Source organism: Pseudomonas sp. PGPPP1, from assembly GCF_002255865.1.
GTDB lineage: Bacteria > Pseudomonadota > Gammaproteobacteria > Pseudomonadales > Pseudomonadaceae > Aquipseudomonas > Aquipseudomonas cremoris.
The window spans coordinates 574906-632576 of record NZ_NKIG01000001.1; the positions used below are offsets into that span (position 1 = coordinate 574906).

The window sequence follows — 57671 nt, forward strand, 5'->3', positions numbered from 1 at the left end:
AGGCCTTGATCGCCTGTGCAACCGCACGGCCCACCAGTTCACTGGTGCCGGGATGGGCGCTGTGGGCCTTGACCACCACCGGGCATCCGGCAGCCAACGCCGACGCGGTATCACCGCCCGCCACCGAGAACGCCAGCGGGAAATTGCTCGCGCCAAACACGGCCACCGGGCCAAGCGCAATATGACGCTGGCGCAGATCCGGGCGCGGCAGGGGCTGGCGCTCGGGCCGCGCCGGGTCCACGCGCACATCCAGCCATTCGCCGGCACGTACGGTGCGGGCGAAGGTGCGTAACTGTCCGCAGGTACGGCCGCGTTCGCCCTGGATGCGCGCACGCGGCAGGCCGGTTTCGGCAACAGCGCGGTCGATCAGTTCATCGCCCAGCGCTTCGATCTGTACCGCGATGCTTTCAAGAAAGGCAGCACGTGCCTCAAGGGTGGTTTCGCGGTAACCATCAAAGGCGGCCCACGCCAATGCGCAAGCCTGTGCAACGTGCTCGCCGTTACCGCCCAAATAGGCGGGTTCCAATGCGGCATCCGTGGCGGGATTGATCGCCCGGATCGCCTCGCGATTGCCGGAAAGGGAGTGCTGACCGATCAGCATCTTGCCCGTCAGAGTCATGGGTTCGTCCTGGAAAAAAGAGGGTTGGCCGCTGTGGGAGTCACAGCGGCACGCAGTGCATCAGTCGACGTTTTGCTCGGCCGACCAGTTGGCGTACCACTGGCGGAACAGTGCGTATTGGTTTTCGGCGTAACGACGCTGGGCATCGCTGAGTACGTCGGTCTCGTTGAAGTGCAGGGCGTATTCCTGGTCGCCGTTGAGCACCATCAGGTGCTTGTAGTACAGCACCAGGTCGCAGCCTTCATCGAATGACGACAGCACGGCCAGCGCGGCTTCGAGTTCACGGGCCAGGCGGCGCGCCTTGGCATCGCCCTTGGCGGCTTTTTTGCTCAGGGCCACCAGTTGCAGCACTTCGCGGGGCAGGGCGTTGCCGATACCGGTGATCGCGCCGGTGGCGTTGCAGTTGACGAAGCCGTGCACCACTTGGGTGTCCACGCCGACCATCAAGGTCACGCTATCGTCCTGGGAGGTGATGTGTTCAGCGGCGTAGCGCAGATCGGCGCCACCGCCGAACTCCTTGAAGCCGATGAGGTTCGGGTGTTCGCGACGCAGTTCGAAGAACAGATCGGCGCGTGTGGCGAAGCCGTAGTACGGGCTGTTGTAGATCACCGCCGGCAGGTTCGGTGCGGCGTTGAGGATCGCCGAAAAGTGTGCCTTTTGCGCGGTAGCCGAAGCGCCACGGGACAGCACGCGAGGGATTACCATCAAGCCATGGGCACCGACTTTGGCGGCGTGCGCTGCATGGGCCACTGCCTCACGGCTGTTTACCGCACCGGTACCGACGATGGTGGGCACGCCGGCCGCCACCAGGCGCGCCACGCCTTCCTGGCGCTCGGCTTCGGTGAGCAACGGCCAGTCCCCCATGGACCCGCAATACACCACGGCGCTCATGCCGGCATCGATCAGTTGGCGTCCCTTGGCAACGAGCGCGTCAAAGTCAGGCTTGCGTTGTGGGGTGCACGGGGTCATCAGGGCCGGGATGCAACCGGTGAAGATGTTGTCGCTCATTGTTCTAACTCCTTGGAACGTTCAGTCAAATTGAGAGGGGCTCAGATGCCCCAGGCGAAGGGGTCTTGCTCGTCGATCAGCAAGGTGCTGTCGGCGGTCATGTAGGCGCGGCCAGTGATAAAGGGGCGTATGTGCTCGCCGTCCCATTCATAGCGGCCTTCGAACTGGCTGCCGGTGATGCTGGCTTGAACCCAGTTTTCACCGGGTGCGAGTTTTCCGTCGGCCGCCAGGCACGCCAGCTTGGCGCTGGTGCCGGTGCCGCATGGCGAACGGTCATAGGCTTTACCGGGGCACATCACGAAGTTGCGGCTGTGGGCATGGGCGTCGTCGGCGAACAATTCGATATGGTCGATCAGTGCACCGTCGGCACCGCGGATGCCTTGATCTTCCAGGGCCTTGAGCATTGCCCAGGTGTAGTCGGTGAGGGCGTCGACGTCTTCCATCTGCAGGCGTTTACCGTGGTCGGACACCAGGAAAAACCAGTTGCCGCCCCACGCGATGTCTCCCAGCACCGCACCGTGGCCTGGCACATCGACGGACACTTGTTGGCGATGACGGTACGCAGGCACGTTGCGCAGCGTGACTGAGCCGTCTGCATGCAGTGTCGCGGCAACCGGCCCCACGGGGGTGTCGATGGTGTGCACGCCCGGCGCGATGCGGCCCAAGTGGTGCAGCGATGCCACCAGGCCGATGGTGCCGTGGCCGCACATGCCCAAGTAACCAGCGTTGTTGAAGAAGATCACGCCGCACGTCGCGCCAGGGGTCACCGGCGCGCAGTACAGCGCGCCTACCAGTACATCGTTGCCACGGGGCTCCAGCAGGCAGGCGCGGCGCCATTGGTCGTGGTCGGTGCGCAGGCTGTGCAACTGGTCGGCGATGGTGTTGCCGGTCAGCTCAGGAAAGCCGTTGAGCACCAAGCGGGTCGGTTCGCCGCCGGTGTGGGAGTCGATCACATGCAGTCGCTTCATAAAACGCTCCAATCAGTGGGTGGCGGGGGACAGCGGGGCGCTGTAATGCGCGTCGCTGACGGCTTCGCTTTCGTCGTCTTCGGTTTCCAGTCGCACCAGGTGCGCCGGTACGCCAGTGGCTGCGCCCCAGTAGTAGATGCCCAGTGCGCAGACGGCGACGACAACGGTGTCGAAGGGGTGGCTGATGGCGCCGATGCCGCCAAAACTGCCGAGCTTGGACAGCAGGATCGTTACTGCGTAGAAGCCGATCAGCCAGGCTGACGAGCGCACCTGTTGCTTGAGGTTGAGGTGCGCAGTGGGCACCCAGCGGGCGCACAGCAGGTACACCACAAACATCAGGATTTGCAGGCCGAGCAGCCAGGACACGGTGCTCCAGCCCGACCAGTACACAATCAGCGCTGCGATGATGAACGACAGCGGGCCCAGCACCGCCATGCCCTTGACCCGGAACGGGCGCACCATGTCGGGGGCGTTGCGGCGCAGCGCAGCAACAGTGACGGGGGCCACGGCGTAGCTGAGGATCAGCGCGGCGGACACCACATTGATCAGCGCTTCCCAGGACGGAAACGGCAGGGTCCAGAACACCGACAAACCAAAGGTCAGCCACAGCGCCGGGCGCGGGATGCCGGACTTCTCGTCGATCCGCGTGAAGATCTTGAAGAACGTGCCGGTCTGCGCCCAGCCGTAGACCACACGCGGCGTGGCGTTCATGTAGATATTGCCGCAGCCGCTGGGTGAGATCACCGCATCGGCCACCACCAGGTAAGCCAGCCAGCCCACGCCCAGCGCCAGGGCGATATCGCGATAGGGCAGCGCCAACTCCTTGCTGATTCCAGCCCAGCCATTGGCGAGCATTTCCGTCGGCACACCGCCGAGGAATGCGGTTTGCAGCAGCACGTAGATTGCCGTGGAAAGCAGCACTGAAAGGATCAACGCGATGGGAATCGTGCGCTGTGGGTTCTTCACTTCACTGGCCACCGAAATGATCGGCGTCAGGCCCAAGTAAGCAAAAATCACGCCCCCGGCCGACACCGCCATTTCGATCCCCGAGAGGCCGAACGGCGCGAAACCATGCATTTGGAAGTTCGCCGGTTTGAAGAAGGTGAACAGCACGCCAATCACCAGCAACGGCACGATGAACTTGAACACGCTCACCAGGTTGTTGGCGATGGCGAAGGTCTTCACGCTGCGGTAGTTGAGGATGAAGAACAGGCACAGCAGGGCGAATTGCACCAGCCAGCCCAGGGTGGTCGGGTCGCTGGAGCCGACCTTGGTCAACTCGGGAAACCACGCCGCCGCATATTGGCGTGAGGCGACCACTTCAATGGCGACCAGGCTGGAAAACGCGATCAGCGTTATGAAGCCCATCAGGTAGCCCAGCAGCGGGCCGTGGGAGTAAACCGGGTAACGCACCACGCCACCCGCGCGGGGCAATGCGGCGCCCAATTCGCAGTAGACGATGCCCAACAGCAGCACCGCGAAACCGCCAAGCAACCACGAGAAAATCCCCGCTGGACCGGCGATGGCCGACACGTGGCTGGCCGCGAATAACCAGCCTGAACCAAAGATGGCGCCCAGGCCGATAAAGGTGAGGTCCATCAATGACAGCTGTTTCTTGAATTTGCCTTGACCTGACATAGCGTCGCCTTCTTGTGAGTTATTGGATAGGCATGCAGTGGCCATAGAGTGAACGTGCGGAAGGCGCCGCGATTGATGTTTTTTGCCGGCAGTGATGACGAAATCAGCACAGTTTGCTCTGCTCGACAGCGGTTATGGCATGGTGCAATCTGCTACGCGTCGAGGGTTCAGCGAAGGGGATAAACAGTCATGATGCAAAGCGCGTTTGCGACCCTTTGCTGTGAGTGCGAAAGCATCGAGCAACTGATGACCGGCGTGGTGCAGTTGTTGCCGATGCTGGATGTGATCCCCAATGCAGCGATCTTTATCAAAGACACCCAGGCGCGCTATCTGCTAGCCAACCGCACGCTGGTGCAACGTTGTGGGTTGAAACAGCTGCAACCACTGCTGGGCAAGACCAGCGCCGAAGTGTTTCCTGCGCAGTTGGGCCCTGGCTATACCGAGCAGGACCGCCGCGTGCTGGAGGAGGGATTTGTGCTGGAGGACCAGCTAGAGCTGCACCTATACGGCACCCGCGAGCGCGGTTGGTGCCTCACCCACAAATGGCCGCTGTATAACCATCAGGGCGCGATCATCGGCCTGGCGGGCATCTCGGTGGACCTGCAATCTGCCAGCGAAACCCATCCAGCGTACCAACGCCTGGCCGCCGTCGACGCGCATATCCGCGCCCACTTCAACCGCCGCGTGACCTTGGGTGAACTAACACGTATCGCCGGCATTTCAGTGGCGCAGCTGGAGCGTTATTGCAAACGTGTGTTCCACCTGACGCCTCGGCAGATGATCCAGAAAGTGCGTTTGGAACATGCTCACCGGTTATTGCATACCGACCTGCCGATCACCGACGTGGCGCTGCAGTGCGGGTATACCGACCACAGCGCGTTTACCCGCCAGTTCAAGGCCTCCACCGGTTTTACACCTCGCCAATACCGAGACACCTGAAGGCATTAGTCGGTGGCGGCCTCTAGGACTTCTTTGGTCGCTGCTTGGTCTAGCACCCCTCTGCCGATGCCACTTACCAACGTTACCGTTCCATCCGGGAGGATATCGACGCCGCTGGAGTTTGCCATGAACACGTTTACACCCGGTTTTTTGAGAATCTCCAAAAACGGTTGCTTGCCGTTGTGCTCCTGGCCCAGAACGCGGCCCATTCCAAAATTGGATGGGGTGTCGACACCGGCGACGAAGACCACTTTGCCTCCCTTGGCCAAGGCGTTGTCGAGTTTGGCCAGCAGCGAATGGATATTTCCATTCAGGCCGCCTTCCAGCAGGCTCCCGTTCAGATGCATCAATGTGCGTGTTTGATAGACACCCTCCTTCATGTCGGTTAGCACCGCAAGCGCCGAACAATGGGTCAAGTTACGGGTTGAGAGTATCGTGGTCGGATCTTCAACGGTTTCGGAGAATCCCATCCAAACGTTGATCGTTTCGGCTGGGGGTAACGGCCGTAGCGCCGGAACAACAGGCACTGGCGCCGCCTTGGGTTTGGGCTCGGCCTTGTAGCCATGGGGGTAGGGTTCTTTCGGCTCACGAATCAGCGCATCCAGCCATTGCTGGTTAGTCGGGCGCATGGCTTCGTCTGTACTGGTTCGAATCACCCAGCGGTCTGCCGCCCATTTGTTCATGGTTTGCCGCAGCTTCTGGGTGTATTCGGACGCCGGGCAAGCGATGCCTGCCCACGGGTCGACCACCCATGCGTCTGCCCACTGCGGCTCGGTGAAGTTGATGCTGCCTGTGGGTTTTACCGCAGGGCCACCGACGACGGTAAAGGCATGGCTGTCGCCGGCGTACCATTCGTAGGCACGTCCGCCGCTATTGATGACCGTCTCCCGAGAGAGCGCCGCCATTTCTCCGCAATTACCGGCGCCGGCCTTTATCACGGTTCTCCCAGAAGCCAGCGCATTGGGGTTGCGGGTTTCGCGCAGCCAGTTGATCACTCTGATAGCGGCATCTGCCCGCGCGCGGTCAGCCGCTGAACGCACCACGTTGCCAGGCCCCAGGCCGGTTGCCTGCATATCGTTATGTACGACTTGCAGGGCCTGCTCCGCGTAGAACCCGTTCTGCTGTGCCAGTGTGAGCTCGTTGAAATTGGCGGGCTTGACCAATGTGCGCACTTCGCCAGGGTGCAGTGCAATTACGGTCTTGCCGGTCGCGCCGCGTTGTTGCAACTGGTAGGCGACTTCGCGTTTTTGTTCGGCGGTCATGTCGGCACACCGGGCTTTAAGCACGCCGACATCCGTTTTGGCATAGCCGGCCTTTTCCAGGTCCTTGTACACCTCCTCAAGTTTGGGCAGGGCCACGAATTTATTGTCCATGGCTTTTCCCGCAGGCGTCTGGCGCGTGTACAACTTGTTGCGATAGCTTTTGGCGAGTGAAACGTCGAAATCCCTGGGCGTACATTTTAAAAATACAGCGTCAGGGTGTTTCAGGCTGTCGAGCTTGGCGTAATAGAACTCCCCCACGTCGGCTTCAATCACCAGGTATTTGGTCGCGTCACCCTTGCGCGGGCTGTTAACCACCACGCCGCGCACGTCACGACTGTCGTTGCACAGGTCGCTGATGGGGCCAAGCTTGACCACGCGCGTTTCCGTGTCAATGAAGGGGTTGCTGGCGCCGTCGTAAAAGCCGAAGTTCTTATCGCTGACCACGCTCCCGCGTATGGCACTTTTGTAGGTGACGGGCTCTTTACGGGGGACCGACACCAGCTTTTCACCATTGACTTTGTAAAGGCGCCGTTCAAATACGGTGAGGCGATCACGCCGTAGCAGTTGCTTGGCGCTAGGGTACAGGCGTACATGCTCAAGGGCTTGCAGCTCCTGTTGCAGCTCGCCCTGCACCTCGTTGACGGTGCGTACAAAGCAGGTATCACTGGCACCACGCTTGACCCTGCCGACAGAGGGGGCAGGGCAATAGGCTTCGAATTGTTCCAGCTCCTTGTATTCATCCGCGGCTTGCAGGTCGCGCATCACGCCGGGTGTCTTTGGGTCGTAGCGATACACCCGGTCATCGTCGATCACGTCGAAGCAGTTGGCGCGGGGCAGGGTGTAGGCCTGCACCGATAGTGGGGCGTCGGTGGTCAGGGCGCGGGTACCGTCGGCGAAGGTCTCGGTACGTAGCGCCAGGGTGGGCCTCCCCGGTTGGCGGGTAATCCCTGTAGTCGCCGGCGGCGATTCAAACGGCAGTGCGAAAGGATCCTCCGCGACGCCTTCGCTCGTACCGGTGACGGCAAACAGCGTATTGACGGCGCCGTCAATGGCCGCCGAGACGCCTTGCTGGCGCTCCGTGGAGGTATCGCCGGACGCGGCTTTCTCGGCGCCCAGCGCAAGCTCGGCAAGGCCCGTGCCTGCCACGGCCGCCAGCACCAGCGGTTCTCCAACCGGCGCAAGCTTGGCCACCAGTCCCGCCGCGGCGGTCATGTCGTTCAGCCAGGTATCGCGGGTGACTTCGCTGTTGGACTTGATGATCACATCCGCGTCGCTGGTCATACGTTCCTCTGCATTGTCGGTCATGGCGCTGAATACATCACCTCTCAGCTTTATATTCTGATCATCGATAACCACATGTTCGTCACTGCTCCAGTAACCGGAACCGATGTTTTTCAGGGCCGTGTCCACTCCTCTGCCAGTCCCCCTACTTTGGCCGAAGAACACGCCGAGATCCCGCCATAAACTGTCGTTATCTTGACGGTCGATGAGGCGAAAGTGCGACGCGAAGTCTTTGCGCTTTTCGGGGTCTTTGCCCTGTTCTGCAATCCACTGGTCCATTTGCGTGAAGGAATTGAAACTGAGAAACGCCGGCTGATGACCTGGGATATACAGGACCTGCTGCCCACCCTTGAGCTTGTTCAACCGCAGAATATCGCTGGAAATTGCGCCGTTGATGACCAGTGCATGTACGGATGCATGGGACGCTTCGACGGGTGCATTGGCGCTCAATTGGTCGAGGGTCAGTGGTTGTGTTTCATCCAGCGGCAGGTTGGCAGCCACCGCCGACAGGATGTGACGGTAGTCATCTCGAGTCAGCCTGTGTTCCATCGGGATTTTTTGCCGCTCTTCAGGCGTCGCGCTTTCGTAAGCCTTGAGCTGTTGGCGTGCCTGGTTGACGAATTCGCCTTTGAGTGTGGCGCGATAGTCGAGGTTGTGGTTCTCCCAGAACCTTTCCATTTGCTGTGTGAACTGGGCCTGGAAGTCAGTGTTCAAGGCGGCCTTCATTAAATCGGAGGGCGCCAAGGGAAACTGATTGTGGGCGCCGTAACCCTCTTTGCCATGGCCTTTACCAACGGTGTACAGGCCCGAAAGCAAGTCCAGGTCGCCGGGAACTCGGTCCTTTTCGTTGAAGTTCTTCAACAGTGCGTCCGGCAGTGCAAGGGACGAGGAGGGTTCCTGTTCGGTGTGCTCCCAGCCGGTCACTGTGGGGGCTGATGTGGCGGTACCATCGAAGCGGTTGAGAAAAATCTTATCCGCGTCGACGGTCTGGCCGGTTTGTTCAAGGATGAGTTTTTCTGCCCACTTTTTTGCCTCATTGCGCAGCACCGGCAGGGCCTGGCCTGTGTTGAGCATCAACTCGATATAGCGTTCCTTCTCTCGGTTGGCACCGGCTTTTGCTGCTGCTGCCTTGTTCAGCACTTCGTAGTGCGCAGTTGCAAGGTGTTCATGCCGCGCAAGGGATTTGAGCGAGCGCGAGGTCAGTTGCGTGGCTGTGTCGGGGGTAGGGAAGTCAAATCCGCCCTGAGCCTTCAATGTGGCAAGCCTTGCCGCGTCGGGGTTAGGGGCTTCAGCATAAAACGCGCCGATCTGATCTGGCGTGGCGGTGAACCCAGGGTTGCCCACAGGGCGAGCGAGTTGTTGTGCGGGACCTGGAGCGATTACCTTGGCTGCGGCAATCAACGGGCTGGCAAGGGAGCGCCAGCCGGAGTCATCGTCCAGGGTGAACTGTTTGGCCTGGCCCTTCACTTTGGCCGACAGCACACCCGTTGCCGGGGTAATGACCACTGTTCCCGGGTCGATACCTTGGTCACGCATCCATTGCGACACCACCGGTTGTTCCAGGTGGGACCGGTAAAGCGTCAGCCAGGTGCCCATCACCGAGTGCGGGGGTACTTCGATACGCGGCGGTATGGAGGGTTTCGGTTGTTGCTGCACCGCGCGGCTGTAGCCCTCGGCGAGCACTGCGTCTGCGAGCAGAATGTCCGGACTACCGCTCATTTGCTGTTGAAGATCGAGCAACGCTTCACGGGTACTTGGCAGGGCCCTGCCCGTGGCGTGGATGAACTGTGCAAGGATGACGGTGGACCCTGCGGGGCTATGGTGCGCCTGGCTGTAGGAGGAGCCTGGGCTGAGGGGCATCCGGGTGTCTTCCAGCGATTGCTCTAGGGCGTGTTCGCTAAGTTGACCTGCATCCATGCGGCCGATCAGGCGCTGAAGCTGGTTGCCCAGGCGTTGGCGGTCGTAGGTGTCACCCACAAGTCGCTGATGAGTCAGAAGGGTGCGTGTGCCGCGGGCCTTATCCGACTGAGCAGCACGCGGGGAAGTGATGGGTGCGAATGCTTTGTCTCGCCCCAGGGCGGCGATGACGTCGGGGTCGTTGCGGTCCACACCATAGAAAGCCAAGACCGTCGACAGAGGTAACGTGGTCTTGTCGGCGTCGGCGGCAGACAACCCCCGGTTCACACTGCTGTCGATAACAGTTGCGGCGGCCATGACCAAGCCAAGGATCGCCGGTTGCTCTTCACTGCCGGTGAGCTTGATTTCTTTGTTCTGATTGGCGTCTGTGCTGTCGATTAGTTTGACGAACGACTTGAACAGGTCAAGCAATGGAGATTGCTGTTCATTGTCTGCAGGTTTGATTGACGAGGGCCATTCAAATTCAATGCCGACTCCGCCGGAGCTGCTACGAATGGTCTGGTGCTCAAAGGGCGCAGGTCGCGTGTCACTGACTTTATGCCGGGTCTGTTTGGCAGGGTCAAGCGGGCGCCAGGTGATGCGGCTGTTGCTCGTGTGAAAGTCGACTTCACCCCCGTCAAACCGCTGACTCTCACGCCACGCCTTGAATGCCGGGCTGTGTACCGCCCGCTTGAATTGTTCGAACCACGCACCCAGTGTGGAGTGCGGCGCAATGTGCAGCGGTTTGTCGTTGTGCGGGTCAAGCAGTGCCTTGTAGACCTCGACGGCCAGGTCGCCATCCGCCTTTGCGGTGGCGGCGCGGTTGTCGGACTCAGGCTGCCTTTTTGGGTCACTCTCTGGCGTGGAGACAAACTGATAGGTGCCCTGGCCGCGTGCGGATGAACGGTCAGGGGCGGGGGCTCGGGCATCGTTCGAGAGAGGTATGTATATCGGTTGCAACGACGGGGAGATGCTCATGGGTGCGCCCTTTGGCTCAGATATGGAGTGCGCATGCCAGTCGACAGCAGGACCGGCAATGCGCTAGCTGAGTGGCGGGGGACTGAGGGTGGTTCCCACATTGAGATGCAACGAATGGCCCCTGCGACCCTCATATGTCTACAAGCAACTTTTCACGACCACGGGGACAGGGCTTATGACGGCGGCTGAAAACAACCATGTGAACTGGCTGGTAGAACAATCGATGCTTTACGCGGCACGCCAGCGCGCCAAGCTCTATTCGGGCCAGGGTCGGTTGTGGCAGCAGCCCTACGCGCAAACCCGGCCACGGGATGCCACGGCGTTGTCGTCGGTGTGGTTCACCGCGTACCCCGCGTCGATTGTGACCCGAGAGGGCGGGACTGTACTGGAAGCCCTGGGGGATGAAAGCCTTTGGCACGCGCTGTCGAAGATCGGTATTCAGGGCATTCATAACGGCCCGTTGAAGAAGTCCGGTGGCCTGAGCGGCACGCGTCATACCCCCACCATCGACGGCAATTTCGACCGCATCAGCTTCGAGATCGACCCTGAACTAGGCACCGAAGCGCAGTTGCAGGCCATGACGCGCATGGCCGCTGCCCACAATGCGGTGATCATCGACGACGTGATTCCGTCCCACACCGGCAAGGGCGCGGATTTCCGCCTGGCCGAGATGGCGTACGAGGATTACCCGGGCCTTTATCACATGGTGGAAATCCGCGAGGAAGACTGGCCATTGTTGCCGGACGTCGCCGCAGGTCGCGATGCGCAAAACCTCAGCCCGCTGCAGGTGGATGCACTGCGTGACAAGCACTACATCGTCGGCCAGCTGCAACGGGTGATCTTCTTCGAGCCAGGCGTGAAGGAAACCGACTGGAGCACTACGCCGATTGTGGTTGGCGTGGACGGCAAGCCACGACGCTGGGTGTACCTGCATTATTTCAAGGAAGGCCAGCCGTCTTTGAACTGGCTGGACCCAACCTTCGCCGCGCAACAGATGATTATCGGCGATGCGCTACACGCCATTGATGTGATGGGCGCGAAGATCCTGCGCCTGGACGCCAATGGTTTTCTCGGTGTGGAGCGCAAGCTCGATGGCACGGCGTGGTCGGAGAGCCATCCGCTGTCGATCACCGGCAACCAGTTGATCGGCGGGGCGATCCGCAAGGCGGGTGGTTTCAGCTTTCAGGAGTTGAACCTCACGGTGGACGATATTGCCGCCATGTCTCACGGCGGCGCCGATTTGTCCTATGACTTCATCACCCGTCCGGCGTACCAGCACGCGCTGCTGATGGGTGATACCGAATTCCTGCGGCTGATGCTGCGCCAGATGCATAACCTGGGCATCGACCCAGGATCGCTGATCCACGCGTTGCAAAATCACGATGAACTCACCCTGGAGTTGGTGCATTTCTGGACGTTGCACGCCAATGACACGTTCCTGTATCAGGGCCAGACCTTTCCCGGCAACATTTTGCGCGAGCACATCCGCGAGCAAATGTACGAGCGCCTGGCCGGCGAGCATGCGCCGTATAACCTCAAGTTCGTGACCAATGGGGTGTCCTGCACCACCGCCAGCATCATCACGGCGGCCCTGGGGATTCGCGACCTGGAGGCGATTACCCCGGCGGATATCCAACAGATTCGCCAGATTCACCTGCTGCTGGTGATGTACAACGCCATGCAACCGGGCGTGTTCGCACTGTCTGGCTGGGACCTGGTGGGTGCACTGCCACTGGCCGCCGATGAGGTCTCGCACCTGATGGGGGATGGCGATACGCGCTGGATCCATCGTGGTGCCTATGACCTGGTGGACCTTAACCCCGACGCCGAACTGTCCGCCGGGCAGATGCCGCGTGCCAGAACCTTATACGGCAGCCTGAACAGCCAACTACAAGACCCGGATTCCTTCGCCTCACAACTGCAAAAAATCCTCGCCGTACGCCGCGCCTACGACATTGCCGCCAGCCGCCAGATTTTGGTGCCGGACGTGCAACATCCGGGGTTGTTGGTCATGGTTCACGAATTGCCGGCCGGCAAAGGTACGCAGATCACCGCACTGAATTTCGGTGCCACGCCGATTACCGAAACCTTGCACCTGCCGGATGTGGCCGCTGGGTTGGTGGTGGACATTATCAATGAGCGGGTCGAGGGGGATTTGACGGCAGAGGGAGCATTCACGATTACGCTGGATGCGTATGAAGGCCTGGCCTTGCGAGTGGTCAGCAGTACACCAATGGCGTGAATGAACACGGTCAAAAATGTGGGAGCTGGGTTGCCTGCGATAGCGGTGTCCCCGGCAACATCTCTATCGACCCTGCCGCCGCCTTCGAAGCCTCGCTAAAGCTCGACAGCTCCCACATTTGATTGGGGTTTTCCTCACAATTGGAAGCGGTAACCCACCCCATACAACGACTCAATCGGGGTCTCCCCGGGACACGCCTGTTCCAGCTTGCGCCGCAGGTTGCGGATATGGCTGTCCACCGTTCGGTCGGTGACCACGCGGTGGTCGGAGTAGAGGTTGTCCAGCAGCTGGTCACGTGAGAACACCCGGCCAGGGCTGCGGGCGAAGGTGTTGAGCAGGCGCAGTTCCAGGGGGGTGAGGTCCAGGGTGATGCCGTCGAGCGTGGCCAGATACTGCGCCTCGTCGATCACCAGGCGCGACGCAGCGCTATCGAGCAGTTGCGGGCCGCGGCGCAGGATGGCCTTGACCCGAGCCACTACTTCGCGCGGGCTGAAGGGCTTGCAGATATAGTCGTCGGCGCCCAGTTCCAGGCCCAACAGGCGGTCCACTTCTTCGACGCGGGCGGTGATCATGATGATCGGCACGGCGCTGAAACCCCGCAGGTCCTCGCACACTTGCATACCGTCGCGACCCGGCAGCATCAGGTCCAGCAGGATCAGCTTGGGGTCATGGGCACGCACTGCCGGCACCACTTGCAGGCCGTTGTCCAGGCACAGCGTGCGGTAGCCGGCCGCAGTGAGGTAGTCGTGCATCAGTGCAGCGAGCTTGGGTTCGTCTTCAACGATCAGAATCGGGCGTTCATCGCTCATGGCTTACAAGCTCCGTGGCAAACGCAGGGTCAGCTGCAAGCCACCCAGCGGCGAGTGGGCCGCGTCCAGGCTGCCGTCGTGGGCGAGGGCGATGCTACGGCAGATCGCCAGGCCCAGCCCCGCACCACCACTTTCACGGTTGCGCGAGGCTTCGCCACGGTAGAACCGCTCAAACAACTTCGGCAGTTGGTTCGCTGAAACCCCAGGCCCAGAGTCGAGAAAGTCGATACGCACCTGGTCCCGTTCCACCCCGAGGGTGATGCGCAGCGTTCCGTTGACGTCGGTGTAGCGCACGGTATTTTCCAGCAGGTTTGAGAACAATTGCTGCAGCCGGTTTTCATCCGCCAACAGCTCGACAGGCTGACTCGGCAGGTCCAGTTCGACCTGCAACTGCCGCGCGTTGAAGCGTTCCTGATACATCGCCACAGTGTTTTCCAGCAGTTGATCGAGCACGCAAGGAGCCTTGCGGTAGGTGAGGGCGCCGATATCTGCCAGGGACAACTCATACAGGTCGTCCACCAGCTTGCTGAGCATGCCGACTTCGCCTTGCAGCGACTTCATCGAGGCCTGGTCCAGGGTGCGCACACCGTCCTCAATCGCCTCCAGCTCACCCCGCAGCACCGACAGCGGTGTGCGCAGTTCATGGGACACATCGGCCATGAATTCGCGGCGCATCTTCTCGTTGCGCTCCAGCGTGTAGGCCAACTGGTTGAAGTCCCGGGCCAACTGGCCCACTTCGTCATTGGACGCCACCGCGACGCGGCTGCTGTAGTCGCCGCTGGCCAAGCGGTGGGTGGCAGCGGCCACGCGCTTGACCGGCTCCAGCAACGTGCGGGCGATCCACCAGGCAATCAGCATCGCCATCAGCAACGAGAACACACCCATCACCAGGCTGGTGCGCAACTGATATTGCTGAAAGCGTTCACCGCCGGCCTCGGTCACGCTCTGGAAGGGGGTGACGGCCAGCCAGCCGACAGTTTCTCCGGCCACAACGATGGGCAGCGCCAGGGCGTCATCGCCAATGGCGGGGTAGCCGGTGACACGTTTCTTGTCTTTATCGAGCAGCGCGATACGAAACAGCGCACCGGTCAGGTCGGAGATCTGCGGTGTCTTCAAGTCCCGTATCAACGGCTTTTCTCCCGGCTCCGGGCGCATCACTTCGAACCAGCGATCCGGTTGGTTGCGAAAATACTCCCAGCTGCCTTCGCGCTCATAGGTGGCGACCAGGCGTGGCAATACCGGGGCCATGCGTTCCAGTGCCTGTTCATTGATATAGCCCAGGAACCCCCGGCCAAAACTCCAACTGGTGGCGATGCCCATGCTGAGGATCACCAGCAACACGCCCGCCAGTACCGCAACAAACAACTTGGTGGAAATACTCAGCTTCATGAACAGGGGCCGTAAAAAAGGGACCTGACCATTTAGGCCCCCAGGCGCAAAAGATTCAACCCAGGCGGGTAATCTTCAATTTTCCTGCACATTTGCCTTGCAGCATTGGGATAAGGCTTGCGCCATCCCGTCTTGCAGAGGCAGATATGTTGACCAAATACTTCGCCAAATACCTGGTAACCGCCGCGGTGTTGCTTTGCGTGATCATCCTCGCCGTGCTCGGTGGCTGCTCGGCCGGTGACCCGGCTCCGCAGGCCGTCATGCCCACCGTGACGGTGCTGACAGTGCAACCGAAAAGCCAGGTGCTGACCACCGAACTGGCCGGACGCACCCAAGCGTTCATGGTCGCCGAGATTCGCCCTCAGGTCGGCGGCATCGTGCAGCAGCGCCTGTTTGTCGAAGGTGCCGAGGTTAAGGTCGGCCAGGCGCTGTACCAACTGGATGCCGCGCCCTACAAGGCAGCGCTGGCCCAGGCCGAGGCCACGTTGAGCAAGTCCCGCGCCACCCTGAAATCGGCGCAAACCACCGCCAAGCGTAACGCGCAACTGGTAAAGATCGACGCCATCAGCCAGCAGACCTATGAGGATTCCGAGGCCACGTTGTTGACCGCCAGCGCAGACGTGCAGGTCGCCCAGGCCGACGTTGACACCGCACGCATCAACCTGGCCTACACGCGCATCAGCTCGCCAGTCGCCGGGCGTATCGAAACGTCCACTGTCACCCCCGGCGCCCTGGTGGTGGCCAACCAGGACACGGCGCTGACCACCGTGCAGCAGCTCGACCCGCTCTACGTCGACGTGACTCAATCCACCAGCGAACTGCTCGGCCTCAAGCGCGACCTGGCCAGCGGCGTGTTGCAGGCCAATGACGACGGCGAAGCGCGCATCAGCCTCAAACTGGACGATGGCAGCACCTACAACCACGAAGGTCGTCTCACTTTCAGCGGTGTCAGCGTTAACCAGAGCACCGGTACTGTGACCTTGCGCGCGGTATTTCCCAACCCCGAACACCTGCTGCTGCCGGGTATGTACGTACGCGGCGAGCTGGAGCAGGCCCGCGATGAACAGGCAATCCTCCTCCCGCAAAAAGCCGTCACTCGCAGCGCCAGCGGCGTGACGTCGGTGTTGGTGGTGGCCGACGGCAAGGTCGAGCAGCGTGTGCTTACCGTCGACCGTACTGTGGGCAACCAGTGGTGGGTGACCGCCGGTTTGCAGGCCGGGGAGCAGGTGATCGTCGAAGGCGGGCAGAAGGTGCGTGTCGGCGCCGAGGTGCAAACCCAGACCGTGGATAGCGGCGCACTGGCGAAGGAGGGTTGAGCATGGCGCGTTTCTTTATTGATCGACCGATTTTTGCCTGGGTGATTGCCATCGTGATCATGCTTGGCGGCGCGCTGTCGATCAGCCAATTGCCGCTTGAGCAGTACCCGGACATCGCACCCCCCACAGTGCGCATCTCGGCCACCTACACCGGCGCCTCGGCCAAGACCGTCGAAGACTCGGTGACCCAGGTCATCGAGCAAGCACTCACCGGCCTGGACAACCTGACCTACATGTCGTCGTCCAGCAGCTCGGCGGGCAGCGCCAGTATCAACCTGACCTTTGGCGCCGGCACCGACCCGGACGTCGCGCAAATGCAAGTGCAGAACAAGCTGCAACAGGCCGAATCACGCTTGCCGCAGTCGGTACAAAGTGAAGGCCTGACAGTGACCAAGGGCGGTTCGGACTTCCTGATGATCGCCGCGCTGGCCTCGGATAATCCCAGCGTCACCGGCACCCAGATTGGTGACTACATCTCCAGCACGTTGCTGGACTCCATCAGCCGTATTGACGGGGTCGGCGAGGTGAGGACTTTGGGCTCAGGTTATGCCATGCGTATCTGGCTCGACCCGGCCTTACTGGAAAAGTATGCGCTGATGCCTTCGGATGTCAGCACTGCCCTGGAAGCGCAAAACACTGAGGTGTCCGCCGGCCAACTCGGCGCGTTGCCGGCTGCCAAAGGCCAGCAGCTCAACGCAACCATCACTGCGCGCAGCAAGCTGCAGACCGTCGAAGAGTTTCGCCAAGTGGTGGTCAAGTCCAGCAGTGATGGTGCTGTTGTGCTGCTGGGGGATGTGGCCACGGTGGAACTGGGCAGCGAGAGCTACGACGTAAATTCGGCCCTCAACGGCAAGCCCGCTGCCGCCATGGGCGTGCAACTGGCGGCGGGCGCGAATGCGCTCAAAGTCGGCGAGGCAGTCAAGGCCAAGCTCAAGGAGATGGAACCGTACTACCCGACCGAAATGCAGCTCAACAATGTGATTGCCTACGACACCACGCCGTTCGTGAGCCTGTCCATCGAGGAGGTGGTCAAGTCGCTCGGCGAGGCCATCGTGCTGGTGGTGCTGATCATGTTCCTGTTCCTGCAGAACCTGCGGGCCACGCTCATCCCTGCGATCACCGTGCCGGTGGTGTTGCTCGGTACCTTTGGCGTGCTGGCGTTGTTCGGGTATTCCATCAACACACTGACCATGTTCGCCATGGTGCTCGCCATCGGCTTGCTGGTGGACGATGCCATCGTGGTGGTTGAGAACGTTGAGCGGGTGATGAGCGAAGAGGGGCTGTCTGCCCTTGAGGCCACACGCAAGTCCATGGCCGAAATCACCAGCGCGCTGGTGGGTATCGCGCTGGTGCTGAGTGCGGTGTTTATCCCGATGGCGTTTTTTGGCGGTTCCACCGGCATCATCTACCGGCAGTTTTCCGTGACCATCGTTTCGGCCATGGTGCTTTCGGTGCTGGTGGCGATGACCCTCACACCCGCGCTGTGCGCAACGATGCTTAAACCCACGGATGCCCATGGCACGCAGCGCGGTTTCTTTGGCTGGTTCAACCGTGGTTTCGAACGTTGCTCGGCACGCTACGAAGGCCTGGTCGGGGCCGTATTGAAGCGTGGCAAACGCAGCCTGGTGGTGTACGCCTTGGTGGTCCTGGCCATGGCGGGCGGTTACGCCAGCTTGCCGACTTCGTTCCTGCCGGATGAAGACCAGGGCATCCTCATGGCGCAAATTCAATTGCCGGTCGGCGCCACCGACAGCCGCACGCAAACGGTCATGGCGCAGTTTGAGGGGTACATGCTCAAGCAGCCGGAAGTCGAGGCGATGATCAGCATCAGCGGTTTGGGTATCGGGGGGAACAGCCAGAACACCGGACGTGCGTTCATCCGCCTCAAGGACTGGAGTGAACGTACGGCCAGCGGCCAGGATTCGGCCTCGATTGCCCAGCGTGCCACCTTGGCCCTGTCGAGTATTGGCGATGCCAATGTGTTCGTCATGCTGCCGCCTGCGGTGCGTGGCCTGGGGCAAAGCTCGGGGTTTGACCTGCAGCTCAAGGACCTGGGTGGGCTGGGCCATGACGCCTTGGTGGCGGCACGCGAACAGTTTATCGAGCTGGCAAAAAAGGACCCACGCCTGCTTGGCGTACGCAGCAACGGCCTGGATGATTCGCCGCAGCTGAAAGTCACCATCGACGACCGCAAGGCCGGTGCCTTGAGCCTCAGCACCAGCGACATCAACAGCACCTTGTCCACCGCCCTCGGCGGCAGCTACGTGAATGACTTCCTCAACCAGGGCCGTGTGAAGAAGGTGTACGTACAGGGCGCAGCCGACTCGCGCATGCAGGCGGCGGACCTGGACCATTGGTTTGTGCGCAACAGCAACGACGAGATGGTGCCGTTTTCATCCTTCGCCAGCAGTTCGTGGAGCTACGGCTCGCCGTTGCTGGAACGCTACAACGGCAGCGCGTCATTGGAAGTGGTGGGCGACCCTGCGCCAGGGGTGAGCTCTGGCGTTGCAATGGATGTGGTTGAAGCGATTGCCAAGCAACTGCCCCAGGGCATTGGTTATGAGTGGACCGGGCAATCCTACCAATTGCGGCTGTCCGGCTCGCAGGCGCCGCTGTTGTACGCGGTGTCGGTGCTGTTCGTATTCCTGTGCCTGGCGGCGTTGTACGAGAGTTGGTCGGTGCCGTTTTCGGTGATCCTGGTGGTGCCGCTGGGTGTGGTTGGGGCGGTCTTGGCCACACGCTTTACTGGCCTGAGCAATGACGTGTATTTCCAGGTGGGGCTGCTGACCACCGTGGGGCTGGCGGCGAAAAACGCGATCCTGATCGTCGAGTTTGCCAAGCACTTGCAGGAACAGGGCAACAGCTTGCGCGAAGCCACACTGATTGCCGTGCGCCAACGCCTGCGGCCGATCCTGATGACCTCCCTGGCGTTCATGTTTGGCGTATTGCCGCTGGCCCTCAGCAGCGGCGCGGGTTCCGCAGGGCGCCGCGCCATCGGTACAGGCGTGCTGGGCGGCATGTTCAGCGCCACGGTGTTGGGGATCTTCTTTGTACCGTTGTTCTTTGTGCTGATCCGCCGCCGTTTCGGGCGCACCAGTACAGCGACCCAAACCGCGCAGAAAGGTGACGCATGATTAGGTTTTACTGGCCGATCCTGGCCACACTGGCCCTGAGTGGCTGCATCAACCTGGCGCCGGATTACCAGCAGCCCGAGGCCCCCGTACCGACCGAATGGCAGGCAACGGTCAGCGGTGACGTCGCGGCGGATATCCAGTGGCAGCAGTTCTTCACGGACAGCCGCCTGGCCAAATTGCAAACCCTGGCCCTGGCGAACAACCGCGACCTGCGCCTGGCCAGCCTGAACATCGAGAAAGCCCAGGCCCAATACCGCATCCAGCGCGCGGCGGCGTTTCCAACGATTGATGCGGGTGTCAGCGGCACCCATGCGCGTACCGCCAGCAGCGGCACCACGCACGACTACACTGCGCAGCTGGGGTTGAGCAGTTACGAAGTGGACGTGTTTGGTCGCGTGCAGAACCTGCAGGACGAGGCGCTGGAAGCCTACCTTGCACTGACCGAAACCCGGCGCAGCACGCAAATCAGCCTGGTGGCCGAGGTGGGCACCGCCTGGCTGACCCTGGCCGCTGACAACGAGCGCCTGCAATTGGCCGAGGACACCCTGGCCAGCCAGCAGGCCACCTACGAACTGACCCAGCGCAGCCATGCACTGGGCGGTTCAGCGGCGCTGGCCGTTGCCCAGGCGCAAACCACCGTGGAATCGGCACGGGGCGACGTAGCGGAGTACCAGAGCCAGATCCTCCAGGACCGTAACGCCTTGCGCCTATTGGTGGGCAGTGACATTCCCGACGCCTTGTTGCCAGGCAGCCGCCTGCAATCGGCGGCTGCGCTGGTGCAGGTCCCGGCTGAGTTGCCGTCGAGCCTGCTGCAGCGACGTCCCGACGTGCTGGCGGCGGAACACAGCCTCAAGTCGGCCAATATCGATATCGGCGCGGCCCGTGCGGCGTTTTTCCCCAGCATCAGTTTGACGGCGAACGCCGGTTCGGCGAGTTCTGCGTTGTCCAGTCTGTTCAAGGCCGGTAGCGGTGCATGGACCTTTGCGCCAAGCATCAGCGTGCCGATCTTCGACGCCGGCAGTAACCGCGCCACGCTGGATGCGGCCAAGGTGGAGAAGGAAATCCAGGTGCAGACCTATCAGCAGACCCTGCAGACCGCGTTCAAGGAGGTGGCGGATGCCTTGGCCGTACGCAGCACCCTGGACCAGCGGCTGGCTGCGCAGCAAGCGCTGACCGACGCCAGTCAAAAGAGCTTCGAGCTGTCTGATGCGCTCTATCGCGCCGGCTCGCAGAGCTATCTTGAAGCCCTGGATTCGCAGCGCTCGTTGTACAGCGCCGAGCAGGACCTGATCACTCTGCGCCTGGCGGAGCAGAGTAACCGGGTAACCCTGTACAAAGTGATGGGCGGCGGCTGGCAATAGCTGAGGCGCCGCCATCCAAATGTGGGAGCTGGCTTGCCTGCGATAGCGGTGGGTCAGTTAGCACTTGTGTTGTCTGGCACACCGCTATCGCAGGCAAGCCAGCTCCCACATTTTCAATCTGTGTTTACAAAGCTGCGGACTGTGCGGCCTGGAGCACTCTGAGCAAGTTTCCGCTCCAGATATTCCCCACCTGCTGCTCGGTGTACCCAGCATCCAACAACCGTTGGGTAATCACCGGCAATTGGCTCACATCCTCCAGGTCGCTAAGGCCACCTCCGCCATCCCAGTCCGCCCCGATCCCCACATGCTCCGGCCCGGCCACGTCCAGCAGGTGCAGCAAATGCTTCATGAACACATCTAGGTCCGCTTTCGGTTGGGCGAAGCGCTCGTTGATCGTGTCGCGCTCCTGGTACAGGTCCTTGACCTGCTCCGGGCTCAGCGCGGCCAGGTTGTGGAAGCGCGCACCCAGGGCGGCCATGGCTTTGTTGCGCTCCGGGTTTTGCTTGAGCGGAATCAGGTAGTCGCTGTAGGCGTTGACCTGGATCACGCCGCCCTTGGCTGCCAATTGGCGTACGCGGTTGTCGTCCAGGTTGCGCGGGTGTGGGTTGACCGCACGGCTGCTGGAGTGGGACGCGATGATCGGTGCGGTGGAAAACGCCAGCATCTGGTCGAACACCGCGTCGCTGGCGTGGGACACATCCAGCAGGATGCCCAGGCGGTTGGCCCGTTGCACCAGGTCACGGCCCTTGGGGCTAAGGCCTTTCCATTCCGGCAGGGCGGTGGCGGAATCCGCCAGGTCGTTGTTCATGAAGTGCACCAGGCCGAGCATGCGCAACCCTTGGCGGTAGTAGGTGTTCAGCAGTTCCGGGTCGGAACTCAGCGGGTCGGCGTTTTCCATGCTGATAAACACCACGCGCTTGCCCTGGGCTGCGATGCGCCGGGCATCGTCGGCGGTAAGGGCGAGGGCGAAGCTGTCTGGGTTGCGGTCGATCACATCACGGATGCGCGTGAGCGTGGCCAACCCATAAGCGCTGGCGTACGCGCGGCCTTCTTCGGTACGCGGGCCTTGTGGGGTATAGACCGCGAAGAAGCCGCCATCCAGGCCGCCTTCGCGCATACGCGGCAGGTCGACCTGGCTACCGTCCTGGCGATAGTCGTGGCGCTCGATAATGTTCCAGCCGGGTCGGGTCAACGTGAGCGGTGTGTCGAGGTGGCTGTCCAGTACCAACAGGCGTTGGTGCAAGGCCAGGGTGTTCGGGCTGACGGTGGTTTGGGCGTTGGCCAGCAGTGGCAGCAGGGCGAGTAACAGCAGGCGCTTGGTCATGTTCAGAACTCCATGCTCAAGGTGCTTTGGAAGGTGCGCGGCGAGCCCGGGCGGAACACGGCGGGGCCGCTGGTGCTGGTGAGGATGTAGCCCAGGTAGTCCTTGTCAAAGAGGTTGTCGATGTTGAAGCGCAGCTTCACGTTTTTCAGCGGGCCGTAATGCAACTGCTCGCCACCCAGGTCCAGGTAGGCGTTGTACAGGGTGTAGCCGGGCACCGATTCGCTGTTGGTGAAGTTGCTGTAGCGCTCGCCGATGTAGCGTGCCGAAAAATTCAGCAGCGCCCACGGCGCCAGCTCATAGGTGACCCCGGCCTGGGCCAGCCAGCGCGGGCTGTCGGGCACGTCGTTGTCGCGGATCGACAGGCCGGCGGCATCGTTCTGGAACGTGGATTTGTTATAGGTCAGGTTGCCGTTAAGCACGATCTTGTCCGCTAGCACCGGCGGCTTCCACTGCCCGCTCAACTCGGTGCCATAGGCCTGCACCTTGCCAACGTTCTGGTAGTAGGTTTCCACTTGGCTGCTGCCCGGCACCGGTGATGCGAAGGCTTGCAGGCGGTTGTCGAAGTCAGTGCGGTAGATCGCCCACGAGGCGTTGAAGGTGGGGCGATTGATGCGGTAGCCCACCTCGTAGTTCTTCGCCCGTTCGGCATCCGGTGGCGGCGCGCTGGGGCTGGCGGCGCGGAAGATATCGTCGGCGCCACGGGGCAGGGCCATATTCTCCGAATAGGAGGCAAACACTTGGGTGTCGTCGGTCAGGTTGTAGACCAGCCCGGCCTGAGGTAGGAACGCGTCGTTCCACTGGGTGCTGATGCGCGGCTCGCGGTTGTTGATGTAGTCGCCCGCGTTGCGGTAACCCTCGATACGGTACTTTAGGTTCAGGCTCTTGAACCCGAACTGCAGGCGCAGGCGGTCATCGAGCAGGGTCCAGGTGTCCTTGAGGTGGTATTGCAGCGAATTGCGCGTGGAGCTGAAATCCCCTTGCAGGTGCACCGGCTCGTTGAACAACGGCGTGCCGTCCGGGCTGCCATCGGTGAGGTTGTAGCGACCTTGCTGGCGGTTGAACACATCGGTTTCGGCCCACAGGCCGGTGTCGATCTGGTGCTGGCCGATGTTCCATTGCAGCCCGGTACGCCCGCCAAAACGATGGCCGCTGAGGGATGACAGCCCGTATTGCACGCCCTTGGGCGCGAACAATCCATCCACGTTGCCCTCGGCGTTGTGCAGCGCCAGCGAGGTGGCGTACGCCTCGGGAGATACACCAAAGCCTTTCTTGGCCTCGTAGTACAGGGTGGTGTAGTTGAGCAGGTCCGGACGGATTTCGAATTGGCCGCCCAGGCTGTAAAGAGTGTCGCGCCGCTGGTTCACCGCCTGTTTGTAGTACTGGTTGTAGTTGGTGTTGCTGTAGCGCACGCCGGGCACGGTTTCGGGCAGGTCCGGCAGGCTGCCAAGGTAGGCGAAGTAACGGCCCGAACGGCCAAATGGGTCATTGGCGGTGCCCTCGTACTGGGCGATGCTGACGTAGGGCGAGTCGTAGTCATAGAACGAGTTGTGCACTGCGCGCAGCCACACCTCATCGCGATCGCCGAAGCGGTAGCGCACCTTGGCTTCCAGGTGCTCGCGGTCGATGGTGCCGGGGCCGCGCCACAGGTCGCCATCGATTTTCGAACGGCTGAAATACGCCGACAGGCCCTGGTACTCGCCACTTTGCAGCTTGACGAAACTGCGCCGCAGGCTGTCGCTGCCCAGTGTGTAGGACAGGCTCACGCCGGGCTCCACCGTGGGGTTGCTGGTTTGGTAATCCACGTACGGGCCCAACGATGCATAACCCGATTGCGACACATCGCCGGCCCCCGTTGAGGCGGTGACACGCTCGGTGTTTTCGTTGTCGACATAGCGATAGATCGGGCTGCCGCCGAACTGGTCGGTGCGGCCCAACGGCACACCGTCGATGGAAAACCCGATCTGTTGCAGGTTGAACGCGCGCACAAACACCGAGTTGCCGAACTCGTACAAGCCCAACGCATCGTTGACCTGTACGTTGAAGCCCGGCAGCGCTTCGAGCATTTTCAACCCTGACGTGCCGGCCGGGGCCGATTGCAGTGCCTGGTGCGAGATCGCCAGGGTATTGCTGATCTTGTCTTCGCCGATGGCGGCGCTGGCTTCTGTCACGCGAGCGCCGACCACCTCGACTTTGCTCAGTTGCGGTTCGGTGGAACTGGCGGGCTGTGCCGCCCAACTTGAATCGGCCACCAGCAAGCTGGCGAGCAGGGTCTTGCGGTACTGAGCAATCATTGTCTGTCCTTGGCAAAAGTGTGGCGTCAGAGCCCGGCGTGGGCTCTGGCGAGAAAATCGGGTTGGGCCCATTCGTGCACGCTGAAATCGTTCTGCAGGAAGCCGCGCTGCACCAGGAAGTCCTTCTTCAACTCCAGGGCCGCAAGGTTCTGCGGGCCCAGTTGCGGCACAAAATCCAGCTCGGCGATGGCGCTGCGGATAAACGCGGCATCCGGCAAGAAGGTGACCCGGGTGAAGAGTTCGGCCGCCGCGTCACGGTGGCTGTTGATCCAGCGTCCGGCACGGATGGCGGCGCGCAGGAAGGCCACCACCACGTCCGGGTGTTCTTCGGCGAAGGCGCGGTTGACCGTGGTGGCGTAGGGGCCGTTGTGGTTCTTGAGGGTCCAGTCCGGGTAGCGTTCCAGGTCTTCGATCACGGTGAATTCACCGCTGGCGAGCAGCGCGGGTACATGCCCGGCGGCGATATGCACCGCGTCCACACGGCCTTCGGCCAGGGCGCGCACCTCATGCCCCGGCTTGCCGTGCAGGCCATGCAGCTGCGACCAGAACGCCGAAGGCCGCACCGCAGGTTGCAAGGCGTGGGGGTCGCCTTCGTCCTCAAGCTCGATCAACCGCACTTGCGACGGCTCAAGCCCCGCCAGTTGCAGCGCGTTGAACAACCCGTGTTCGGCCAGGGCCTTGAGCACATCCACCCGCGCCTTGTTGCGGCTCACCGGCACGCCAATGCGCTTGCCGAACAAGTCCGCGACCTGGCGGATGCGACCGTCGGCACGCACCAGTACCTGGCCGGCACGCTGGGTGGCGGTAGTGGCCACCAGCAGCGTATCGGCCTGGTCGGCACGGGCCCACAACGCCGGTACTGCACCGCCGTCGCGGACCAGGCGTGATTCGCCGTGGGTGAAGTGGGGCAGCCAGCCTTGGTTGTCGGGCAGCGAGCGCAGGTAGATCGCTTCGGCGCCGACGCGTTGGTATTCCTCATCCAGCCAGCCGAGTTCCACGGCGAGATTGGATGCGACCAGCAGCGGGCAAATGCTGTAGTGGGTGGGCAGGGCTTGGCTCATGGCAGACTCCGTGACGATGGTTGGGTGACACTCAAGTGTTCCAGGGCTTGTTGCAGGTCGGCGATCAAGTCCTCGACCGCCTCAAGGCCCACATGCAGGCGCAGCAACACGCCAGCGGCGATCTGTGCCGTGGGATGGCGTTGCTGTGTGCGGATCAGGCTTTCGAAACCGCCCCAACTGGCGCCCATGGCAAACAGGCGCAGGCTTTCGAGGAAGGTGTTGATCAGTGGCTCGGGGGCGGGCTTGAGCACTACGCCGAACAAGCCGGTGGAACCGAGAAAATCGCGTTGGAAGATCGCGTGCCCCGAGGCTCCAGGCAGCGCGGGATGCAGCACCTGGGCGACTTCCGGGCGCTGTTGCAACCAGCGCGCAACGGTCAACGCGCTGCTTTGGTGCTGGCGCAAACGCACGCCGAGGGTACGCAGGCCGCGCAGGCCGAGATAGGCGTCATCGGCACTGGCGATGTAGCCCAATTGGCGCACGGTTTCGCGCACACCGGCGTACAACGGCTCAGTGGTGACGATCACGCCAAGCATGGCGTCGCTGTGGCCCACCAGGTATTTGGTGGCGGCGTGGATCGAGATGTCCACGCCGTGTTCGAACGCCTTGAAAAACAGCGGCGTGGCCCAGGTGTTATCCAGCATCAGCAGCGCACCGTGGGCGTGGGCAGCACGCGCGAGGGCGGGAATGTCCTGCACTTCAAACGTGCTGGAACCGGGGGCTTCGGCGTACACCAGGCGGGTATTGGGTTGGATCAACCCGGCGATGTCCTCGCCCAGCATCGGCGCAAAATATGTGGCCTGGATGCCGTAGCGCGGCAGGATCTGGTCGAACACCTGGCGCGCATGCCAGTAGCAATTGTCGGTCACCAGGATATGGTCGCCGGCCCGTGCCACCGCCAACACCGCGCCGACAATCGACGCCAGCCCGCTGGGCATGATCAGCCCCCGAAAACCACCCTCCAACTGCGCTACCGCGTCTTCGAACGCGGCGGTGGTGGGGTTGCCGTTGCGACCGTAGATATGGCCGCGGTAATGCGGGTCATCGGCGTTGTGCAGGTGGTTTGGCAAGGTGCTGGTGTCGGGCCAGATAAAGGTGGAGCTGCGATAAACCGGGGTGTTCACGCTGCCTTCGTGGCTGGCGGGGTCGCGTCCCAGGTGGGTCAGAAGAGTGTCGTCACGCATGCGTTGGGTGCTCATGAGCGCTCCAGCCGTTTGGCCAGGCGGGAGAGGGGGTAGATGTAAAGAAAGAACGCGATGAAGACCAAGCCGTAGGCAGGCAACAGCAGGTCGCTGCGCAGTTGGGTGGAGAGGTGCGATTGCACGGTGGTCATCAGCTCTTCCACCCCCAGCAGATTGGCCAGGGAAGTGGACATGGTCACCGCGCAATACAGGTTCACCCACGGCGCGACCAGGCTCGGCAGGGTCTGCGGGATGATCACGTAGCGCAGCGCCTGGCCGTGGCCCAACCCCAAGGCGTGGGCGGCTTGCCACTGGCCCGTGGGCACCGCACGCACAGCGCCGCGCACGATCTCCGAAACATAGCCGATGGCGGGCAACGCCAGTCCCAGGGCGACCTTGAGCCAGTCCGGCAACTGCCACCAACGCCCGGCCCAATGCACTTCATAGGGCAACAGGTAGGCCACGTAGAACATCACCACCAGCCACGGCAGGTTGCGCAGTAGACGGCTCAGGTAGCCGGCGCTGCGGCGCAGGTTTGGCTGGGCGCTGACCTGCAAGCTGCCGAGCAACACACCGGCCAGCGTCGCCACCAGCATCGCCGTGACGCCCATCAAGATATTCAGACCAAAGCCTTGCAACAGCGCCGGCGCCCACTGCCACAGCAACAGCAACGGTTCAGGCAGCATCGGGCAACTCCTGGCCGGGCAGCCGCAGGCGCGCTTCCAGGCGGCGCAGCAGCCAACTGCTGACGCCGATCAACAGCAGCCAGACCACCAGCAGCACCTGCATCATCTCGGCGACGTTGAAGTTGTCGGACCAGATCCGGTTGCTCGCATAGAGCAGTTCCGGTACCGCAATTGCGTAGGCAATCGACGTGGACTTGATGGTCTGCACCACCGTATTGCCCATCGCCGGCAGGCTGTTGCGCAGGGCCAGCGGCAGCACGATATGCACTAACACCGTACGGCCCTGCAGCCCGAGGGCGGCCGCCGCTTGCAGCGTGGAGTGCGGGACGGCGTCGATCCCGGCGCGCAGGTTCTGCGCCTGGAACGCGCCGTTGTGCAGGCCGATCACGATGATCGCCCATTGCGTGCCATTGAGCAGGCGCACGCCGTCCACCAAAGGCAGTAGCGCACCGACGCCGAAGTAGAAAAAGAACAGCTGTACCAGCAGTGGCGTATTGCGAAACAACGCGACGTAAGCGCTGCTGATGCCGCGCCACAGCGGGCGACGCGCACCCAGGCCGGCCGCGCCAAATACCCCGAGGATCAGCGACAGCCCAATGCTTGCCACCGACAACCCCAAGGTCAGGCCCAGGCCCAGCAGGAAGCGCTGACGGTCCATCGGGTCCCACACAATGCTCAGCAGCACGCCATGCTGCTCCAGCCACAGACGCAGACTGATCTCACTCATGCCGTGCCTGCGAATGCTGCTGCGCCACCCAGGCATTTGGCGCCAGGCCGTAACGCTGTTCCAGTTGGATGATCAACCCGTTGGCGTGCCAGCCTTCGACAATGTCCGACACCGCCGCCAGCAACTCAGGCTGCCCCTTGCGCAGCGCAATGCCCCACGGTGCCGGGTCTTGGCCTGGAAGCTTGACCTCGTAATCGGCCCACTCGGGTTGACGAGCAAGGGCGCTGTACAACGCATCGTCGCCCATCGCGCCCAGGCAGCGGCTGTCGGCCACGGCCTTGCGCACCTCGGCGGTACCGTTGAACGAAGCGAACTGCACCCCGTAGCGGTTTTCGAATGGGCGCACCCACACACTGGTGGCGGGCGCGCAGAGGGTCTTGCCCCTCAGGCTCTCCCAATCGGGTACAGCCGTGGACTTAGGCGCGAAGACCGTGGTCGCCGAGCTGTAGAAACCGGGGCTGGCAAAATCCACTTCGCGGCGACGCGCGGGGGTGTCGAGCAAGGACGTGACCAACACTTCGCAGCGGCCTTGGTCGAGGAACAGCAAGCGGTTCAGCGGATTGACCTGCACCAGAGACAGCTTCAGCGCCTGGCCGACACGGGCGGAGAGCTGCTGTTGCAAGTCGACGATCAAATCCATGATCAGGCCGGAGGGCTTGCCCTGGGCGTCCAGCGTTTTGAAGGGTGGGAATTCATCGCTGGTGCAAACGTTCAAGGTGCCGCGCGATTGCGCACGTTCCAGAAGGGGCTCCGCGAAAGCCGGGAGAGCGCTAAAGGCCAATAAAGCAACCAGCGCCAAGGAGGCATGGATATGTCCTTGGGCTGATCCAACAGACGCTGCGGCTCGAATGCCGTCTTCGCGAGCAAGCCCGCTCCCACAAGTGGGCTGAGTTGTACCTGATGGAAGGTGGTTGATTGAGCGGGCGCCATCGCAGGCAAGCCAGCTCCCACAGTTGGTTCGCGGAGCAGCCGTCATGGGGCGCTCCAGCCCAGGCGCGAACGCTGTGCCGCGCCTGCGGGAAACGGCTGCGGCGTGCCGAGCTGGGCCGCCAGGAACGTCAGGTAGGCCGCTTCTTCCAGATTGATCAGCAGCCGCGTCGCCGCCAACACATCGCGCTCCGACCAGGCAAAGGGCCCGTGATTCAATAACAGCGCCGCCGGCGCACGCGGGTGTTCGCGCAAGGCCGCCACAACGGGCTCCGGTGCGTAACGCGGGCCCCAAGCGGTCAACGGGATCTCCTGGTCTTCGTCGAGAATGCCCAACAATTGCGAGGCGTGCGCCCGCAACGGTCGCCCGGCAATCGCAAACGCCGTCAGATACGGCGAGTGCGTATGAATCACCGCATTCACCTGTGGCCGTTCGCGGTAGATCGCCACATGCAGCGCCGCCACTTCCTTGAGGTTGTCAGTCAGGCTGCCCTGGCTGTGCTGCAAGTCGAAATCCACGATCGCTGACACGCCACTGTCCGCACCGCTCAGCGAGGCAATCACCAGCCGCTGCTCGCCGGGAATGCGCAGGCTGATATTCCCCGCCTCATTGGCCGACAACACCTGGTGCTTGATCAATAACTGCTTGGCTTGGGCAAAGTCATGTTCGAACACTTGGATAAAACGCACAGGATCAAAACTCATGGGAAGTCCTCAGAAGCGGTAGTCGGCTTTCACGTAGTAGAAGGCGCCTTCGGCACCCGCCGGGGAGATGCTTTGGTACGCCACGCGCCCGCCGACAAAGCGGTTGGCCACGTCGATCTTGTCCGGGTAGCTGTCAAAGATGTTGTTGCCGCCCAGGGTCAGGGTCAGTGCCTGGTTGATGTCGTAGGACACGCTGGCGTTGCTCACCCATTGCGCGGAAAAGGTCTGGTCGCGGGCTTCGCCGAGGTTGGAGTCAAGGGTGTAGGTGCCGTAGCGAATGGTGTTCCAGCTGGCCTGCCACGCACCTTTGCGCCAGTCGGCTCCGAGGATCAGCTTGCTGTTGGGCGAAGCGCTTTCCACATAGCTGAGGGCTTCGCGGTTGATCAGGGTGATACCGGTACCTGCCAACGGGCCGGGGTTGTCCTTGATATCGGTGACCTGGGTCTTGCTGTAGTTGAAGGCGCCGTTGAGCGTCAGTTGGCTGGCGTCCGCCAGGTCCAGACGATAGTGGGCGGCCACGTCAACGCCGCTGGTCTTGGTGTCCAGGGCATTGGTGAAAAAGCTCACGCCGGAGTAGTTGCCATAGCCTTCATTGGCCAGGATCTGGCTGACCTGGGTGCCGCTGAGGGTTTCCGACAGGGCGATACGGTCCTTGATGCGAATGTGGTACGCATCCACGCTGACGCTGCCCCGCTCAGTCGGCTGCCACACCACGCCGAGGGACAGGCTGGTGGACTTCTCCGGTTTCAGGTCGGTGGCGCCAAGCGCACGCGCAACCGGTGTGTTCACGCTGACGGTGCCCACTTGATACGCGGTGGGGTCGCCGGCCTTGAACTCGGTCTGGGTCGCCGAGGTGCCGATCTGGCCGAGCGTGGGGGCGCGATAGCCGCTGCTCAGGGTCGAACGCAGGCCCCACTGCGGCGTGAAGTCATAGCGTGCGGAAAATTTGCCGGTGGTGGTGGTGCCAAAGTCATCGTAGTGCTCGCTGCGCCCGGCCAGGCCCAGTTGCAGTTTCTCGGTGACTTGCTGCTCCAGGCCCAGGTAGCCGCCGAACACATGGCGCGCATACCGGCCTTCGTCACTGTCCTGGGTGCCGGGGAAGCCCTGGGCGCCGCCGGCGCGGGTGGGCAGGGCGGTACCGTGGGTCCAGGAGGCGAGGTCGCCGGCAATCACTTCATACGATTCGTTGCGCCATGCCAGGCCGCTGGAAAATACCAGCGGGCCCGCCCCCCAACCCACTTTGAATTCCTTTACGTGATCGAGACCGACGTTGGTTTGCTCATTGACCAGCGCACCGGCATTGAAGCTGGTTGGGCTGGTTGGCCCGAGGCTGGCGTTGAGCGAGTCACTGAGGTGATAGTCGATGCGGTTGCGCCCATAGTTGGCGCTGAGGTCGAAGGTGCCGAGGCTGTCATCGCGGATCTTCACGCCGCCGGTGACCGAGGCGTCTCGCGAGCGTACGTCCAGCAGCGGCAGAAAGCCGTTGGGGTACACAGCGTTCAAGTTGTTGGGGTCGATAGGGCGCCGAAAGGTGGCTTGGGATTCGCCGGTACGGTCCTGGTAGGTGGCGAAGCCGTAGAGGTCGACGCTGTCGTTCAATGACAGGCCGGCATTAAGGGCCAGGTTCCAATCCTCAAGGCCCGGCGAACCGTAGCGCCAGTGCCGGTCGGCGTCTGCTTCGCGGGCATCGCCAGTGGGGTAGAACTGGCGGCCATCGGTGCCGCCGGTGGACGTGCGTTCGCTGCGCAGGCCCTCGCCGCTGAGGGTGAGGAAGCCATCGCCGGGCAAGGTAAAGCCGGTCCAGCCGCCTACCGAACGGCGAAAACCGTCGCCCTTGGTGTACTTGCCAAAGGTGCTTTGCACCGCGCCGCCGTGGTCCTCCTCCTTGAGCACAATATTGATCACCCCGGCAATCGCGTCCGAGCCGTATTGGGCCGAGGCGCCATCGCGCAACACTTCGATATGGTCAACGGCGCTCACGGGGATGGTCGACAGGTCCACTGACTGCGAGCCACGGCCGATGGTGGCCTTGGTATTGACGAAGGCCGAGGCATGCCGACGCTTGCCGTTGACCAGCACCAGCACCTGATCGGCCGCCAACCCGCGCAACGACACCGGCCGCTGCGATGACACGCCGTCGGTGCCGTTGACCTGCGGGTAGTTCACCGAAGGCACCAGGGTTTCCAGGGCCTTGGCCAGGTTGTCGGTGCCGGCGCGTTCCAGCTGTTCGCTGCTGATCACATCCACCGGGGCCGAGCTTTGCAGGGCGGTCACGTCACTGCGCCGGGTACCGATGACCTCGACAGATTTAAGCCTTGGCGCCTGGGGCTCGCTGCTGATTGCCGCCGCCGGTGCGGTGTTGTCGGCCAGCCGGTGAATCAACACTGCGCCGCTGGCGGTCTGGCTGAAACCCAACTGCGAGCCGCTCAAGGCAATCCCCAATGCCTGTTCCTGGCTCAAGCGCCCCTGGATCGAACGACTCGCGCGGCCTTCTACCAAGGGTGGGTCGAACGCAATCGGATGGCCGCTCTGTTGCGAAATGCTCAGCAGCACTTCATCCAAGGGGCCTGCGGGGATATTGAAGTCGATGACGCTTTGCACCGACGCCGCATCCGTTTGGGCCAACGCCAGTGTCGGCAGCGCCAGCCCGCCCAAGGCCAAAGCGCAGGCCAGCGGCGCCAGGGTGAATCCTGTTTTCAACATGCAAATCTGCTCCGGGTCGTGATGTTCTTTACGAGATTGAGCAACTTCGTCGGCAGATTTTCAGTACTAAGTTAGAACACTTAGTTCGGTGGCTAGATGATTTTGTTGAGCGCATAAGCTTCGATCAAACTGATCTAAGTGCGCGGTGAAAATATAAGGGAGTATCTGCACAAGGGTACTGACAGCCAGCACCGGTTGTCCGCGCAAAGCCTGCAAAGTTCGAAGCGTCGAATTGGCAGAGCGGTCTGCACGCTTACGGAAAAGCTCATCAGGAGACAGATGCCCATGTCTGAATTGTCGGTTGTAAATCAAGCCAGCCCCGTGTCGCCGGCACGTTGTGAAAACACCGTGCCACGCAGCATGGTGCACCGTGCTGCGGTCAGTGAAGTATTCCTGACAGGCGCGGAACTGGTGAAAGACGGACACTTTCGCTGCAGCGCACAACTACCGCGCACCCACAGTTACTTCAGTGAACATACTCACCGTGCCGCGCACTACGACATGTTGTTGTTGCTGGAAGTATTCCGCCAAGCGTCGATCTATATTTCCCATGCGTTCCTGGATGTCAGCGCCCAAGACAAGTTCATCTACTTGGACAGCGTCACCCGTGTTATCGAGCGTAGTCTGCTGGTAGTGGGTGACCGTCCGGCGTCGGCGGAGATCGATGTGTATGTGGTCGATGAGTACCTGCGCCACGGCGAACGCAGTGGCGTCACGCTGAATATGTCGCTGAGCATCAATGGCGAAGTCGCGGCGCGCCATGAGCGCATGAGCATCCGCTGGATGAGTACGGCTGCGTGGAACAAGATGCGCGCCCGTGGCCTGGCGGCCATACCGGCCGATGCCGACCCGTTGGCACAGCTGCCAGCGCCGTTGAGTCCCGCTGCCGTGGGCCGTCACTGGTTGAACAATGTGGTGCTGGGCCGCGACTTGGAGCAGGGCGCCGAAAGCCTGGTGGCCCCGCTGATTGTCGACCTGAACAACCCGGCGATCTTCGACCACCCACTGGACCATATCCCTGGCATGTTGCTGCTCGAAGGCTTCCGCCAGGTCGCCCTGGTGGTGGCTGACCGGCAGTTGCAGACCGGCCCCGAGCAATTGCTGTTGTCCAGTTGCCACGTGGTATTCACCCGGTTTGGCGAGTTTGGTTTGCCGACGCGCGTGCGCGCCGATCTCAACCGTCTGGCCCGTGACGAACACGGGCGCATCACCCTGGCATTGGATGTGGAGCAGGGCGGGGCCGTGATCGCCACTGCCGAGCTGGAGTTGCTGCCCGTGGTTGCCAACCCGCCATTGGCGCTGGTAGCAGGGGGTGTGCGATGAGTGACGTGCAGTTTGTCTGGTTTGATTTTGGCGGCGTGCTGTCGCCACCGATTCCGGCGTTGTTCGAGCAGTACCAGGTCAAGACCGGTCTTGCGCCACGGGTGTTGCAACAGGCCATGAGCGATGTGGCCGATGACCTTGGCGTGCCAATGCTGGCGCCGGTAGAAAGTGCCTTGCTGACCGAGCAGGATTGGGGGCAGCGGCTGGAGCAGGCGCTGCGCCGACGCGATCCGCAGATCGACTTGAGCCGCGCCCGCTTGCAGTCTTTCGGCGAACAATGGTTTGCAGGCGTGCCACCCAATGCGCCCCTGATTGCAGCCGTACGGGCACTCAAACGCGCCGGTTTTCGTGTCGGCATCCTCACCAATAACGTGGTGGAGTGGGAGCAGCACTGGCGTGCCATGGTGGGCCTGGACGCGGTGGTCGACCTGATTGTCGACTCCAGCCGGGAACGCACCCGCAAGCCGGAGGCGGCGTTTTTCCAGGTGGCCATCGAACGCTCCGGCGTCGCCGCCAGGCACAGCCTGTTGATCGACGACGTGGCCGAGAACATCGAAGCCGCCGCCGCCTTGGGTTGGCAAGTATTGCACTTCACCGACAACCACCGTGCCCTTGCCCAGTTGCAGCGCCTCACCGGCGTCAGCCTGTTGCAACCCGCCGTGGAGACTGCCTGATGAATATTGCCGTGAGTGCCGAACCCCAGGTCACCGTTGCGCGCATTCCCAACCTGGATGCGCCGCCGGCTTATCAACTCGCCAGTCCGGCCAATGGCTTGCCGAGGATACTGCTGCCCAGCGGTCACCTGGCCTTTCACTTGACCCGCTACGAACATGTGCAGGCCTTGTTGCTGGACAACCGCGCGATCCGTGCCCCATGCAACGAAGAGGACGGCGCGAGTTTCCTGCCCACCATCACGCCGCCGGAATTGCTGCTGAACAACGACATTCCCGATCACGGTCGCCTGCGTAAGGTAGTCGCCCGGGATTTCAGCCCCAGTGGCGTCGCGGTGCTGCGGGAAAAAACTGAGCAAGCCACCCACGCACGCCTCGACGTACTGCAACGCCAGGCTCCTGGCGCGGACCTGTTTGCCCAGGTACTCGACCATATCCCGGCGACCGTCGACTGCCAGTTGCTTGGCATTCCCTTGAGTGACCGCGAGTACTACCGGCCCTTGAGCCACACCGTGCAGGTGGCGTCAGATGCCGATGTGCCGGAGCTGTTGAGCCAGTTCTGGGGCGTATACAACTACCTGACCGACCTGGTCACTGGCGCACGGCCCACCGACCCGGATGGCCTGATCCAGCGGTTTGTTGCCACCCGTGCCGACAGCGAACCGCCGCTCAATGACAAGGAACTGGTGGGCATTCTGCTCGGGGTGTTGATCGGCGGGGATCAGAACATCCTCACCGTGCTGACCAAGTCGGTGTACACCCTGTTGGCCGCGCCGCAGTTGTGGCAGCAACTGGTCGACGATCCGGCGCTGATACCCAGCGCGGTGGAAGAACTGCTGCGGATAATCCCGCTGGGCACCATCTCGACCTTCCCGCGCCTGGCCAGCGTCGACCTGGAAGGACCTTGGGGGCTGATCCCCGAGGGCAGCATCATCTATGCCGATGCGTTTGCCGCCAACCGTGACCCGGCGGTATTCCCAGACCCCTTGGTGATACGCCTGGACCGCAACGATGCGCGGCATTTGCAGTTCGGCTACGGCATGCACAACTGCATGGGCGCGGCGCTGGCGCGGCTGGAAATCACCACGGTGTTGCAGATTTTGCTGCAGCGCTTTCCCAACCTGCGCCTGGCGGTGCCGGCGGACCAGGTGCCCTGGGTCGACGGCATCATCTTGCGCCGTCCTGCCCGCTTGCCGGTGCACGGCTTCACTTCAACCTGACCTTGGAAGGACCCATGAAAAACTCGTTTGCCGATACGGCTCTACTCAGCATCATCCTGCTGGCGATCTTCGTCGTGCCCAGCTCCATCTCCGGCACGGCCCTGGCGCTGCCGGCGATTGGCGCGGATATCCAGGCGCCGCTGACCAGCCTGCAATGGGTGGTCAACGCCTTCAACCTGGCCTTTGCCTGCTTCACTCTGGCGTGGGGTGCGCTGGCGGATCGGCTCGGGCGCAAGCGCTGCTTCGTGGCCGGTGCGTCGCTGTATGTGGTGGCTTCGGTGCTGTCGGCAGTGGCCGAGAGCGCCTGGTTGCTGGACGTGGCGCGGGGGCTGGCGGGCATTGGGGCGGCGGCGATTTTCTCGTGCGGCATCGCCATTTTGTCCACCCACTTTGACGGCCCGGCGCGGCTGCGGGCGTTCGCCTTGTTCGGCACGGTGGCAGGGCTGGGGGTGAGCCTGGGCCCGACGTTGTCCGGGCTGCTGCTCGACAGCGTCGGTTGGCGCGCGATTTTCTGGGCGCATGCGGTAACCCTGGTGATTGTGTTGCTGGGCAGCCCATTGATCACCCGAGACGGGCAACTGGCTGAGCGCACCGCACGGTTCGACGTGCCGGGCGCGACGCTGTTTGTACTGGCGTTGTTGGCGTTGATGGTCGCTATCGTGCAGGGCTCGCAATGGGGGTGGACCAGCACGGGCGTGCTCGGCCTGGTGGCTGTGTCGGCGGTGTTGCTCGCGGTGTTCACCTGGCAGGAGCGGCGTCACTTGCAGCCAATGCTCGACCTGTCGCTGCTGTCGAGTGGCCCGTTCGTGGGGCTGGCGCTGGTCACCGTGGCGGCGTCGTTTGGCTTTGTGACGTTGCTGACGTACCTGCCGAGCTACCTGTTCGGCGTGCTGCAATTGAGCGCGACCCATGCGGGCCTGGCGATGCTGCTGCTGACGGTGCCGATGCTGTTTTGCCCGATCCTGGCGGGCAAGTGGGCGGCGCGCGGGGTGTCGGCGATCGGCATTCTCAAGGCCAGCCTGATTGCGTTGCTGGTGGGCGTGGTGGCGTTGGCATTGGTCAGCCAGGTCGGCGTGACCCTGTGGCAATTGGCGTTGCCATTATTGCTGGTGGGTATCGGCATGGGGCTGTCGGCGGGTCTGGTAGATGGCCTGGCATTGAAGACGGTGCCGGAGCAGAAGGCCGGGATGGCCGCCGGTTTGCTCAACACCTTCCGTCTGGGCAGTGAGGCGATTGCGGTGGCGTTGTATGGCTCGTTGTTGGCGACCTTGCTCGATAGCCAACTGCGCGGCACGTTGAGCCGGCTGGCACCGGATCCAACCACCTTGCAACGCTGGATCGATGAAGTGGCTGCCGGCAATCTCACCGGTTCGTTGCAAACCCTGGGCACTGAACAGGCCGGCACTGTGCACAGCTTGTTTATCGGCGGCTACGACAGCGCCTTCCATGGCGTGCTGTGGGCGTTGGCGGTGATCCTGCTGGTGCTGACCGCGGTGGTTACCTGGTTGGTGCGACCGCTGCGCCAGCAGGAACGCGTCGAGGCGCAATTGGCCACTCACTGACCGCGTTTCGTCACCGCCTGCGACGGCTGCAGGCGGTGCTTCGTCGTGCCCGTAAGCCCGATGAAGGTTATGCAAAAAATGCAGTTTGTTAACTTTTTTTATTCTTTTATCTGGTGATGCCCACTGGGGCAAACTGGATTCACCTGCCTGGATGCAGGTCTACCTCAACCCGACAGGCCCACCACCACTTGTCCGCTGGCGTGTGCAGTCCATGAAGATTATGGACCTATGGACCCGAATGCCTTGCTCAAGACCCGACTTATCGGGCAGATCTTCCAGCAGCACTACAGCTGGCTGTGCGCGCGCTTGTCCTACCGCACCGGTTGCAGCCACAGCGCAGAAGACATTGCCGCCGAGACCTTCCTCAAGGTCTGGATGCTGCCCGACCCGACGGCTATCCGCGAACCGCGCGCGCTGTTGACCACCATCGCCCAACGCCTGATGTACGAGAGTTGGCGTCGGCGTGACTTGGAGCGGGCCTACTTGCAGATTCTTGCCGAAGTGCCCGAGCACGTGCATCCGTCACCCCAGGAACAGTTGATCCTGATCGAGAGCCTGCTGGCCATCGACCGCCTGTTGGATGGGTTGTCGGGGCAGGCCAAGGCCGTGTTCGTGCACAGCCAGTTGGACGGCATGACGTACACCCAGATCAGCGAACGTTTGGGCCTGTCGCTGGGGCGTATCCACCAGTTGATGACCCAGGCGTTGCGCGCCTGTTACCTGGGGCTGAGCGAGTGAGCAAACACCCGTTGAACGACCCGGTGGCCGAAGAGGCCATCGGTTGGCTGGTGCAGATCCAATCCGGCGAGTTCACGCCCGCGCAGCAGGAGGCGCTGGATGAATGGCGCAGCACCTCGGCCCATCACCGCCAGGTGTACCAGCAGCTTATTGCCGGCCTTGACCAGTTGAAGGCCTCGCCCTGGCGCGGGCGTTCCAGCGCGCAGTTGTTGCGCAGCCTGGAGCATCCCAACAGCCGCCGCGCGTTCTTGCGCACCAGCCTGTGTGCGGTGGGGTTGGCGGCGGGAGTGGGCTGGGTGTCGCGCTTTGAAGAGGCGGGGCAGACCTACGCCACGGGCACCGCCGAACGCCGCACCTGGCAACTGGCGGACGGCAGCACGCTCAAGCTCAATGCCCGTAGCCAGGTGGTTTCCAAACTGTCCGCCGACCCACGCAGCCTTGAATTGCGGGCAGGTGAAATGCTGGTGGACGTGCTGCGCCCGTTGCAGGTCAACACCCGCGCCGGTCGCGTCAGTGCTACCAGTGGCCGGCTGATGCTGAGCGAGCAGGGCAGTGCCATGCGCCTGGTTACCCTCGACGCCGACGCGGTGCTGCACTTTGAGGGCGGCGCCCAGCAACGGATCGGCATGCACCAGAGCACGTTGTTCGACCACCAACGAGTCCTGACCCAAGTGCCCATGGCGACAACCGAGACCGCTTGGCTGGACGGCTGGCTGGTGGTACGCAACCAGACGTTGGCCACGGTGGTGGACGCGATCCGGCCGTATCGCAGTGGCATCGTGCGGCTGGATGCCAAGGTGGCGGGGTTGCGGGTGACGGGGCGGTTTCCGTTGGACGATGCGCGCCAGACCCTGGAGGCGCTGGAGCAAAGCCTGCCGATCCGAGTGACGCAATGGGGCGGGGTGCTGGTGCTGATCGGTGCGCGCGCTTGAGGCAATGTTTGAACGCACCGCGTACACCCGGCTGAAATACGATCAACTGTGGGAGCTGGCTTGCCTGCGAGAGCGGTGGTTCAGTTAGCCTATTCAGCGACTGACACTACGCCTTCGCAGGCAAGCCAGCTCCCACACGTGGGTGTGCAGCGCCGCACCACGTCAACAGCGTGTTCGGATCAGTACAGCTGCGGCACGATCAGTTCGGGCGGTGTGGGGCTGCGCGAATACTCCTCATGCCGCACGCGTTGCGGCAGTTCGATCACCGGCAGCTCCACTTCTTCGTAGGGCATTTGGTTCAACAGGTGGTTGATGCAGTTGAGCCGGGCTTTCTTCTTGTCATCGGCCTGCACCACCCACCATGGCGCTTCGGCGATGTGGGTGCGCTCGAGCATGATCTCCTTGGCCTTGGTGTAGGCCTCCCAGCGTCGACGGGACTCCAGGTCCATGGGGCTGAGTTTCCACTGCTTGAGCGGGTCGTGAATGCGGCTTAAAAAGCGCAGGTGCTGTTCCTGGTCGGAGATGGAGAACCAGTACTTGATCAGTTGGATACCGGAGCGGGCCAGCATGCGCTCGAATTCCGGCACGGTGCGGAAGAATTCCTCGTACTGGTCGTCGTTGCAAAAGCCCATCACTTGTTCGACGCCGGCGCGGTTGTACCAACTGCGGTCGAACAGCACGATTTCGCCGGCGGCCGGAAGGTGCGAGACGTAGCGCTGGAAGTACCACTGGGTCTGTTCACGGTCATTCGGCGCGGGCAGGGCAGCCACGCGGCACACTCGGGGGTTGAGGCGTTGGGTAATACGCTTGATCACGCCGCCTTTACCGGCGGCATCGCGGCCTTCGAACAAAATCACGACTTTGTGGCCGGTCTTGACTACCCAACTCTGCAATTTCACCAGTTCGCCCTGCAGGCGGAACAGTTCGCTGAAATAAATCCTGCGGGCGGCTTTTTCGCTGCTTTCACCGACGTGTTCATCGAACAGCGCGTTGAGGTCATGCCCGTCTTCGGACAGTTCCAGTTCCAGCTCTTCGTCGCTGTGATCCAGCAATTCGCGGTGGATGCGCTGCATCAAGGCGTCTTCTACTGAGGACATGGGCGTAGCTCACGTGGGGGGAGATGGCAAAGTCTTAGTCGCATTCTGTTACCAACCAATGACATCAAAATGCCTTTTTGCGGGGGTAGAAGGGGACAAGACGGCGTTTTGCCATTCCACGTTCATAAAAGCGTAACAAGAATGTTGCAGAGTGCCCGAGCCCGAAATCACAAGGATTTTCCTGAATGAAACGTCTGATGAAGTCTGCTGCACTCGCCGTCGCGGTTTCTCTTAGTGCCTCCTCGGTGTTTGCTGCCGAAAGCATCCGCCTGACCGGCTCTGGCGCAAGTTTTCCTGCCCCGATCTACCTCACCTGGTTCAAGGATTTCAGCAAGAAAACCCCAGGTGTGACCGTTGACTACCAATCCAAGGGTAGTGGCGCGGGTGTGCAGGACTTCCTGAACAAGACCGTTGATTTCGCAGCCAGCGACTCGGCCATGAAAGACGAAGACATCGCCAAGGTTGCTGAAGGCGCGCAGTTGCTGCCGATGACCGCCGGTGAAATCGTATTGGCCTACAACCTGCCGGGTAACCCTAAAGGTCTGAAGCTGCCGCGCGATGTGTACTCCAACATCTTCCTGGGCAAGATCACCAAGTGGAACGATCCGCAGATCGTCGCCGCCAACCCAGGCATCAAGCTGACTGACACGCCGATCACCGTTGTCGTACGGGCTGACTCCAGCGGTACCACCGCGGTATTCACCAAGCACTTGGCAGCCATCAACGCCGAGTTCAAGACTGAATTGGGCGAAGGCAACACCGTCAACTGGCCTGCCACTGACAAATTCATCAAATCGCCGAAAAACGACGGCGTCACCGCCACCGTTCGCCAGACCCCAGGCGCCATCGGTTACATCGAGTACGGTTTTGCCAAGCTGGCCAAGGTCGACTTCGCCGAACTGCAGAACAAGGCTGGCCACTACGTAGTGCCTAACGCTGAAAGCGGTGCCGAAGCACTGGCTGCGGTGACCATGCCGGAAAACCTGATCGCCTGGCTGCCGGACCCGGCCGGTGCCAAGTCCTACCCGATCACCACCTACACCTGGATGATCTTCCGCAAGGACAACGGCAACCCAGCCAAAGCCAAGGCCATGCGTGAAATGGTCGAGTACAGCCTGACCGAAGGTCAGAAGATCGCTGACTCGATGGGCTACATCCCGCTGCCACAGTCGGTAGTCGATCAGGTTCGCAAAGCGTCAGCCAACATCAAGTAAGGCTCGCGAGACCTCCATCGGCGTGTGCTAACCGCCGCGCCGATGGAGTTTCCCCCCTGTTTCGGAACTAGCCAATGAACACACCTTTTGTCGTACCGGTTAACCCGGACTCTGCTTGCCAGCCACCGTCTACCAAAGACTTCCTGGTTGATCGCACCTTCCGTGCGCTTGCACGCATAGGCGTAGTGCTGGTGTTGGCACTGGTCTTCGCACTGGTGTTCGAAGTAGGTCGCAAGGCGCTTCCAGGTATGGAAAAGCACGGCCTGGACGTTATTTTCGGTAGCGTTTGGGACGTTAACCAAGGCAAGTACGGCATTTTGCCGGCCATTTGGGGCACGCTGTACAGTGCCTTTATCGCGTTGTTGATCGCTGGTTTCTTCGGCGTCAGCATGGCGATTTTTCTCACCCAGGATTTCCTGCCGGCAAAACTGGCGGCGGTGTTTCGCACCATCGTCGAACTGCTTGCAGCCATCCCCAGCGTCGTCTACGGCCTGTGGGGTATTTACGTAGTGATCCCGGCCATCCGCCCGCTGACCGCGTGGCTGAACTCCGAACTCGGCTGGATCCCCTTTTTCGGCACGTCCCTGAGCGGGCCCGGTTTGCTGCCGGCCGCGCTGGTACTGGCCATCATGATTTTGCCGACCATCGCTGCCGTTTCCCAGGACGCCCTTACGGCGGTCCCGATGAAAACCAAGCAAGCGGCCTACGGCATGGGCACCACCCACTGGGAAGCGATTCTCAAGGTGATGGTGCCGTCTGCGGCCACCGGCATCTTCGGTTCCCTGGTGTTGGGCCTCGGGCGCGCATTGGGCGAAACCATGGCCCTGGCGATGCTGGTGGGCAACGCGAACAACATCTCCCTGTCGCTGTTTGCACCGGCCAACACCCTGGCGGCATTGCTTGCGCTGAACTTCCCTGAAGCCGGCCCGAACGAGGTCGAGGTGTTGATGTACGCGGCCCTGGTGCTGATGTTCATCACGCTGCTGGTGAACATCCTCGGCTCGATGATCATGCTCTACGCACAACGGGGTCAAAAATAATGACGAACCTGACTTCCCCTATCAAGGCCATGCCGAGCTTGCAGCGCAAGTTCGAAGGCCGAGCCCTGCGCAGCCTGGTTTTGACCACGTTGGTATGGGCTGGCGCGTTGCTGGCCAGCGTGCCGTTGATTTCCGTGCTGTACATGCTGATCACCCGTGGCGGCGCACGCCTGAGCCTGGAAGTGTTCACTGAACTGCCGCCTACTGGTTTCGAGACCGGTGGTGGTTTCGGTAACGCGATGGCGGGCACCTTCGTGATGGTCGGCATCGCGGCGGCCATCGCGGTCCCAGTCGGCATCATGGCGGCGGTGTTCCTAGCTGAACTGGGGCCCGACAGCAAACTGGCTAATTCCGCGCGCTTTGCGGCCAAAATGCTCACGGGCCTGCCGTCCATCCTGGCCGGTGTATTCGCCTACGCCTTGGTGGTGATGACCACCGGGACCTATTCGGCGCCAGCGGGCGGCGTAGCACTGGCCGTGCTGATGCTGCCGATCGTGGTGCTGACGGCGGAAGAGTCGATGCGCATGGTGCCCAAGATCATGAAGGACGCCGCCTACGGCATGGGCTGCACCCGCTCGCAGGTGATCTGGAAGATCGTCTTGCCTACCGGCATGCCGGCGATCCTCACCGGTGTGATGCTGGCCGTGGCACGTGCCGCCGGCGAAACCGCACCGTTGCTGTTTACCGCGTTGTTCAGCAACTACTGGATCTACCACGACGGCAGCCTGGCGGTGATGAATCCGACGGCGTCCTTGGCGGTCCTGATTTACAACTTCTCCGGCATGCCGTTCGACAACCAATTGGAGCTCGCCTGGGCGGCCTCGTTGGTGCTGGTAATGATCGTACTGGTCGTGAATATCGTGAGCCGTATCTTCGGCAAGCCAAAGTATTAAGAAAGGGAGCATCCGTATCTTGAACGCCTCTACTGCGCAAATAGCCGCTCCGTTTATCACCGAATCGCCTGTGGTCATGGACTGCAAGCTGGACAAGATTTTCTACGGCAACTTCATGGCAGTGCGTGACAGCCATGTGCCGATTGAAAAGAACAAGATCACCGGCTTTATCGGCCCGTCGGGTTGCGGCAAGTCCACGGTGCTGCGCAGCCTCAACCGCATGAACGACCTGGTCAAGGGCTTCCGTTTCGAGGGCCATGTGCATTTCCTCGGGCAGGACGTGTACGGCAAGGGCGTTGACCCGGTAGTGGTGCGCCGCTACATCGGCATGGTGTTCCAGCAGCCCAATCCGTTCTCGATGAGCATTTTCGACAACGTGGCCTTTGGCCTGCGCCTGAACCGCTACAAGGGCGACCTGGGCGACCGCGTCAAGCACGCCCTGCAAGGTGCCGCGCTGTGGGATGAGGTCAAGGACAAGCTCAAGGTCAGCGGCCTGTCGTTGTCTGGCGGTCAGCAGCAACGTCTGTGCATCGCCCGCGCCATTGCCACTGAGCCAGAAGTGTTGCTATTGGACGAACCCTGCTCGGCACTCGACCCCATCGCCACCCGCCGTGTCGAGGAGCTGATGGTCGAGTTGAAGAAGGACTACACCATCGCCCTGGTGACCCACAACATGCAGCAGGCGATCCGTGTGGCCGATACCACGGCGTTCTTCTCGGTGGATATTTCCCAGGGCACGCGTACCGGTTATCTGGTGGAAATGGGCCCAACGACCCAGATCTTCGAGAACCCACGTGAGCAAATGACCGGGGATTACATCAGCGGCAAGTTCAGCTGATCCAACCATTCATCGTTTTTCAGGAATGCCAATGACTGCAACACGTCGTCTTGATCTGGCCGCGATTGAACGCGCACTGCGTGAGGTGCAGGGTCGTTTTGCCGCGCTCAGCCGGGACTTTACCGAGCCCCGCGACCCCTTGACCGACGAGGTGTTGCAGAATGTACTTGAAGGCTATGCCCTGATTGACGACTATGTCGCGCGGGGTGTCGACCTGTTCGATCTGCAGCAGTTGAACCTGATGCTGGAGATCAACGCCACCGTGCTGTGCGGCAAGGATCCGGTGCGTCGGCTGGAATACGCCCCGCACCTGGCTGCAACCGAGGAACGCTTTTTCAACAACGTGGAAGGCGGCATCAAGGACTTGCACAGCTGGTACTGCAAGCACCACAACGAGTCGGTGTGGAAGCGCGCCGCCGGCGTGTATGTGCGGGTACTCAGCAAGCCGCAATTGTTTATCGAAGGCAATCACCGCAGCGGATCGCTGATCGTCAGCTATTTGCTGATGCGTGAGGGGCTGCCGCCGTTTGTACTGACGCTGGACAACGCCGAGGGCTACTTCAACCCGTCCTCGGTGATACGCAACTCAGCCAAGCATGGTGTGAAAGCTTTGTACGAATTGCCCAAGATCAAGAAAAAATACGCGGCATTCCTGGAAGATAATGCGCCAGACCCGGCGGAATTTTTCTTGGCAGATGCAAAGGTTACCGCGTACCTGGGTGGCCATTGATGGGAAGCAATCCAGTGCTCGACACCATGAACACCGTTTTCAAGGGACAGCGCGTGCGTATTTCGTTTGATATCGATGACACCCTGGCCTGCCAGCCGCACCACAGTGCCGCTGAAGACAGCAAGTTGCCGGAGTGCGTGCATCGCTGGTTGGGCGAGCCGTTGCGCAATGGCACCCGCGCCTTGATCCGCGAACTGCGCCGCCAGAATTGCAGTATCTGGGTCTACACCTCGTCTGGCCGCACACCGGCCTACATCCGTCGTTGGCTGTTGCTGTACGGCATCCACGTTGACGGCGTGGTCAACAGCGTGCGCCACGGCCACGCCCTCACGGCACGCGGGCTGTCGAACGCGCCCTCGAAGTTGCCAACGGCGTTCGATATCGACCTGCATGTCGATGATTCCGAAGGCGTACAGATCGAGGGTTACGACCACGGTTTCCGCGTGGTCGTCGTGCGCCCCGATGATGAGTTGTGGGCACAGAAAGTCCTGGAGGCGGTCGCCCGTGTCCAAGCGCAGCTCGCCTGGCAGCAGCAACCGCGTCGGCACAAGGTGCCTGCACCCACCTATTCGGGCATCACGCTTAACGGCTGAACGGATTGTATGCGTTAAATTCATTATATTTTTGTGAATTATGCGCTTGATGAATGTCCTCTGCAGGATTAGCTTAATGATCAGGGCCACCACTGTGGCCTGGCCACTAACCTGCCCGGGATTTTCCAATGCCTCTCGTTCGAATCGACCTCGCCGCCGATACCAGCGCTGAAACCGCCGCCGCCATCGGCGATGTGGTGTATGCCGCCATGACCACTGTGGCCAACGTGCCTGAGCACGACAAATTCCAGATCATCAACCGCCATGCCCAGGATGAACTGGTGTACCCGGCAGCGGGTTACCTGGGCGTCACCTACACACCTCGGATCGTGTTTATCCAGGTCACCTGGAACGCCGGGCGTACGGTCGAGGTGAAAAAGGCCTTCTATCAATTCATCGCCGACGGCATCCACGCCAAGACCGGGCTGCGCAAGGAAGATGTGTGGATCAGCCTGGTGGACGTGAAACGCGAGGATTGGTCGTTCGGCAACGGTGAAATGCAGTACGCGCCAACTGAATGAGGCGGGCAGGAAGGGGCGACTATTTCGAGTAGTCGCCCCTTTATTTATTGGGTTTTCAACGCCTCCAGAAACTGGTTGTGTTTCAGGGTTTGGGAAAACATCGGCAGCGTGAAGTTCTCTGCCGCGTGTTGCTGCTCGTCAGTGAAGGTCGCGGTGCAGTCGGTCAGGCTTACCACGTTATAGCCTTTTTCATACCCCGAGCGAACGGTACCTTCGACACAGCAATTGGTCAGAAACCCCGCGACCACCAGGTTCTGGATACCGTTATTGCGCAACACCAGGTCCAACCCCGTGGTGGCAAACCCATCTAGCCCGCGTTTGCCTTCAACCAGGATATCGCCCGCTTCACGGCCCACCGCCTCCGTGATCTCGGCGCCCCAACTGCCGGCGCGGAAGGCGCTGCCATCGGCGACGCCCTTGAGAATTCCATAATCGCGCGTGGTCAACTCCGGGTAGCCCTCGGCAAACTGGATCGGCAGGTGGATGATCTTCACTCCGAGCTTGCGCGCCTGCTGCACCGTGGTAGCGGTGTTGGCCAGCATGTCAGAGGTGCGCATGACGTCTTTGACGGCGTCGTGGAACACGCCACCGGGCGTGGTGAAGTCGTTCTGGAATTCGATCAGGACAAGCGCGGTGCTGTGCGGGTTCATGGTGGACCTCCGTTCAGTGGGTTGGCGCAGGCTGGTCTTACGGGGCAGGCTGCACCGGCTTAGCATAGACCGCCTCGAGCGCGTCGGGCAGCCTCTCAGTTAACCCTTAACACCGCTTCTATGGGCTCGCCCTGTTCTAGTCGGCGCAACAGCGCAGGCTCTGCGCGATCACTGAGCAGGGCCTGGTCGATGACGGCTTCAAGCGCCTGCCAAGGCAAGATCAACAGGCCATTGTCATCGCCCAGCACCAGGTCGCCAGGGTTCACTTGAACGCCGCCGCATTGCACCGGGACATTCAGGCGGCTTTCAGCGTTGCCGTGCAACTTGGTGGTGAGCAGGCTGGTGCCTCGGGCAAAGATCGGCAGGCCTGCCTCGCGCAGTTCGACGATATCCGTGACCATGCCGTCGACCACGATCCCTCGGGCACCGCGTACGCGTGCCGCACAGCTGGTCACGGTGCCGACGCAGGCGTGGTGCTGGTCACCGTTCATGTCGATCACCAGCACATCACCGTCTTGCAGGCTGGCCAAGGCGCGGTTGACGGCGATGGCATCTGCGTTCACCACGCTCAAGGTCACGGCTTTGCCCACCAGCTTGACGCCTGTGAGCATCGAACGAACCTGGGCGCTTACAAAACCGTCTTCGAGCAGGTGCCCGAGGGTGGCGAAGCTGACCTGATGCAGCTTGTCCAATAACGTGCTTGGGGCGTTCATAGTGGTTTCCTCGTTTGGATATCTATCAGTTCGGCCACGCAATCGATTTCCAGGGCAACCCCCCACAACGCGACGCACACCGTGGTACGTGCCGGCGGCGCGTGGCCGAGCACTTCGGCGTAGACACGGTTGAAGGGTTCCAGCTGGGCGGGGTCGGTCAGGTATCCGTTGACCTTGATCACATGATCAAAGTCGGAGCCAGCTTCGATCAGGATGGCTTCGAGATTGCGCAGCGTCTGGCGGACCTGTTCTTCGAAGGTGTCGGGTTGTTGATCCAGACCCGTCAGCGCGGGGATTTGACCGGCGGTGAATACCAGGTGACCGCTGACGACTGCTTGGGAATAGGGGCCGACTGGGCCGATGGTGCCGGGGGCTGCTTGTATGCGTTTCATCATTCATTCTCTAGAAAAGCAGGCCCCACTGCCGACGAAACGACCGTGGGGCCTGGGCTTAGAACAGGGCGAGGGTATAGCTGACGATCAGACGGTTCTGCTCTTGGTTGGCCTCGGCCTGGGAGTGCAGGACGCCGTAGCGCCAGCCCAGGCTCACCCCTTTGAAGGTGCCGTCCTGGATCACGTAGTCGAGTGCCAGGTCACGCTCCCACTCCGTTTGGTTGCCGCTGGCGGTGGTCTGGATATTGCTGCCCTTGAGGTACACCAGTGTGGCGCGCAGGCCTGGCACTCCCGCGGCGGCAAAGTCGTAGGCATATTGGCCGAACCAGGTGCGCTCGCCAGCGCGATTGAAGCTGGCAAGCATACGGTCGGTGAACAGGTAGACGCTGGAGCCTCCAGCGCCCTTGTCCGGCAGGGAGCCTTGGTTCAGTTGCACGAAGTTGCTGTCGGCGGAGACACTCTGGTAGCCGCCGGTCAAGGCATGGCCACCAAGGCTGTAGGTAAAAATGGCGCTCCAGGTCTGGTTATCGATTTCACCCGAGCCGTTGTGGGTATAGCCGCCTACTCGGTAGCCCGCTGTGCGCCCGGCGGCTGAGGCGTTGGCGCCGTCCGAGCGGGTGTCGAAGTAGCGCAGGTCGGTCTTGAACGTTTGTCCTTCACCCAGGGCGAGGGCATGCTGGAGGCCGAAGAAATGCTGGGTGTAATAGTCCTCAAGGTTGGCCAGGTAGTACTGGGCCGTCAGGTTTGGCGTGACTTTGTAGTCGGCGCCGGCAAACAGAAACTGGTTGCTTTCCCGGCTGCCGCCGCTGACGGCCAGGCCGGTACGGTCGCTGGAACCGCGACCGGTGGCGTGTTCCAGGCGGCCGCCGGTCAACGTCAACGCATCGATTTCGTTGCTGGTGATCAGGCCGCCCTCAAAGGTTTGCGGCAGCAGGCGACCGTCGTTGGCTTGCAAAATCGGCAGCTTTGGCATCAGCGTGCCGTAGCGCAGTTCGGTTTTGCTCAAGCGTGCCTTGGCGGTAAAGCCCAGGCGGCTCCACTCGCTGGCAGCGCCGTCGCCGTCCGAGGGAATCATCGAGCTGCCGCGATGGCGGCCCTGGCCACTGTCCAGCGTCACACCCACCAGGCCCAGTGCATCGAGGCCCAGACCCACGGTTCCGCTCGTAAACCCGGAGGTATAGTTGAGCATCAGGCCCTGTGCCCATTCTTCGGTCTTGCTTTGTCCGGCACCGCCCGGTTGATCGCGGTAGTCGTTGTTGAAGTAGAAGTTGCGTAATCCCAGGGTGGCCTTGCTGTCATTGATGAAGTCGGCGCAGGCCAATGGGCTGAGAATCAGCAGGCAAGCGCCTGCGCTCAAGCCGAGCAAATGTTGAGTCGCATTCATGAGGTGTCTATCCAAACCAAAAGTGAGTGGCGGCAGAGTCGAAGGCAATGTCGTTATTGTTTTAAGACTGGGAGGCGCTTGCACTGCCCAGGTCGCGCTTGAAGGTTTCGGTGAGCATCAACAGGGCGATCAGGGAAATCACCGCGGAGCCGATCATGTACCAGGCCACGGAGGAGCCCTTGCCTGTCATCGCCAGCAACGCCGTGGTCACAATGGGCGTCGCAGCACTGCCCAGCAGCCCGGAAAGCATGTAGGCCACCGAAAGACCGGAGTAGCGCACGCGGGTGCCGAACAGCTCGGCGAGGAAGGTGGCGATGGGGCCGTAATTGGCCGCGAAAGCGGTCATCAGCAAGCCATAGCCGAGAAACACCAGCGGCAACTCCCGAGTGTCCATCAACCAGAACATCGGAAACGCCACCACGGCTTCACCGACGATGCCGGCGATGATGATCGGCTTGCGCCCGTAGCGGTCGGAGAGGGCGCCGAACACCGGTAGCAGCACGATGCACAGCGCGCAGGACGCCAGCACCACGCTGAGCATTACCGAGCGACTGAACCCGAGGGTTTGCGTGCCGTAGGTGAGGCCGAACGCCACGATGATATTGAACGACGCGCCGGTGGACATGGTGGCGACGCCGCCCAGTACGACCTGCTTCCAGTATTTGCGGAAGATCTCGGCCAACGGCAGCTTCACCTGCGGTTCAGCCTCTTTGGCCTGGTTGAACGCCGGGGTTTCACTGATGTTCAGGCGGATGTACAAGCCGACCGCGATCAGCAGCGCGCTGGCCAGGAACGGAATACGCCAGCCCCACGCCAACAGTTCTTCAGGGGACAACCACCAGGCGATGCCGAGGAACGCCAGATTGGCAATCATCGTGCCCGCTGGCACGCCGATCTGTACCCACGAGCCATACAGCCCGCGCTGGTTGGCAGGAGCGTGTTCCACTGCCATCAGCACGGCACCGCCCCATTCGCCGCCCAGGGCCAGGCCTTGGATAATGCGCAAGGTCAACAGCAGGACCGGCGCCCAAATACCGATGCTCGCGTAATCCGGTAACAGGCCGATGGCGAACGTGGCGGCGCCCATGGTCAGCAGCGAAATCAACAGCATCGATTTACGCCCCAGCTTGTCGCCGAAATGGCCGAACAGGGCTGCGCCGACGATGCGCGCGCCATACGCCGAGGCGAAGGTGCCAAAGGCCAGCAGCGTGCCGATCAGGGCATCGAAAGCAGGAAAGAAGATTTTGTTGAACACCAGCGCCGATGCAGTGGCGAAGACGAACAGGTCATACCATTCCACGGTGGTGCCGATCACACTGGCGATCGCGACTTTTCTCATGTTGACGCTGGTTTCAACCGGTAGCGTACCGGTCTGGATGCACGCGGGACTGTTCATGCCTTTTTATCTCCAGGTTGAGCGTTGGGCTCAGCGGATTGATTTATTGGTTGGCAGTTTTTTAACGGTGTAGCGGTGGTGAGTTAGCGGTTCTTGTTGTTTTTCAGGGACGAGCAAGTCCAGCCCGACGAGCGCGACACAGGCGCGCCCGTCAGGAGTGGGTGATACGCGATCAATCAGTCAGGTAATTGCTGTGCCCGGTTCAGGACTGCGTTGAGCAGCACGTCGCAGCCCATGCGCACGTCTTCGGGCAAGGCGTCTTCGGCTTCGTTGTGGCTCAAGCCGCCAACGCACGGGATGAATATCATCGTGGTGGGGCAGTGGCGCGCCAGGTGGATGGCGTCATGACCAGCACCGCTGACGATGTCCTGATGGGGGTACTCCAGCGCTTGCACCGCCGAACGTACCGCCGCGATACACGCCGGATCAAAAGGTGTAGCCGGGCTGAGCCAGTGGCGGCTGATCTCCAAACCGAGCCCGCGCTGGTGTGCAATGTGCGTCAGGCGTGCCGACACGGCTTGCTCCATCGCGTGGATCTGCTGGTCCTCGTGGTGGCGCAGGTCGACGGTGAACTGGACACGCCCCGGGATGGTATTGCGCGAGGACTTGGCGATTTGAAGCTGGCCCACGGTGACTAGGCCTTTGGGCGCAAAGTCACGGGAGATAGCTTCCAGCTCCATGGCCATTTCGGCGGTGCCGAAGAAGGCATCCTTGCGCAGTGGCATCGGTGTAGTACCGGCATGGGCGCTGACCCCACTAACCTGCACATCCAGCCAGCAGATGGCCTGGCCGCCGGTGACCACGCCAACGGGCAGGCCGTTGTCTTCGAGGATCGGGCCTTGTTCGATATGGGCTTCGAAGTAAGCGTCGAAAGGGCGCTTGAACGCCAGCGTGCCGTGCTGGCCGATCTCCGCCAGCGCCTGGGCGACACTGATGCCGTCAGCGTCCTTGGCGTCTAGTGCGGTTTGCAGCGACAGCGCCCCGGTGAACACCGCCGAACCAAACATCGCCGGGGTAAAGCGTGCGCCTTCCTCGTTGGTCCATACTGCAATTTCGATCGGCTGGCGCGTGATGATGCCCAGGTCATTCAGGCTGCGCACAACCTCCAGCCCGCCGAGTACGCCGTAGATGCCGTCGAAGCGACCGCCCTTGGGCTGCGTGTCCAAGTGGCTACCCATGACAATCGGCGCCAGGCTGTCATCCTGCCCTGCGCGACGGGCGAACAGGTTGCCGATGGCATCGAACGCGATCTGCATACCGGCTTCCCGGCACCAGCCCATGAACAGTTCGCGGCCAGCCAGGTCTTCCCTGGACAAGGCCAACCGGCAGTTACCGCCGCGCTCGGTGGCGCCGACCTTGGCCATGTCCATCAGGCTCGCCCACAGGCGCTCACCGTTGATTTTGAATACGCTCATCGTTGACCTCGTGTCACGTGTCTAGTAACCCAGGTCGATATTGACCGGGTTGTGCAAGGGCTCGCCGTTGGCCAGGCGCCGGGTATTGAGGGCGACCTGTTGGGCAATGCAATCGTGGGACGCGGAGGACGCCATGTGCGGGGTGATGATCACGCCAGGCATGTGCCACAGGCGGTCGTCCACCGGCAGTGGCTCGCGTTCGAACACGTCCAGCACCGCACCGCGCAACTGGCCGCAGGCAAGTGCTTGCTCAAGGTCGTCCACACGCACGTGCTGGCCACGGCCGCAATTGACCACCACGGCACCTTGGGCCAGCCGCTGGAACGTGGCGTGGCACAGAATGCCTTGGGTGGCGGGTGTCAGCGGCAGCAGATTGATCAACAGGTCCAGGCCCGCAAGAAAATCGGCGAACTGTTCGTCGCCGCGATGGCAAGCCACACCGGGCAGCGTCTTGTGGCTGCGCGCCCAGCCGCGAACGGTGTAGCCGGCACCGGCCAGGTCATTGGCGATGGCGGCACCCAGGGAGCCGAGGCCCATTACGCCCACCTTGAAATCCACGGCTGCCTGCTGGGGGTGACGTTGCCAGGTACGTTCGCGCTGTTGCTGAAAAACCCGGTCAAACCCCCGGTGAAAGTGCAACACAGCCCAGCGCACATACTCGGTCATGCCTTGGCGGTGGGCCGGGTCGACCACACGGCAAATCGGCAAGGCTGGGCGGCTGGGATCGGACTGCAAGTGATCAACCCCAGCCGCCACTGAGTGCACCAGTTGCAAGTTGGGCAGGGCGCTCAGGCTGCCTGCCGGCGGGAACCAGCAGGCCGCGACCTGTGCATCCTGCGCTTCGGGTGAATCGGCGAGTACCACACGCATATCGCCAGCCTGGCGGGCGAAGGCGGCTTGCAGTTGGCCCAGCAGCACGCTATCGGACGACAACAACACAATGGTGTTCATGAGCAGTACGACTCGCGCTGGTCTTCAATCAGGGTCAGTGCGGCTTGCCAGCTGAGTTTGATAATTTCCTCGGCTTCGTCGCGGTCGAATTGCTCGGCGGTGTGCCGGCGCACGTCTTCGCTGGGGTAGACCAATTCGCCAGCGCCCGACAACGCTTGCACCTGGGCCTGGCAGGCACGCTCCAGGAAGTGAATCTCATGGAAGGCTTGCGCCACGTCGCCGCCTGCGGCGAGCAAGCCGTGATTGCGCAGGATCATGGCTTTGTGCGGTCCGAGGTCCGCGATCAGGCGCTCGCGCTCATCCAGTGACAGGGCGATGCCTTCATAGGTGTGATACGCCAGCTTTCCGTAGAACTTCAGTGCGTGCTGGCTGATCGGCAACAACCCATGGGCCTGTGCAGCCACCGCCATACCGGCCGCGGTATGGGTGTGGATCACACAATTGAGGTCAGGCCTGGCCATATGGATGGCCGAGTGAATCACAAAGCCTGCGGCGTTGACGCGGGCATGCGTGGTGGCGCCGCCGACGACCTGGCCATTCTGGTCGATGCGTACCAGGTCGCTGGCCTTCATCCGGTCGAAGATCACCCCGTATCGGTTGATCAGGAAGTGATGCTCAGGCCCGGGAATACGCAAGGTGATGTGGGTATCGATCAAGTCGGTCATGCGAAAGTGCGCGATCAGGCGGTACAGCGCCGCCAGCTCGCAGCGCGCCTGCCACTCAATGGGGTCGACGTCGTTTTGCAGAGAGTACATGTGAGCTCCTAGTTAAAGCGCAGGTTGGGCGACGGCCGAGTGCTCACCACGCAAGCGCGCGAGGCCGCATACGCCGAACAACGAGAGGGCCGCCAGCAAGCTGAAGAAGATCGCCAACGGCAGCCATTGACCGGCATAACGACTGGCCAGCAGCGTGCCGATGATGGGGGTCGAACCACCCGCAATGGCGCAAATCAGTTGGTAGGCAATCGAGATCCCGGAGTACCGCAGATGGGCGGGAAAGGCTTGGGCCATATAACCGGCAATCACTGCGTAGAGGCCGGAAAGCGTGACCACCGCCATGGCGATACCGAGCGTCATCAGCACCAGGTTCTGAGTGCCCACCAGCAGGAACATTGGATAAGGCACCACCATCGACAACAGGGCGGTCAGCATCAGGAAACGGGCTTCACCCATGCGCTCAGCCAGCAGCGCGCTGATGGGCTGGGAGACCAGCTGCAGGAGGGTGACCAGGAACAGGCAATCGAGAATGGTCGACCGCGCAATGCCCTGATACTGAGTGACGTAGGTAATCATGAACGTGTTGGTGAAGAAGAACCCCGCTGAGCCGATGGTCACGGCAGCCGCTGCGAACAGAATCTGGCGCCAGCAGGTGCGGATCACTTCAAGCACCGGGTATTTGGCAGTTTCGCCTTTTTCCAGCACTTCCTTGAACTCAGGGGATTCTTGTACGCCAGAGCGGATCAGCAGGCCGATCAGCATCAACACACCGCTGAAAATGAACGGCAGGCGCCAGCCCCATTGCGCAAACTGCTCGGGCTCAAGCGACGTCACCAGTCGGAACGCAATCAGCGCCAGCAGCAGGCCGGCGGGGCTGCCCAGTTGGGCAAATGAGGCATAGAACGTTTTACGGTGGGCCGGTGCGTGTTCACTGGCCATCAACACCGCGCCACCCCATTCACCGCCCACCGAGATGCCTTGGATGATCCTTAGCGCAATCAGGCCGATTGGAGCCCAGATGCCTGCAGTGGCGTAGCTGGGCAGCAGGCCGATGCAGGTCGTTGCAACGCCCATCAATAGCATCGTGAACAAGAGCATTTTCTTGCGCCCGAGGCGGTCACCCAAATGGCCGAATACCATCCCTGCCAACGGCCTGGCGATGAAACCCACGGCAAAGGTGCCAAACGCAGCGAGGGTGCTGAGCGTCGGGTTGTCATTGGGGAAGAACACCTGGCCGAGAATCAGCGCAGCAGCGGTGGCGTAGATGTAGAAGTCATAGAACTCTACAGTCGTGCCAATAAAGGCCGCCGCAGCGGCGCGGCGTGGTTGGTTCGTCTGGGTACGCATGCAAGGCCCTTATGGATTTATTTTTTTGGCAGGGGTCAATCAGCTCACGGTGGCGCTCTTTTGTTGGCGCCTGGGTGCTTTATCTCGTAGCCTCTATAATTAAGCAATTTGCTAATTCTTAATCACTGAATTAGCCAGGCTAATAATGGGGTGAACCGATGAGCAACAAAAATCCAGGCGAGGAACTGGCACAGGTCCATCCCGGAGGTCGGCGCTTCTTGAACGACCGTCTGGATTGGAACCTGCTGCGCACCTATCTGGCGATCGGCCAGGAAGGCAGTATCAGCCGAGCCGCCGCGCGACTGTTCCTGACGCAATCGGCGATCAGCCAATCGCTCAAGCGGCTTGAAGAACAGTTGGGCTGTGCGCTGATCTTCCGCAAAGGCCCGCGATTCGACCTGACCGAAGCGGGCGAGGAAGTGCTGCGCATTGCCGAGGATATTTACGGCAACGTCTCGCGGATCGGCTCGGCCATCGAAGGCCCCCAGGATGACGTAGTGGGCAAGGTTCGGCTGCTGTCCATCAGCCGCGTGCAGTCAACGGTCTACGACGAATTCCTGGCCAACTTTCACCTCAACCATCCCCGCGTGGAGTTGGAAGTGGAAATCCTGCGCAGTTCGGACATTCTCAGTTCGTTGATGCAAAAGACCGCCACTGCCGGCGTTGGGTTATGCCGTATCGCCCAACCGAAGCTGGAACAACGCCGATTGATCCGTCAGCGCTACGCGTTTTTCTGCGGCAAGCGTCACCGTTTCTTTGGCATGCGCGGCTTGGACGTTACGCAGCTGCAAGGCGAAAACTTTGTCAGCTTCACCAGTGACCAAATCGGCGGAAACCTCTCGCCCTTGACGGTATTCCGTGACCAACAGGGGTTCACCGGCAGGATCGTCGCATCGTCCTCCAGCTTCGAAGAGATCCGCCGCCTGGTGATCGCAGGCTTTGGCATCGGCTGCCTGCCGGAGCATCTGCTCGACGTGGACCTTTACAACGGGACGCTCTGGCGCCTGCCACCCAGCGGCGGTGTCACCGATGTGGACATTCACTTGTTGTGGAACCGCGAGCAACGCATGACCCATGCCGAGACGGTGTTCCTCGAGAGTTTCCAGCATGCGATTGCCGGGGCGGAGCAACTTGAGGGGCAGGCGCAGGAGGGCGCTTCGGTGTAGTCGTGAGGCTCAGGCAATGCCATCGGACGCAAATTCAGTTATGTTCCGCCGCTGGAAAACGACTTACCTAAAAGGCGAAACGGAATGCCGCTTGAACTCTCGACGAAACCTGCAGCACTGGCAGCGTTATTCATGAGCATGCTGTTGGCAGGATGCGCAACTCAACAAAGCCCGCCTTCTTCAACTCACCTGACCGGCGCTCAACATACGTTGAAACTCGCTGAGCAAGCCGTTTCGGCGTACCAGCGAGGCGACAAGGCGCGGTGGCAATCATTGTTATGCCTCAAGTCAGTGGATGATCCGCTTGTTGGGTGGAACCAGATTCGGTCTCTGGTGGGGGATATTTCAAACGTCAAATTGGTCAAGATAGCCGAGGCTTCAACGGCGGGGAATGGCTCTGACGCGGACAGTTCTACTGCCGTTGCCTACGAGGTGCACTCGCAGAAGTACCCGCTTAATACGCTGCTCCTGAAGTTTTTCCCGGTTGAAAACGATCAATGTGTCGGGTTGGTTTATTAATCTGAAACAGAGGGTGTGTCAGGCTGACGTTCCATTGGACAGCAGCGTTTGAAGAAGGACCACCCTCATGATTCGCAAGGCGTTACCCTCCGACGCACAGGCGATTGCCCAGGTGCATATCAGCAGCTGGCAAGCGGCGTACCGCGACCTGATGCCGGCCGAGTACCTGGATGCGTTGCAAGCAACCCTGGCGCAGCGTGAATCATTCTGGGTTCGCTCAATTGAGTCGAGCGATGCTGGCGTTTGGGTTGCAGAGCGGAACAATCAGGTTGTCGGTTGGATATCCGTTGGCGCCAGCCGCGACGACGATGCGGCTGGGCAAAACATCGGCGAGGTCATGGCCATTTACGTGTTGGCGGGAAATTGGCAAACGGGCGTTGGGTTGGCCCTGTGGCAAGCCGGCGTGCAGCACTTGATGGAACAAGGGTATGACCGGCTGACGCTTTGGGTCTTGGCTCGGAATGAGCGAGCTATCCAGTTTTATCGCAGGGCAGGGTGTGTTGAGGAGGCGGGCAGTGAGCGCAACCTTGAACGGGGCGGCGTAGCGCTGGTCGAGGTGAGGTATGGGTTGCCCTTTGCCCACTCTGCTATTTCAAAGACGGCTCGGTTGCCTGGATGATCTGCGGCCCTTGAGTCCTGGTGTTGCCTACTGCCATGTCGACCTTGAACCACTCGAAGGCTTCCGCCGGCTCGCCTTGCAGGAGCACCATTTGCTCGGCGCGCTCTTTGGGTGTTGTCGGGTCAAGCCATTCCCGGGCCAGATCCGGCGTCAGTACCACCGGCCGTCGATCGTGGATGTCCAGCATCCCACCAGCGCTGTCAGCGGTGATGATCACAAAGCCGTCATGCTCGCCCGGGCCTTCGTCGGCATCGGGAAGCTGGCCAATGGCTGCGCACAGTACGGGCGCGCCATCACGGCGGCGGATCAGGTAGGGCTGCTTCTTTGGGCCGCCTTCATCCACCCACTCAAACCAGTTGTCGATGGGCGTGATTGCCCGGTGTGGCCAGATCGCCCGAAAGAACGGGCCGTGAGCGACTTTCTCGACCCGCGCGTTGATCGGCGCGGCACGGTCCCTGGCCCAGTGTGGCCGCCACCCCCAGCGTACGAAATCGGCGTGGAGCAAGTCGCCCTGGATGTGTAGTAGCGCTACCTGGGTACTGGGAGCAACGTTGTAGCGTTCGATAGGCTGGTCACCCACGGCGTT

48 protein-coding genes (2 of these 48 only partly in view) are annotated in these 57671 nt (G+C 61.6%); 21 read left to right on the forward strand and 27 right to left on the reverse strand.

Annotation, left to right across the window (positions count from 1 at the left end; translation table 11 throughout):
- The 4 genes in view from CFE47_RS02630 to CFE47_RS02645 are tightly spaced (at most 60 nt apart) and all read right to left on the reverse strand, a layout consistent with a single transcriptional unit that may run on beyond the window.
- Positions 1-619: the beginning of an aldehyde dehydrogenase (NADP(+)) gene (locus tag CFE47_RS02630; protein ID WP_286835370.1), read on the reverse strand. Its footprint begins 953 nt before the window's first position; only the first 619 of its 1572 coding nucleotides appear in the window; it begins with the start codon at positions 617-619; its stop codon lies off the left edge, out of view.
- A 60-nt stretch (positions 620-679) separates the two neighbouring features.
- Positions 680-1627 (reverse strand): dihydrodipicolinate synthase family protein, encoded by a 948-nt coding sequence (locus CFE47_RS02635; RefSeq protein WP_286835371.1) that lies wholly within the window; start codon positions 1625-1627, stop codon positions 680-682.
- A 41-nt stretch (positions 1628-1668) separates the two neighbouring features.
- Positions 1669-2595, reverse strand: coding sequence for a 4-hydroxyproline epimerase (locus CFE47_RS02640; RefSeq protein ID WP_286835372.1), 927 nt, complete (start codon positions 2593-2595; stop codon positions 1669-1671).
- A gap of 12 nt (positions 2596-2607) precedes the next feature.
- Positions 2608-4233 carry an APC family permease gene (locus CFE47_RS02645; protein ID WP_286835373.1) on the reverse strand — a complete coding sequence of 542 codons (1626 nt, stop codon included), beginning with the start codon at positions 4231-4233 and terminating at the stop codon, positions 2608-2610.
- A 189-nt stretch (positions 4234-4422) separates the two neighbouring features.
- Here CFE47_RS02645 and CFE47_RS02650 point away from each other — a divergent pair, with 189 nt between their 5' ends.
- Entirely contained in the window at positions 4423-5172 is a 750-nt protein-coding gene (locus tag CFE47_RS02650) for an AraC family transcriptional regulator (RefSeq protein ID WP_286835374.1), read from the forward strand.
- Between the two features lie 5 nt (positions 5173-5177).
- Here CFE47_RS02650 and CFE47_RS02655 read toward each other — a convergent pair whose 3' ends face one another.
- Positions 5178-10589 carry a dermonecrotic toxin domain-containing protein gene (locus tag CFE47_RS02655; protein ID WP_286835375.1) on the reverse strand — a complete coding sequence of 1804 codons (5412 nt, stop codon included), beginning with the start codon at positions 10587-10589 and terminating at the stop codon, positions 5178-5180.
- Positions 10590-10764: 175 nt separating this feature from the next.
- Here CFE47_RS02655 and treS point away from each other — a divergent pair, with 175 nt between their 5' ends.
- A complete protein-coding gene (gene treS / locus CFE47_RS02660) occupies positions 10765-12831 on the forward strand; it encodes a maltose alpha-D-glucosyltransferase (RefSeq protein WP_286835376.1) in 2067 nt (688 codons plus the stop codon).
- A 134-nt stretch (positions 12832-12965) separates the two neighbouring features.
- Here the strand turns inward: treS and CFE47_RS02665 are convergent, their stop codons facing one another.
- Positions 12966-13640 (reverse strand): response regulator, encoded by a 675-nt coding sequence (locus tag CFE47_RS02665; protein ID WP_286835377.1) that lies wholly within the window; start codon positions 13638-13640, stop codon positions 12966-12968.
- Positions 13641-13643: 3 nt separating this feature from the next.
- Positions 13644-15029, reverse strand: a complete 1386-nt coding sequence (locus CFE47_RS02670; protein WP_286835378.1) for an ATP-binding protein — start codon at positions 15027-15029, stop codon at positions 13644-13646.
- A 146-nt stretch (positions 15030-15175) separates the two neighbouring features.
- Here CFE47_RS02670 and CFE47_RS02675 point away from each other — a divergent pair, with 146 nt between their 5' ends.
- From CFE47_RS02675 to CFE47_RS02685, 3 genes are read left to right on the forward strand one after another with little or no spacing between them, the layout of a single operon-like run.
- Positions 15176-16345, forward strand: a complete 1170-nt coding sequence (locus CFE47_RS02675) for an efflux RND transporter periplasmic adaptor subunit (protein WP_286835379.1) — start codon at positions 15176-15178, stop codon at positions 16343-16345.
- 2 nt (positions 16346-16347) lie between these two features.
- On the forward strand, positions 16348-19479 hold the full coding sequence (locus CFE47_RS02680) for an efflux RND transporter permease subunit (protein WP_286835380.1): 3132 nt from the start codon (positions 16348-16350) through the stop codon (positions 19477-19479).
- Positions 19476-20840, forward strand: coding sequence for an efflux transporter outer membrane subunit (locus CFE47_RS02685; protein WP_286835381.1), 1365 nt, complete (start codon positions 19476-19478; stop codon positions 20838-20840). Before CFE47_RS02680 ends, CFE47_RS02685 begins: the two co-directional genes overlap by 4 nt.
- 124 nt (positions 20841-20964) lie before the next feature.
- On the opposite strand, the gene CFE47_RS02690 is transcribed toward CFE47_RS02685, so the two are convergent.
- The 9 genes from CFE47_RS02690 to CFE47_RS02730 form a co-directional block, all read right to left on the reverse strand.
- Positions 20965-22164, reverse strand: coding sequence for a dipeptidase (locus CFE47_RS02690; protein WP_286835382.1), 1200 nt, complete (start codon positions 22162-22164; stop codon positions 20965-20967).
- 2 nt (positions 22165-22166) lie between these two features.
- The gene (locus CFE47_RS02695) at positions 22167-24455 is read right to left on the reverse strand and encodes a TonB-dependent receptor (RefSeq protein ID WP_286835383.1); all 2289 of its coding nucleotides are present in this window, start codon (positions 24453-24455) and stop codon (positions 22167-22169) included.
- Positions 24456-24481: 26 nt separating this feature from the next.
- Positions 24482-25516 carry an ABC transporter substrate-binding protein gene (locus CFE47_RS02700; RefSeq protein ID WP_286835384.1) on the reverse strand — a complete coding sequence of 345 codons (1035 nt, stop codon included), beginning with the start codon at positions 25514-25516 and terminating at the stop codon, positions 24482-24484.
- A complete protein-coding gene (gene metC, locus CFE47_RS02705; RefSeq protein WP_286835385.1) occupies positions 25513-26715 on the reverse strand; it encodes a cystathionine beta-lyase in 1203 nt (400 codons plus the stop codon). Before metC ends, CFE47_RS02700 begins: the two co-directional genes overlap by 4 nt.
- On the reverse strand, positions 26712-27383 hold the full coding sequence (locus CFE47_RS02710) for an amino acid ABC transporter permease (protein ID WP_286835386.1): 672 nt from the start codon (positions 27381-27383) through the stop codon (positions 26712-26714). Before CFE47_RS02710 ends, metC begins: the two co-directional genes overlap by 4 nt.
- Positions 27373-28110, reverse strand: a complete 738-nt coding sequence (locus tag CFE47_RS02715) for an amino acid ABC transporter permease (protein WP_286835387.1) — start codon at positions 28108-28110, stop codon at positions 27373-27375. The genes CFE47_RS02710 and CFE47_RS02715 overlap by 11 nt, the downstream gene beginning before the upstream one ends.
- The gene (locus tag CFE47_RS02720; protein WP_286835388.1) at positions 28103-28825 is read right to left on the reverse strand and encodes a transporter substrate-binding domain-containing protein; all 723 of its coding nucleotides are present in this window, start codon (positions 28823-28825) and stop codon (positions 28103-28105) included. Before CFE47_RS02720 ends, CFE47_RS02715 begins: the two co-directional genes overlap by 8 nt.
- 257 nt (positions 28826-29082) lie before the next feature.
- Positions 29083-29742, reverse strand: coding sequence for a class II aldolase/adducin family protein (locus tag CFE47_RS02725; protein WP_286835389.1), 660 nt, complete (start codon positions 29740-29742; stop codon positions 29083-29085).
- Positions 29743-29751: 9 nt separating this feature from the next.
- On the reverse strand, positions 29752-32445 hold the full coding sequence (locus CFE47_RS02730) for a TonB-dependent receptor (RefSeq protein ID WP_286835390.1): 2694 nt from the start codon (positions 32443-32445) through the stop codon (positions 29752-29754).
- A gap of 285 nt (positions 32446-32730) precedes the next feature.
- Here CFE47_RS02730 and CFE47_RS02735 point away from each other — a divergent pair, with 285 nt between their 5' ends.
- The 6 genes from CFE47_RS02735 (at position 32731) to CFE47_RS02760 (ending at position 38891) form a co-directional block, all read left to right on the forward strand.
- On the forward strand, positions 32731-33768 hold the full coding sequence (locus CFE47_RS02735) for a ScbA/BarX family gamma-butyrolactone biosynthesis protein (protein ID WP_286835391.1): 1038 nt from the start codon (positions 32731-32733) through the stop codon (positions 33766-33768).
- Positions 33765-34442 carry an HAD family hydrolase gene (locus tag CFE47_RS02740; protein ID WP_286835392.1) on the forward strand — a complete coding sequence of 226 codons (678 nt, stop codon included), beginning with the start codon at positions 33765-33767 and terminating at the stop codon, positions 34440-34442. The genes CFE47_RS02735 and CFE47_RS02740 overlap by 4 nt, the downstream gene beginning before the upstream one ends.
- Complete coding sequence (locus tag CFE47_RS02745; protein ID WP_286835393.1) at positions 34442-35659, forward strand: cytochrome P450; 1218 nt, start codon at positions 34442-34444, stop codon at positions 35657-35659. Before CFE47_RS02740 ends, CFE47_RS02745 begins: the two co-directional genes overlap by 1 nt.
- Before the next feature lie 14 nt (positions 35660-35673).
- Positions 35674-37221, forward strand: coding sequence for an MFS transporter (locus tag CFE47_RS02750; protein ID WP_286835394.1), 1548 nt, complete (start codon positions 35674-35676; stop codon positions 37219-37221).
- Positions 37222-37449: 228 nt separating this feature from the next.
- Positions 37450-37959 (forward strand): sigma-70 family RNA polymerase sigma factor, encoded by a 510-nt coding sequence (locus CFE47_RS02755; RefSeq protein WP_105696888.1) that lies wholly within the window; start codon positions 37450-37452, stop codon positions 37957-37959.
- On the forward strand, positions 37956-38891 hold the full coding sequence (locus tag CFE47_RS02760) for a FecR family protein (protein WP_286835395.1): 936 nt from the start codon (positions 37956-37958) through the stop codon (positions 38889-38891). The genes CFE47_RS02755 and CFE47_RS02760 overlap by 4 nt, the downstream gene beginning before the upstream one ends.
- Positions 38892-39070: 179 nt before the next feature.
- On the opposite strand, the gene ppk2 is transcribed toward CFE47_RS02760, so the two are convergent.
- Positions 39071-39988, reverse strand: a complete 918-nt coding sequence (gene ppk2, locus CFE47_RS02765; RefSeq protein ID WP_286835396.1) for a polyphosphate kinase 2 — start codon at positions 39986-39988, stop codon at positions 39071-39073.
- 185 nt (positions 39989-40173) lie between these two features.
- On the opposite strand from ppk2, the gene pstS reads away from it, so the two are divergent.
- From pstS to CFE47_RS02800, 7 genes are all read left to right on the forward strand, one after another.
- Complete coding sequence (pstS, locus tag CFE47_RS02770) at positions 40174-41202, forward strand: phosphate ABC transporter substrate-binding protein PstS (RefSeq protein WP_185705908.1); 1029 nt, start codon at positions 40174-40176, stop codon at positions 41200-41202.
- Between the two features lie 74 nt (positions 41203-41276).
- A complete protein-coding gene (gene pstC, locus CFE47_RS02775) occupies positions 41277-42242 on the forward strand; it encodes a phosphate ABC transporter permease subunit PstC (RefSeq protein ID WP_185705910.1) in 966 nt (321 codons plus the stop codon).
- Complete coding sequence (gene pstA / locus CFE47_RS02780) at positions 42242-43135, forward strand: phosphate ABC transporter permease PstA (RefSeq protein WP_286835397.1); 894 nt, start codon at positions 42242-42244, stop codon at positions 43133-43135. The genes pstC and pstA overlap by 1 nt, the downstream gene beginning before the upstream one ends.
- A 76-nt stretch (positions 43136-43211) precedes the next feature.
- On the forward strand, positions 43212-43973 hold the full coding sequence (pstB, locus tag CFE47_RS02785; RefSeq protein WP_218187290.1) for a phosphate ABC transporter ATP-binding protein PstB: 762 nt from the start codon (positions 43212-43214) through the stop codon (positions 43971-43973).
- A 31-nt stretch (positions 43974-44004) separates the two neighbouring features.
- A complete protein-coding gene (locus CFE47_RS02790) occupies positions 44005-44703 on the forward strand; it encodes a hypothetical protein (RefSeq protein WP_286835398.1) in 699 nt (232 codons plus the stop codon).
- Positions 44703-45296: a hypothetical protein gene (locus CFE47_RS02795; protein ID WP_185705918.1), complete on the forward strand. Its 594-nt coding sequence runs from the start codon at positions 44703-44705 to the stop codon at positions 45294-45296. Before CFE47_RS02790 ends, CFE47_RS02795 begins: the two co-directional genes overlap by 1 nt.
- A gap of 128 nt (positions 45297-45424) precedes the next feature.
- A complete protein-coding gene (locus CFE47_RS02800) occupies positions 45425-45817 on the forward strand; it encodes a tautomerase family protein (protein WP_286835399.1) in 393 nt (130 codons plus the stop codon).
- A gap of 44 nt (positions 45818-45861) precedes the next feature.
- Here CFE47_RS02800 and CFE47_RS02805 read toward each other — a convergent pair whose 3' ends face one another.
- The 9 genes from CFE47_RS02805 to CFE47_RS02845 all read right to left on the reverse strand — a co-directional run bounded on the left by CFE47_RS02805 (position 45862) and on the right by CFE47_RS02845 (position 54781).
- Positions 45862-46467 (reverse strand): cysteine hydrolase family protein, encoded by a 606-nt coding sequence (locus tag CFE47_RS02805; RefSeq protein ID WP_286835400.1) that lies wholly within the window; start codon positions 46465-46467, stop codon positions 45862-45864.
- A gap of 95 nt (positions 46468-46562) precedes the next feature.
- On the reverse strand, positions 46563-47180 hold the full coding sequence (locus CFE47_RS02810) for an RraA family protein (protein WP_286835401.1): 618 nt from the start codon (positions 47178-47180) through the stop codon (positions 46563-46565).
- Positions 47177-47572, reverse strand: a complete 396-nt coding sequence (locus CFE47_RS02815; protein WP_286835690.1) for a RidA family protein — start codon at positions 47570-47572, stop codon at positions 47177-47179. Before CFE47_RS02815 ends, CFE47_RS02810 begins: the two co-directional genes overlap by 4 nt.
- Positions 47573-47630: 58 nt before the next feature.
- A complete protein-coding gene (locus tag CFE47_RS02820; RefSeq protein WP_286835402.1) occupies positions 47631-48956 on the reverse strand; it encodes an OprD family porin in 1326 nt (441 codons plus the stop codon).
- A 61-nt stretch (positions 48957-49017) separates the two neighbouring features.
- Positions 49018-50352 carry an MFS transporter gene (locus CFE47_RS02825; RefSeq protein ID WP_286835403.1) on the reverse strand — a complete coding sequence of 445 codons (1335 nt, stop codon included), beginning with the start codon at positions 50350-50352 and terminating at the stop codon, positions 49018-49020.
- Positions 50353-50528: 176 nt separating this feature from the next.
- Positions 50529-51767: a Zn-dependent hydrolase gene (locus tag CFE47_RS02830; RefSeq protein ID WP_286835404.1), complete on the reverse strand. Its 1239-nt coding sequence runs from the start codon at positions 51765-51767 to the stop codon at positions 50529-50531.
- Positions 51768-51788: 21 nt separating this feature from the next.
- Positions 51789-52718, reverse strand: a complete 930-nt coding sequence (locus CFE47_RS02835; RefSeq protein WP_286835405.1) for a 2-hydroxyacid dehydrogenase — start codon at positions 52716-52718, stop codon at positions 51789-51791.
- Positions 52715-53473, reverse strand: a complete 759-nt coding sequence (locus tag CFE47_RS02840) for a class II aldolase/adducin family protein (RefSeq protein WP_286835406.1) — start codon at positions 53471-53473, stop codon at positions 52715-52717. Before CFE47_RS02840 ends, CFE47_RS02835 begins: the two co-directional genes overlap by 4 nt.
- Before the next feature lie 12 nt (positions 53474-53485).
- A complete protein-coding gene (locus CFE47_RS02845) occupies positions 53486-54781 on the reverse strand; it encodes an MFS transporter (RefSeq protein WP_286835407.1) in 1296 nt (431 codons plus the stop codon).
- A 158-nt stretch (positions 54782-54939) separates the two neighbouring features.
- Here CFE47_RS02845 and CFE47_RS02850 point away from each other — a divergent pair, with 158 nt between their 5' ends.
- The 3 genes from CFE47_RS02850 (at position 54940) to CFE47_RS02860 (ending at position 57085) form a co-directional block, all read left to right on the forward strand.
- The gene (locus tag CFE47_RS02850; RefSeq protein WP_286835408.1) at positions 54940-55947 is read left to right on the forward strand and encodes a LysR family transcriptional regulator; all 1008 of its coding nucleotides are present in this window, start codon (positions 54940-54942) and stop codon (positions 55945-55947) included.
- 84 nt (positions 55948-56031) lie between these two features.
- A complete protein-coding gene (locus CFE47_RS02855; RefSeq protein WP_286835409.1) occupies positions 56032-56466 on the forward strand; it encodes a hypothetical protein in 435 nt (144 codons plus the stop codon).
- Positions 56467-56533: 67 nt separating this feature from the next.
- Positions 56534-57085: a GNAT family N-acetyltransferase gene (locus CFE47_RS02860; RefSeq protein ID WP_286835410.1), complete on the forward strand. Its 552-nt coding sequence runs from the start codon at positions 56534-56536 to the stop codon at positions 57083-57085.
- On the opposite strand, the gene CFE47_RS02865 is transcribed toward CFE47_RS02860, so the two are convergent.
- Positions 57054-57671, reverse strand: partial view of an SOS response-associated peptidase family protein gene (locus CFE47_RS02865; protein WP_286835411.1) — the 3' portion only. 75 nt of this gene lie beyond the right edge of the window; the window shows 618 of its 693 coding nt (coding positions 76-693); its start codon lies beyond the right edge, outside the window; the stop codon is at positions 57054-57056. The genes CFE47_RS02860 and CFE47_RS02865 overlap by 32 nt on opposite strands.

What these genes read in the sequence shown, in the direction of transcription:
- CFE47_RS02710 (WP_286835386.1), bottom strand. Translation starts at nt 27,383, where the DNA reads ATGCTGCCTGAACCGTTGCTGTTGCTGTGGCAGTGGGCGCCGGCGCTG.
- CFE47_RS02730 (WP_286835390.1), bottom strand. Translation starts at nt 32,445, where the DNA reads ATGTTGAAAACAGGATTCACCCTGGCGCCGCTGGCCTGCGCTTTGGCC.
- CFE47_RS02670 (WP_286835378.1), bottom strand. Translation starts at nt 15,029, where the DNA reads ATGAAGCTGAGTATTTCCACCAAGTTGTTTGTTGCGGTACTGGCGGGC.
- CFE47_RS02800 (WP_286835399.1), top strand. Translation starts at nt 45,425, where the DNA reads ATGCCTCTCGTTCGAATCGACCTCGCCGCCGATACCAGCGCTGAAACC.
- CFE47_RS02665 (WP_286835377.1), bottom strand. Translation starts at nt 13,640, where the DNA reads ATGAGCGATGAACGCCCGATTCTGATCGTTGAAGACGAACCCAAGCTC.
- CFE47_RS02815 (WP_286835690.1), bottom strand. Translation starts at nt 47,572, where the DNA reads ATGAAACGCATACAAGCAGCCCCCGGCACCATCGGCCCAGTCGGCCCC.
- CFE47_RS02755 (WP_105696888.1), top strand. Translation starts at nt 37,450, where the DNA reads ATGGACCCGAATGCCTTGCTCAAGACCCGACTTATCGGGCAGATCTTC.
- CFE47_RS02640 (WP_286835372.1), bottom strand. Translation starts at nt 2,595, where the DNA reads ATGAAGCGACTGCATGTGATCGACTCCCACACCGGCGGCGAACCGACC.
- CFE47_RS02690 (WP_286835382.1), bottom strand. Translation starts at nt 22,164, where the DNA reads ATGACCAAGCGCCTGCTGTTACTCGCCCTGCTGCCACTGCTGGCCAAC.
- CFE47_RS02795 (WP_185705918.1), top strand. Translation starts at nt 44,703, where the DNA reads ATGGGAAGCAATCCAGTGCTCGACACCATGAACACCGTTTTCAAGGGA.
- CFE47_RS02735 (WP_286835391.1), top strand. Translation starts at nt 32,731, where the DNA reads ATGTCTGAATTGTCGGTTGTAAATCAAGCCAGCCCCGTGTCGCCGGCA.
- pstC (WP_185705910.1), top strand. Translation starts at nt 41,277, where the DNA reads ATGAACACACCTTTTGTCGTACCGGTTAACCCGGACTCTGCTTGCCAG.
- CFE47_RS02850 (WP_286835408.1), top strand. Translation starts at nt 54,940, where the DNA reads ATGAGCAACAAAAATCCAGGCGAGGAACTGGCACAGGTCCATCCCGGA.
- CFE47_RS02805 (WP_286835400.1), bottom strand. Translation starts at nt 46,467, where the DNA reads ATGAACCCGCACAGCACCGCGCTTGTCCTGATCGAATTCCAGAACGAC.
- CFE47_RS02845 (WP_286835407.1), bottom strand. Translation starts at nt 54,781, where the DNA reads ATGCGTACCCAGACGAACCAACCACGCCGCGCCGCTGCGGCGGCCTTT.
- CFE47_RS02650 (WP_286835374.1), top strand. Translation starts at nt 4,423, where the DNA reads ATGATGCAAAGCGCGTTTGCGACCCTTTGCTGTGAGTGCGAAAGCATC.
- CFE47_RS02675 (WP_286835379.1), top strand. Translation starts at nt 15,176, where the DNA reads ATGTTGACCAAATACTTCGCCAAATACCTGGTAACCGCCGCGGTGTTG.
- CFE47_RS02835 (WP_286835405.1), bottom strand. Translation starts at nt 52,718, where the DNA reads ATGAACACCATTGTGTTGTTGTCGTCCGATAGCGTGCTGCTGGGCCAA.
- CFE47_RS02830 (WP_286835404.1), bottom strand. Translation starts at nt 51,767, where the DNA reads ATGAGCGTATTCAAAATCAACGGTGAGCGCCTGTGGGCGAGCCTGATG.
- treS (WP_286835376.1), top strand. Translation starts at nt 10,765, where the DNA reads ATGACGGCGGCTGAAAACAACCATGTGAACTGGCTGGTAGAACAATCG.
- CFE47_RS02635 (WP_286835371.1), bottom strand. Translation starts at nt 1,627, where the DNA reads ATGAGCGACAACATCTTCACCGGTTGCATCCCGGCCCTGATGACCCCG.
- ppk2 (WP_286835396.1), bottom strand. Translation starts at nt 39,988, where the DNA reads ATGTCCTCAGTAGAAGACGCCTTGATGCAGCGCATCCACCGCGAATTG.
- pstS (WP_185705908.1), top strand. Translation starts at nt 40,174, where the DNA reads ATGAAACGTCTGATGAAGTCTGCTGCACTCGCCGTCGCGGTTTCTCTT.
- CFE47_RS02655 (WP_286835375.1), bottom strand. Translation starts at nt 10,589, where the DNA reads ATGAGCATCTCCCCGTCGTTGCAACCGATATACATACCTCTCTCGAAC.
- CFE47_RS02685 (WP_286835381.1), top strand. Translation starts at nt 19,476, where the DNA reads ATGATTAGGTTTTACTGGCCGATCCTGGCCACACTGGCCCTGAGTGGC.
- CFE47_RS02860 (WP_286835410.1), top strand. Translation starts at nt 56,534, where the DNA reads ATGATTCGCAAGGCGTTACCCTCCGACGCACAGGCGATTGCCCAGGTG.
- CFE47_RS02695 (WP_286835383.1), bottom strand. Translation starts at nt 24,455, where the DNA reads ATGATTGCTCAGTACCGCAAGACCCTGCTCGCCAGCTTGCTGGTGGCC.
- CFE47_RS02820 (WP_286835402.1), bottom strand. Translation starts at nt 48,956, where the DNA reads ATGAATGCGACTCAACATTTGCTCGGCTTGAGCGCAGGCGCTTGCCTG.
- CFE47_RS02645 (WP_286835373.1), bottom strand. Translation starts at nt 4,233, where the DNA reads ATGTCAGGTCAAGGCAAATTCAAGAAACAGCTGTCATTGATGGACCTC.
- CFE47_RS02740 (WP_286835392.1), top strand. Translation starts at nt 33,765, where the DNA reads ATGAGTGACGTGCAGTTTGTCTGGTTTGATTTTGGCGGCGTGCTGTCG.
- pstA (WP_286835397.1), top strand. Translation starts at nt 42,242, where the DNA reads ATGACGAACCTGACTTCCCCTATCAAGGCCATGCCGAGCTTGCAGCGC.
- CFE47_RS02745 (WP_286835393.1), top strand. Translation starts at nt 34,442, where the DNA reads ATGAATATTGCCGTGAGTGCCGAACCCCAGGTCACCGTTGCGCGCATT.
- CFE47_RS02825 (WP_286835403.1), bottom strand. Translation starts at nt 50,352, where the DNA reads ATGAACAGTCCCGCGTGCATCCAGACCGGTACGCTACCGGTTGAAACC.
- metC (WP_286835385.1), bottom strand. Translation starts at nt 26,715, where the DNA reads ATGAGCACCCAACGCATGCGTGACGACACTCTTCTGACCCACCTGGGA.
- CFE47_RS02725 (WP_286835389.1), bottom strand. Translation starts at nt 29,742, where the DNA reads ATGAGTTTTGATCCTGTGCGTTTTATCCAAGTGTTCGAACATGACTTT.
- CFE47_RS02810 (WP_286835401.1), bottom strand. Translation starts at nt 47,180, where the DNA reads ATGAACGCCCCAAGCACGTTATTGGACAAGCTGCATCAGGTCAGCTTC.
- CFE47_RS02715 (WP_286835387.1), bottom strand. Translation starts at nt 28,110, where the DNA reads ATGAGTGAGATCAGTCTGCGTCTGTGGCTGGAGCAGCATGGCGTGCTG.
- CFE47_RS02750 (WP_286835394.1), top strand. Translation starts at nt 35,674, where the DNA reads ATGAAAAACTCGTTTGCCGATACGGCTCTACTCAGCATCATCCTGCTG.
- CFE47_RS02855 (WP_286835409.1), top strand. Translation starts at nt 56,032, where the DNA reads ATGCCGCTTGAACTCTCGACGAAACCTGCAGCACTGGCAGCGTTATTC.
- CFE47_RS02680 (WP_286835380.1), top strand. Translation starts at nt 16,348, where the DNA reads ATGGCGCGTTTCTTTATTGATCGACCGATTTTTGCCTGGGTGATTGCC.
- pstB (WP_218187290.1), top strand. Translation starts at nt 43,212, where the DNA reads ATGGACTGCAAGCTGGACAAGATTTTCTACGGCAACTTCATGGCAGTG.
- CFE47_RS02790 (WP_286835398.1), top strand. Translation starts at nt 44,005, where the DNA reads ATGACTGCAACACGTCGTCTTGATCTGGCCGCGATTGAACGCGCACTG.
- CFE47_RS02700 (WP_286835384.1), bottom strand. Translation starts at nt 25,516, where the DNA reads ATGAGCCAAGCCCTGCCCACCCACTACAGCATTTGCCCGCTGCTGGTC.
- CFE47_RS02840 (WP_286835406.1), bottom strand. Translation starts at nt 53,473, where the DNA reads ATGTACTCTCTGCAAAACGACGTCGACCCCATTGAGTGGCAGGCGCGC.